Origin of the sequence: Corynebacterium senegalense, from assembly GCF_900411315.1 — a bacterium.
Classification (GTDB): Bacteria; Actinomycetota; Actinomycetes; order Mycobacteriales; family Mycobacteriaceae; genus Corynebacterium; species Corynebacterium senegalense.
The window spans coordinates 55,607-112,061 of sequence record NZ_LS990887.1 but is presented as its reverse complement, the minus strand read 5'-3'; the positions used below and the strand labels follow the sequence as shown (position 1 = coordinate 112,061).

Annotated in this window: 54 protein-coding genes and 7 tRNA genes (2 of these 61 cut by a window edge); 26 read left to right on the top strand and 35 right to left on the bottom strand. The window is 69.8% G+C overall.

All coding sequences use genetic code 11. The features are described from left to right. From DYZ02_RS00565 to DYZ02_RS00470, 20 genes are all read right to left on the bottom strand, one after another. Nucleotides 1-531, bottom strand: partial view of an adenine phosphoribosyltransferase gene (locus DYZ02_RS00565; protein WP_115684521.1) — the 5' portion only. Its footprint begins 51 nt before the window's first position; only the first 531 of its 582 coding nucleotides appear in the window; the start codon lies at nt 529-531; its stop codon lies beyond the left edge, outside the window. Nucleotides 532-538: 7 nt separating this feature from the next. Then, complete coding sequence (locus tag DYZ02_RS00560) at nt 539-2,158, bottom strand: ABC transporter substrate-binding protein (protein WP_115684520.1); 1,620 nt, start codon at nt 2,156-2,158, stop codon at nt 539-541. A 63-nt stretch (nt 2,159-2,221) separates the two neighbouring features. Then, the gene (gene secF, locus DYZ02_RS00555) at nt 2,222-3,379 is read right to left on the bottom strand and encodes a protein translocase subunit SecF (RefSeq protein ID WP_115684519.1); all 1,158 of its coding nucleotides are present in this window, start codon (nt 3,377-3,379) and stop codon (nt 2,222-2,224) included. A gap of 2 nt (nt 3,380-3,381) precedes the next feature. After that, nucleotides 3,382-5,181 (bottom strand): protein translocase subunit SecD, encoded by a 1,800-nt coding sequence (secD, locus tag DYZ02_RS00550; RefSeq protein WP_115684518.1) that lies wholly within the window; start codon nt 5,179-5,181, stop codon nt 3,382-3,384. A 129-nt stretch (nt 5,182-5,310) separates the two neighbouring features. Then, nucleotides 5,311-5,577 (bottom strand): preprotein translocase subunit YajC, encoded by a 267-nt coding sequence (gene yajC, locus DYZ02_RS00545; protein ID WP_115684517.1) that lies wholly within the window; start codon nt 5,575-5,577, stop codon nt 5,311-5,313. A 54-nt stretch (nt 5,578-5,631) separates the two neighbouring features. Next, nucleotides 5,632-6,708, bottom strand: coding sequence for a Holliday junction branch migration DNA helicase RuvB (gene ruvB, locus DYZ02_RS00540; RefSeq protein ID WP_115684516.1), 1,077 nt, complete (start codon nt 6,706-6,708; stop codon nt 5,632-5,634). Nucleotides 6,709-6,724: 16 nt separating this feature from the next. Beyond that, on the bottom strand, nt 6,725-7,330 hold the full coding sequence (gene ruvA / locus DYZ02_RS00535; RefSeq protein ID WP_115684515.1) for a Holliday junction branch migration protein RuvA: 606 nt from the start codon (nt 7,328-7,330) through the stop codon (nt 6,725-6,727). Nucleotides 7,331-7,351: 21 nt separating this feature from the next. Further along, on the bottom strand, nt 7,352-7,894 hold the full coding sequence (gene ruvC / locus DYZ02_RS00530) for a crossover junction endodeoxyribonuclease RuvC (RefSeq protein ID WP_115686300.1): 543 nt from the start codon (nt 7,892-7,894) through the stop codon (nt 7,352-7,354). A gap of 132 nt (nt 7,895-8,026) precedes the next feature. Then, nucleotides 8,027-8,779, bottom strand: a complete 753-nt coding sequence (locus tag DYZ02_RS00525; RefSeq protein ID WP_115684514.1) for a YebC/PmpR family DNA-binding transcriptional regulator — start codon at nt 8,777-8,779, stop codon at nt 8,027-8,029. Between the two features lie 98 nt (nt 8,780-8,877). Continuing rightward, nucleotides 8,878-9,750: an acyl-CoA thioesterase gene (locus tag DYZ02_RS00520; protein WP_115684513.1), complete on the bottom strand. Its 873-nt coding sequence runs from the start codon at nt 9,748-9,750 to the stop codon at nt 8,878-8,880. A gap of 45 nt (nt 9,751-9,795) precedes the next feature. Continuing rightward, a complete protein-coding gene (locus tag DYZ02_RS00515; protein ID WP_115684512.1) occupies nt 9,796-10,269 on the bottom strand; it encodes a hypothetical protein in 474 nt (157 codons plus the stop codon). After that, the gene (locus DYZ02_RS00510) at nt 10,270-11,361 is read right to left on the bottom strand and encodes a glycosyltransferase family 4 protein (protein ID WP_115684511.1); all 1,092 of its coding nucleotides are present in this window, start codon (nt 11,359-11,361) and stop codon (nt 10,270-10,272) included. It abuts the gene before it with no gap. Between the two features lie 6 nt (nt 11,362-11,367). Then, the gene (locus DYZ02_RS00505; RefSeq protein ID WP_115684510.1) at nt 11,368-12,282 is read right to left on the bottom strand and encodes a phosphatidylinositol mannoside acyltransferase; all 915 of its coding nucleotides are present in this window, start codon (nt 12,280-12,282) and stop codon (nt 11,368-11,370) included. 22 nt (nt 12,283-12,304) lie between these two features. Continuing rightward, nucleotides 12,305-12,943: a phosphatidylinositol phosphate synthase gene (gene pgsA / locus DYZ02_RS00500; RefSeq protein ID WP_115684509.1), complete on the bottom strand. Its 639-nt coding sequence runs from the start codon at nt 12,941-12,943 to the stop codon at nt 12,305-12,307. Continuing rightward, complete coding sequence (locus DYZ02_RS00495; protein WP_245945511.1) at nt 12,936-13,538, bottom strand: ATP adenylyltransferase; 603 nt, start codon at nt 13,536-13,538, stop codon at nt 12,936-12,938. Before DYZ02_RS00495 ends, pgsA begins: the two co-directional genes overlap by 8 nt. Next, nucleotides 13,519-15,588 carry a threonine--tRNA ligase gene (gene thrS, locus DYZ02_RS00490; protein WP_115684508.1) on the bottom strand — a complete coding sequence of 690 codons (2,070 nt, stop codon included), beginning with the start codon at nt 15,586-15,588 and terminating at the stop codon, nt 13,519-13,521. The genes DYZ02_RS00495 and thrS overlap by 20 nt, the downstream gene beginning before the upstream one ends. A gap of 124 nt (nt 15,589-15,712) precedes the next feature. Then, nucleotides 15,713-16,957 (bottom strand): Dyp-type peroxidase, encoded by a 1,245-nt coding sequence (locus DYZ02_RS00485; RefSeq protein ID WP_115684507.1) that lies wholly within the window; start codon nt 16,955-16,957, stop codon nt 15,713-15,715. 45 nt (nt 16,958-17,002) lie between these two features. After that, nucleotides 17,003-17,650 (bottom strand): copper chaperone PCu(A)C, encoded by a 648-nt coding sequence (locus DYZ02_RS00480; protein WP_115684506.1) that lies wholly within the window; start codon nt 17,648-17,650, stop codon nt 17,003-17,005. A 67-nt stretch (nt 17,651-17,717) separates the two neighbouring features. Beyond that, entirely contained in the window at nt 17,718-18,284 is a 567-nt protein-coding gene (locus DYZ02_RS00475; protein WP_115686298.1) for a copper resistance CopC family protein, read from the bottom strand. Nucleotides 18,285-18,468: 184 nt separating this feature from the next. Beyond that, a tRNA-Val gene (locus tag DYZ02_RS00470) sits at nt 18,469-18,540 on the bottom strand. A 253-nt stretch (nt 18,541-18,793) separates the two neighbouring features. Here DYZ02_RS00470 and DYZ02_RS00465 point away from each other — a divergent pair. The 9 genes from DYZ02_RS00465 to msrB all read left to right on the top strand — a co-directional run bounded on the left by DYZ02_RS00465 (nt 18,794) and on the right by msrB (nt 21,808). Then, nucleotides 18,794-18,869 (top strand) — tRNA-Gly (locus tag DYZ02_RS00465). Nucleotides 18,870-18,888: 19 nt separating this feature from the next. After that, nucleotides 18,889-18,960 (top strand) — tRNA-Val (locus DYZ02_RS00460). A gap of 36 nt (nt 18,961-18,996) precedes the next feature. After that, nucleotides 18,997-19,072, top strand: a tRNA-Gly gene (locus DYZ02_RS00455). A 56-nt stretch (nt 19,073-19,128) separates the two neighbouring features. Beyond that, a tRNA-Cys gene (locus DYZ02_RS00450) sits at nt 19,129-19,202 on the top strand. 16 nt (nt 19,203-19,218) lie between these two features. Continuing rightward, a tRNA-Val gene (locus DYZ02_RS00445) sits at nt 19,219-19,290 on the top strand. 36 nt (nt 19,291-19,326) lie between these two features. Next, nucleotides 19,327-19,399 (top strand) — tRNA-Gly (locus DYZ02_RS00440). Nucleotides 19,400-19,450: 51 nt separating this feature from the next. Further along, nucleotides 19,451-20,116 (top strand): dihydrofolate reductase family protein, encoded by a 666-nt coding sequence (locus DYZ02_RS00435; protein ID WP_115684505.1) that lies wholly within the window; start codon nt 19,451-19,453, stop codon nt 20,114-20,116. Between the two features lie 29 nt (nt 20,117-20,145). Then, complete coding sequence (locus tag DYZ02_RS00430; protein WP_245945510.1) at nt 20,146-21,444, top strand: glycosyltransferase family 87 protein; 1,299 nt, start codon at nt 20,146-20,148, stop codon at nt 21,442-21,444. Beyond that, nucleotides 21,380-21,808, top strand: coding sequence for a peptide-methionine (R)-S-oxide reductase MsrB (msrB, locus tag DYZ02_RS00425; protein WP_115684504.1), 429 nt, complete (start codon nt 21,380-21,382; stop codon nt 21,806-21,808). Before DYZ02_RS00430 ends, msrB begins: the two co-directional genes overlap by 65 nt. Nucleotides 21,809-21,826: 18 nt before the next feature. Here msrB and hemQ read toward each other — a convergent pair whose 3' ends face one another. Further along, nucleotides 21,827-22,549, bottom strand: coding sequence for a hydrogen peroxide-dependent heme synthase (gene hemQ / locus DYZ02_RS00420; protein WP_115684503.1), 723 nt, complete (start codon nt 22,547-22,549; stop codon nt 21,827-21,829). Nucleotides 22,550-22,712: 163 nt separating this feature from the next. Here hemQ and DYZ02_RS00415 point away from each other — a divergent pair, with 163 nt between their 5' ends. Both DYZ02_RS00415 and DYZ02_RS00410 read left to right on the top strand, forming a co-directional pair. Then, nucleotides 22,713-23,360 (top strand): DUF3000 domain-containing protein, encoded by a 648-nt coding sequence (locus tag DYZ02_RS00415; protein WP_425450988.1) that lies wholly within the window; start codon nt 22,713-22,715, stop codon nt 23,358-23,360. 9 nt (nt 23,361-23,369) lie between these two features. After that, on the top strand, nt 23,370-24,584 hold the full coding sequence (locus DYZ02_RS00410; RefSeq protein ID WP_115684501.1) for an HRDC domain-containing protein: 1,215 nt from the start codon (nt 23,370-23,372) through the stop codon (nt 24,582-24,584). Here DYZ02_RS00410 and dxs read toward each other — a convergent pair. The 4 genes from dxs to dut form a co-directional block, all read right to left on the bottom strand. Continuing rightward, entirely contained in the window at nt 24,581-26,497 is a 1,917-nt protein-coding gene (dxs, locus tag DYZ02_RS00405; RefSeq protein WP_115684500.1) for a 1-deoxy-D-xylulose-5-phosphate synthase, read from the bottom strand. The two genes, DYZ02_RS00410 and dxs, sit on opposite strands and share 4 nt — an antisense overlap. A 117-nt stretch (nt 26,498-26,614) precedes the next feature. Continuing rightward, the gene (locus DYZ02_RS00400; protein ID WP_281268957.1) at nt 26,615-27,907 is read right to left on the bottom strand and encodes a class I SAM-dependent RNA methyltransferase; all 1,293 of its coding nucleotides are present in this window, start codon (nt 27,905-27,907) and stop codon (nt 26,615-26,617) included. Next, nucleotides 27,904-28,812 carry a DUF3710 domain-containing protein gene (locus tag DYZ02_RS00395; protein WP_115684499.1) on the bottom strand — a complete coding sequence of 303 codons (909 nt, stop codon included), beginning with the start codon at nt 28,810-28,812 and terminating at the stop codon, nt 27,904-27,906. The genes DYZ02_RS00400 and DYZ02_RS00395 overlap by 4 nt, the downstream gene beginning before the upstream one ends. A gap of 155 nt (nt 28,813-28,967) precedes the next feature. Then, nucleotides 28,968-29,396, bottom strand: coding sequence for a dUTP diphosphatase (dut, locus tag DYZ02_RS00390; RefSeq protein ID WP_115686295.1), 429 nt, complete (start codon nt 29,394-29,396; stop codon nt 28,968-28,970). Between the two features lie 143 nt (nt 29,397-29,539). Here dut and DYZ02_RS00385 point away from each other — a divergent pair, with 143 nt between their 5' ends. Then, nucleotides 29,540-30,070: a DUF3093 domain-containing protein gene (locus DYZ02_RS00385; RefSeq protein WP_115684498.1), complete on the top strand. Its 531-nt coding sequence runs from the start codon at nt 29,540-29,542 to the stop codon at nt 30,068-30,070. Nucleotides 30,071-30,159: 89 nt separating this feature from the next. Here DYZ02_RS00385 and DYZ02_RS00380 read toward each other — a convergent pair whose 3' ends face one another. Then, nucleotides 30,160-30,453: a DUF4193 domain-containing protein gene (locus DYZ02_RS00380; protein ID WP_115684497.1), complete on the bottom strand. Its 294-nt coding sequence runs from the start codon at nt 30,451-30,453 to the stop codon at nt 30,160-30,162. 161 nt (nt 30,454-30,614) lie between these two features. After that, entirely contained in the window at nt 30,615-31,487 is an 873-nt protein-coding gene (locus tag DYZ02_RS00375; RefSeq protein WP_245945508.1) for an inositol monophosphatase family protein, read from the bottom strand. 83 nt (nt 31,488-31,570) lie between these two features. Here DYZ02_RS00375 and ppgK point away from each other — a divergent pair, with 83 nt between their 5' ends. Then, entirely contained in the window at nt 31,571-32,356 is a 786-nt protein-coding gene (gene ppgK / locus DYZ02_RS00370) for a polyphosphate--glucose phosphotransferase (RefSeq protein WP_181896853.1), read from the top strand. A 61-nt stretch (nt 32,357-32,417) separates the two neighbouring features. Then, nucleotides 32,418-34,010, top strand: coding sequence for an RNA polymerase sigma factor (locus DYZ02_RS00365; protein WP_245945507.1), 1,593 nt, complete (start codon nt 32,418-32,420; stop codon nt 34,008-34,010). Between the two features lie 53 nt (nt 34,011-34,063). On the opposite strand, the gene DYZ02_RS00360 is transcribed toward DYZ02_RS00365, so the two are convergent. The 3 genes from DYZ02_RS00360 to DYZ02_RS00350 all read right to left on the bottom strand — a co-directional run bounded on the left by DYZ02_RS00360 (nt 34,064) and on the right by DYZ02_RS00350 (nt 36,614). Further along, nucleotides 34,064-34,549 (bottom strand): SMI1/KNR4 family protein, encoded by a 486-nt coding sequence (locus tag DYZ02_RS00360; protein WP_115684494.1) that lies wholly within the window; start codon nt 34,547-34,549, stop codon nt 34,064-34,066. Between the two features lie 62 nt (nt 34,550-34,611). Then, on the bottom strand, nt 34,612-36,297 hold the full coding sequence (locus DYZ02_RS00355) for a DEAD/DEAH box helicase (RefSeq protein WP_245945795.1): 1,686 nt from the start codon (nt 36,295-36,297) through the stop codon (nt 34,612-34,614). Between the two features lie 59 nt (nt 36,298-36,356). Continuing rightward, on the bottom strand, nt 36,357-36,614 hold the full coding sequence (locus DYZ02_RS00350) for a DUF3039 domain-containing protein (protein ID WP_181896852.1): 258 nt from the start codon (nt 36,612-36,614) through the stop codon (nt 36,357-36,359). A 68-nt stretch (nt 36,615-36,682) separates the two neighbouring features. On the opposite strand from DYZ02_RS00350, the gene DYZ02_RS00345 reads away from it, so the two are divergent. From DYZ02_RS00345 to galE, 6 genes are all read left to right on the top strand, one after another. Beyond that, nucleotides 36,683-37,132, top strand: a complete 450-nt coding sequence (locus tag DYZ02_RS00345) for a DUF3099 domain-containing protein (RefSeq protein ID WP_115684492.1) — start codon at nt 36,683-36,685, stop codon at nt 37,130-37,132. Nucleotides 37,133-37,166: 34 nt separating this feature from the next. After that, nucleotides 37,167-38,687, top strand: coding sequence for a N5-glutamine methyltransferase family protein (locus tag DYZ02_RS00340; protein ID WP_115686292.1), 1,521 nt, complete (start codon nt 37,167-37,169; stop codon nt 38,685-38,687). A 46-nt stretch (nt 38,688-38,733) separates the two neighbouring features. Further along, complete coding sequence (gene dtd / locus DYZ02_RS00335; RefSeq protein WP_115684491.1) at nt 38,734-39,165, top strand: D-aminoacyl-tRNA deacylase; 432 nt, start codon at nt 38,734-38,736, stop codon at nt 39,163-39,165. Nucleotides 39,166-39,251: 86 nt separating this feature from the next. Continuing rightward, the gene (locus DYZ02_RS00330; protein ID WP_115684490.1) at nt 39,252-40,247 is read left to right on the top strand and encodes a sigma-70 family RNA polymerase sigma factor; all 996 of its coding nucleotides are present in this window, start codon (nt 39,252-39,254) and stop codon (nt 40,245-40,247) included. A gap of 204 nt (nt 40,248-40,451) precedes the next feature. Next, on the top strand, nt 40,452-41,141 hold the full coding sequence (locus tag DYZ02_RS00325) for a metal-dependent transcriptional regulator (RefSeq protein WP_115686291.1): 690 nt from the start codon (nt 40,452-40,454) through the stop codon (nt 41,139-41,141). 37 nt (nt 41,142-41,178) lie between these two features. Further along, on the top strand, nt 41,179-42,165 hold the full coding sequence (galE, locus tag DYZ02_RS00320) for a UDP-glucose 4-epimerase GalE (RefSeq protein ID WP_115684489.1): 987 nt from the start codon (nt 41,179-41,181) through the stop codon (nt 42,163-42,165). Nucleotides 42,166-42,172: 7 nt separating this feature from the next. Here galE and DYZ02_RS00315 read toward each other — a convergent pair whose 3' ends face one another. Beyond that, a complete protein-coding gene (locus DYZ02_RS00315) occupies nt 42,173-43,303 on the bottom strand; it encodes a DUF4192 domain-containing protein (RefSeq protein WP_115684488.1) in 1,131 nt (376 codons plus the stop codon). A gap of 251 nt (nt 43,304-43,554) precedes the next feature. Between DYZ02_RS00315 and DYZ02_RS00310 the strand changes: the two genes are divergently transcribed. From DYZ02_RS00310 to hrpA, 4 genes are all read left to right on the top strand, one after another. Next, entirely contained in the window at nt 43,555-44,571 is a 1,017-nt protein-coding gene (locus DYZ02_RS00310; protein ID WP_115684487.1) for a PAC2 family protein, read from the top strand. 65 nt (nt 44,572-44,636) lie between these two features. Continuing rightward, the gene (locus DYZ02_RS00305) at nt 44,637-47,165 is read left to right on the top strand and encodes a DEAD/DEAH box helicase (protein WP_115686290.1); all 2,529 of its coding nucleotides are present in this window, start codon (nt 44,637-44,639) and stop codon (nt 47,163-47,165) included. 94 nt (nt 47,166-47,259) lie between these two features. Further along, entirely contained in the window at nt 47,260-48,216 is a 957-nt protein-coding gene (locus tag DYZ02_RS00300) for a hydrogen peroxide-inducible genes activator (RefSeq protein WP_115684486.1), read from the top strand. 15 nt (nt 48,217-48,231) lie between these two features. After that, nucleotides 48,232-52,134 (top strand): ATP-dependent RNA helicase HrpA, encoded by a 3,903-nt coding sequence (gene hrpA, locus DYZ02_RS00295; RefSeq protein WP_115684485.1) that lies wholly within the window; start codon nt 48,232-48,234, stop codon nt 52,132-52,134. A 15-nt stretch (nt 52,135-52,149) separates the two neighbouring features. Here the strand turns inward: hrpA and nrdR are convergent, their stop codons facing one another. Then, entirely contained in the window at nt 52,150-52,608 is a 459-nt protein-coding gene (gene nrdR / locus DYZ02_RS00290; RefSeq protein WP_115684484.1) for a transcriptional regulator NrdR, read from the bottom strand. A gap of 94 nt (nt 52,609-52,702) precedes the next feature. Next, complete coding sequence (locus DYZ02_RS11650; RefSeq protein ID WP_281268956.1) at nt 52,703-52,831, bottom strand: hypothetical protein; 129 nt, start codon at nt 52,829-52,831, stop codon at nt 52,703-52,705. 505 nt (nt 52,832-53,336) lie between these two features. On the opposite strand from DYZ02_RS11650, the gene lexA reads away from it, so the two are divergent. Continuing rightward, entirely contained in the window at nt 53,337-54,026 is a 690-nt protein-coding gene (lexA, locus tag DYZ02_RS00285) for a transcriptional repressor LexA (protein WP_115684483.1), read from the top strand. Nucleotides 54,027-54,168: 142 nt separating this feature from the next. Then, entirely contained in the window at nt 54,169-54,954 is a 786-nt protein-coding gene (locus DYZ02_RS00280) for a DeoR/GlpR family DNA-binding transcription regulator (protein WP_115684482.1), read from the top strand. Here DYZ02_RS00280 and DYZ02_RS00275 read toward each other — a convergent pair. After that, complete coding sequence (locus DYZ02_RS00275; protein WP_115684481.1) at nt 54,951-56,249, bottom strand: uracil-xanthine permease family protein; 1,299 nt, start codon at nt 56,247-56,249, stop codon at nt 54,951-54,953. The two genes, DYZ02_RS00280 and DYZ02_RS00275, sit on opposite strands and share 4 nt — an antisense overlap. Before the next feature lie 47 nt (nt 56,250-56,296). Then, nucleotides 56,297-56,455, bottom strand: partial view of a GTPase HflX gene (gene hflX, locus DYZ02_RS00270; RefSeq protein ID WP_115684480.1) — the 3' end only. Its footprint extends 1,386 nt past the window's final position; 159 of the gene's 1,545 nt are visible here — the last part of the coding sequence; its start codon lies off the right edge, out of view; its stop codon occupies nt 56,297-56,299.

Here is a 56,455-nt window from a genome sequence, read left to right as displayed (position 1 = left end):
GCGGCCCCCCAGGCCCTCGACCTCGAGGACGACTACGTATCCCACGACGCTACCACCTGCCCTCTCGATGAGATCCGTCGCGGCGACGAGGGTGCCGCCGGTGGCTAGGACGTCGTCGACGAGCACGACCTTGCGCCCGGCGAGCTCGATGCCCTCCGCGGGGATCTCGAGCGCGGCGGTGCTGTACTCCGTGGTGTACTCCTGCGTGATGACGGGCGGCGGCAGCTTGCCCTTCTTGCGGATCGCAAGGATGCCCACGCCCAGGTCGTAGGCCACCGCCGAGCCGAGCAGGAAGCCGCGCGCGTCGAGCCCGCCGACGAGGTCGGCGCCGAGGCGGCGGCTGGCCCGCGAGAGCTCGGCGATGACGGCGCCGAGCGCGTCGCCGTCGGCGAGCACCGGTGTCAGGTCCTCGAACACCACGCCGGCCTCGGGAAAGTCCGGCACGCGCCGGATCTTCGCCGCGAGGGCCTCCGCCGCAGAGGAGTAGGTCGTCGAAGGTGACGCTTTAGACTCGTGGGTCTCTTGAGACAAGGTGTCCTCACTTGCTTCCGTTTGCGTTGCTGGGCTGCGGCGTGGCGGACTGCCAACGGTCCATGTTCCACCCGATTCCGGCGGTGCCCGTGTACACGACTACGTTACCGACGTTCCTGTCCACGGCGAAGCTGCGCGGCTGAACCGACAGAGGGATGCTCGCCAGCTCCTCCCACAGCTTCTTCTCCTCCTCGCGCAGCGCCGCGAGGTCCTGTGAGCGATTCCCCGGACCGGTGTATTCGGTGGTGGCGTCGACGGGGCGCAGGATCGCGTCGATGCTGCCGTCCACGGTGACCTGCTCGCCCCACTCCCCGGTTTCCAGGTGGGTGAGGTCGCGCAGCGTCTTGCTGCCCCCGGCGTCAACGACGGACACCCCGGCGGGGGCGCAGGAGGCGCGGATCGCCTCGACCATCGCCGCCATGCGCGGCGAGGTACCGACGTAGCCGATGCGCACCTCCACTCCGGCGAGGGCGGAGGCCGCGGCGTTGTCCACCGGCAGGTGCGGGTCAACGATGTCGCCGAAGCGGCGGGCCAGCGGGTCGTTTGCCGCCACGACGTGCACGGCGTTGACCGGGACCTCCATCCCACTGGCCGCCCCCGACGCCGCGGCGACGGCGGCGGGGTCCACGCAGGCGGACAGCGCCTTCCTGTTCGCCGCCGAGGCCCAGATCCCGGCCGGGGCGAAGGTCAGCGAGTCCGTCAGCTCGCCCAGCACGGAGGAGACGTCGAAGGCGTTGCCCTCGGCGTTGAGGTCCAGCCAGGCCGGGGCCGGCTCAGCGAGCTCGGCCACGCGCAGCGCCCCCGAGGACTCCAGCTCCGCCGGGTTCGCGCTGGCGGGCCACACGGCCAGCTTCGGGGTCCGCGGGGCGTCGCCGTAGTACGAGCCGTTGGCAACGAGCGTCACCTCGCCGGACTCGCCCACCGAATCGACGCGGTAGGGCCCGAAGGACACCTGCGTCGCCGGGTCGAAGGAGTCAAGGTTGAAACCATCGCGCCACGCTTCCGCCAGGGGGCGCAGCTGCTCGGCGTCACCGGCGTTGAGTAGGTCAACAACCTGACCGGGGTCGATCCCCGCGCGTCGCGCCACGGCGTGGGAGGGAAGCACGGTGCCCGCCCCGAACAGCCCGCGCCACCGCGCGCCCGCGCCCTCCTTGAACACCAGGGTGAACTCCTTGCTGCCCGGCTGGCAGCTCAGGGATTCCACTTCGGAGAACAGCGGCATATGCGAGCCGAAGACCTCAGGCAGCTGGCCGGCCTTGTACGTCAGCAGGTAGTCGGCGCACGTCACGGGGGTGCCGTCGGAAAAGGACGCGGCGTCGGAGAGCGTGTAGACCACCCTTCGCTGGGCGCCGGGGAGCACCTGCGTGGTGGCCAGGTCGGTGTTGGGGATCATCTGTCCGCTGGGCCCGGGGACGAACACGCCCGGGTAGAGCCTGCCGGAGAGCGCCTGCGCCATCTGCGAGGCGCCGACCATGCTTCCGGCGTTGGTCGTGGTGACGTCGTTGGGCAGCTGGTAGCCGAAGTGGTCGGTGCTCTGCTCCGCCGGGCCCACGCCGCCCTCGGCGCAGGAGGCCAGCAGAGCGCCCGCCGCCGCAACGGCCAGCGCCGTGCGTACGCGTGACTTCATCGTTTCCTTCCTCTCGCCGTGGGCCGGCGCGCCCTCATTTGTCGACCGCTTGTCGACGCCAAACTACCGCGCGTTCGGACGCCACGACGCCGTCGCGGGCGTCGACGCGCCCTGGGCGGACTCGGCAGCCGGGACGCTGACGGTGCGGCGCGCCCCCGCCCCGTCCTTGTTTGCTGTGCCGTCCTCGTCGGCCTCGCCGGAGCGGTAGCGCTCGACCTCGAGGTTGTGCTCCCGGTAGGCGCGACGACGGTTGACCAGGCCCACCAGCAGCGGCGTGGCCAGGAAGAGCGAGGAGATCACGCCCTCGATCACGCCGATGAGCTGGACCAGGGCGAGGTCGCGCAGCGTGCCGACGCCCATGAGCCACACCGCCACAACCATGAGCGCGACGATCGGCAGCGCCGAGATCACGGACGTGGAGATGGAGCGCATCACCGTCTGGTTGACCGCCAGGTTGGCCTGCTCGGCGTAGGTGGAGCGGCGCGAGTCCAGGACCCCGGCGGTATTCTCCTTGACCTTGTCGAAGACGATGACGGTGTCGTAGAGCGAGAACGTCAGCACCGTGAGCAGGCCGATGATCATCGCCGGGGTGACCTCGAGCCCGAAGAGGGCGTAGATGCCGAGGATCACGACGCCGTCGACGAGCAGCGCTCCCATCGCGGCGAGCGCCATGTCGCGCTGCAGGCGCAGGGCGACGTAGCCCGCGGCGGCGGCAAGGAAGACGACCATCGCGAGGACCATTCGCTTGGTGATCGTCGAGCCCCAGGACTCGGAGACCGTGGAATCGCCGATCACGTCGGCGCTCGCCTTGCCCTCGGAGTCGGTGGGCTCGTACTTCTCGTAGATCGCCTGGCGGGCAGCGTCGATCTGCTCCTGGCTCAGGTGCTCGGAGTTGATCTCCAGAATGCGGGAATCACCCGCGCCGACGATCTGCGTCAGCTCGGGGGTCACCCCAGTCGCCTCGACGAAGGTGTCCTCGACCTGCTCGGCGACCAGGTCGCCGGCGGGCATGCTCAGCTTGGTGCCGCCCTCGAAGTCGATGCCCAGGTTGAAGCCCCGCAGCAGCATGGCCGCCAGCGAGATGGCCAGGAGGGCGAGGGTGATGCCGTACCAGAGCTTGGAGCGGCCGACGAAGTCGATCGCGCCGTCACCGGTGTAGAGGCGGTCGTAGCGGGAGCGCCGCACTGGCTGGGCGGCGGTGGAGGTGGAGGTGCTGGACATGGTTAGTTCTCCTCACGATCGGTGCGCTCGGCGGGGGCCTGGGCGGCACGTTCGTCGTCGACAAGCTTGTAAATCTTGCCCATGCCGTTGACGGAGGGGCGGGACCAGAAGGGGCTGCGGGAGGCGAGGATCATCAGCGGCGCGGTGACCAGGAAGGTGACCACGAGGTCGAACACCGTGGTCAGGCCCATCGTGAAGGCGAAGCCCTTGACCTCGCCGACAGCGAGGAAGTAGACGATCACCGCGCCGATCAAGGTGACCATGTTGCCGGTGACGATGGTTTCCTTCGCCCGCTGCCAGCCGTGCGCGGTGGCCGAGCGGAACGTCGTGCCGCGGCGCAGCTCGTCCTTGATGCGTTCGTAGATGACCACGAAGGAGTCGGCGGTGGTACCGATACCGATGATCAGACCCGCGATGCCCGACAGGTCGAGGGAGTACCCGATCCAGCGGCCCAGCAGGACGAGCGAGCCGTAGACCAGCGCGCCGGAGACCGCGAGGGTGAACAGGGAGATCAGGCCGAACAGGCGGTAGTAGGCGAAGACGAAGATGGCCACGAGCGCCAGGCCCGCCAGACCCGCCCACAGGCCGGCCTTGAGGGAGGCAAGGCCGAGTGAGGGTGGCACTGTCATGGCCGTGCCGCCGGGCTCGCCGTTCTCGCCGGCGAAGGACAGCGGCAGCGCGCCGTAGCGCAGGTTGTTGGCCAGGGACTCGGCCTCCTCCTGGGTGAAGTTGCCGGTGATCGACGTCGCCGAGCCGGGCGGGGTGGCCCCCTGGATCACGGGCGCCGAGATGACCTGGGAGTCCAGGGTGATGGCGATCTGCTGGCCGATCATCTCGCTGGTCAGCTGGGCCCACGTCTGGGAGCCGTTGGACTCGCCGGACTGGCTGAAGGCGAAGCTGATTTCCATCTGGCTGTTCTGCGGGTTGAACCCGCCGGTGATCGGGCGGGTGGTGTCGATCTGGTCACCGGTCAGGCGCTGCCCGTCGGGCGCGGACTGGCCGTTGAGCAGCGGGACCTCGCCGAGCAGGAGGGGCTGGCCCGAGGTGGCGTCGCAGGCCACGAGCGGCCGGTCGGCCGCGTCCGTGCCGGCGAGCTGGTCGGCGGGCTGGTCCGCGCACACGGCGGACATGAGGGCCAGGGCGGCGAACTGCGCGGAGGGGTCCTCCGACTGCCTGGTCTCGCGCAGCATGTCGGTCGTCTCGCGGCGGCGCTGTGCCGCCTCGACCGGCCCGTCGGGGTCGGGCAGCGGGTCGGCGTCCACGGTCGCGGCCTCGCCGCCGCCCAGCTGGCCCGCTGCCTGCGTGAGCACGGCCTGCGCGGAGTCCTTGGCAAGGATGCCGTACTCGACCCACTTCGCCGCCGTCTCGCTCAGCGCGGCAGACAGGGTGGCGGGGTCCGGGGCGGGCGCCTGGAGCACCGGGCGGAACGCGAGCTGGGAGGTCTGGCCCAGGTTGCGCACCTCGGAAGTGTCGTCGCCCGCGGCGGTGATGACGAGGGTGTTGCCGTCGACCACCACGGAGGCACCGCTCACGCCCATGCCGTTGACGCGGTTCTCGATGATGTTGCGGGCGTCCTCGAGCTGCTCGCGCGTCGGCTCCTGCCCCTGCGGCACGAGGGTGACGCGGGTGCCGCCCTGCAGGTCGATGCCCAGCTTCGGGGTGGCCGACCTGTCGCCGGTGAAGAACACGAGCGAATACACGATGGCGACGATCACGGCGAACAGGGCAAGGGCCTTGCCCGGCCAGCTACGAGTCCTGCCCGAGTCGGCGGGCCGCCTCTTGGTAGTGGACCTTGTCGACACTGAGGTTTCTCCTCTATTCTGGTACTTCTCTTTCGCACCCGCCCCGCCCGGGCTCGGCGCACGGACGCCGGCGCGGGGGTTACAGCGCACAAGGGGTCATGCTACGGCATCGGGCGGGGCAGACGGCCGTTAGTCCGCGACGACGCCCCGGCGGGAAATGCCAGCCCTCTCGACGGTGAGGGTGACGCCCGGGGCGACTTCGAGCTGCACGGTCGGGCCCTCCCCAACCTCGGCGACGGTGCCGTGGACGCCGGCGACCGTGATGACGCGGTCGCCAGGGGCGATCCCGGCCTGGAATTCGGCGAGCTCGGCCTGCCGCGCCTTCTGCTTCCGCATGAGCAGAAGCGAGGGCAGCATGAAGACGGCCAGCATGAGGAGGATGAGCAGAGTGTTCATGGGCACATCCTAGGACACGGGCCGGACACGGCCGAGACCCGCCTCAGTCACACCTCAGAGCAGGTTGAGCTGGCCCGGCGCCTCGGGCGGAGGGGTGAGCCCGAGGTGGTGCCAGGCGGCGGCGGTGGCGACACGGCCCCGCCCGGTGCGTGCCATGAGTCCGGCGCGCACAAGATAGGGCTCGCAGACCTCCTCCACGGTGGAGGGTTCCTCGCCCACCGCGATGGCGAGGGTGTTCACGCCCACCGGCCCGCCACCGTGGCCGCGGATGAGCGAGCCGAGCACGGCGCGGTCGAGCCTGTCGAGGCCCAGCTCGTCGACGTCGAAGACCTCCAGCGCGGCGCGGGCGGCGGGCACGTCGACGCGGCCGTCGCCGTTGACGTCGGCCCAGTCGCGCACGCGGCGCAGCAGCCGGTTCGCGATGCGCGGCGTGCCCCGCGAGCGCGAGGCGATCTCCACGGCCGCGTCGGCCTCGATGGCCACCCCGAGGATCCCCGCGGCGCGCGTGATCACCCGGGTGAGGTCCTCGACGTCGTAGAACTCCATCTGGGCTGTGAACCCGAAGCGGTCGCGCAGCGGGCCGGTCAGCATCCCCGCCCTCGTCGTGGCACCAACCAGCGTGAACGGCGGGATCTCCAGCGGGATCGAGGTCGCGCCCGGACCCTTGCCCACGATCACGTCGATGCGGAAGTCCTCCATCGCCATGTAGAGCATTTCCTCGGCGGGCCGCGCGATGCGGTGGATCTCGTCGATGAAGAGCACGTCGCCCTCCATGAGGTTCGACAGCATCGCGGCGAGGTCGCCCGCGCGCTCGAGCGCCGGCCCCGAGGTCATCCGCAGGGAGGTCCCGAGCTCCTGGGCGATGATCATCGCCATTGTCGTCTTGCCCAGGCCGGGCGGGCCGGAGAGCAGGATGTGGTCGGGGGTCACGGAGCGCCCGCGCGCCCCCGCCAGCACGAGGTTGAGCTGCTCGCGGACCTTCGGCTGACCGATGAACTCGGTGATCGACTTCGGGCGCAGGGACTTCTCGACGTCCCTTTCCTCGGCGTTCTCGGTGGCGTCGATGAGCGAATGCTGCGGGCGCGCGATGTCCGCAGGCAGCGTGAACTCGGTCTTTTCGACGTCTGACATGCCTAAACCCTACCGCCTACTTCTTGCCCAGCTGGCTCAGCGCCGCCCGCAGCAGGCTTGACGACGTCTCCTCCGGCGCCCCGGCCACCAGCTGCTCGACAACCGGCCGGGCGGCGCGTTCGGTGAACCCGAGGCCGACGAGGGCCTCGATGACCTGCTCCGTGACCAGCCCCGCGCCCCCGGCAGCCGGGCTGATGGCCCCCGCTCCCCCGGCGGGCGCGACGGCCTCGATCTTGTCCTTGAGCTCGAGGACGATCCGCTCGGCCATCTTCTTGCCCACCCCGGGGATGGACTGGATGGCCTTCGCGTCCTCGGCGGCGATGTGCGCGGCGAGGTCGGCGGGCTCGAACACCGACAGGCAGGCCAGTGCGAGCTTTGGGCCGAGGCCGGTGACCGTCTGCAGCTTGTGGAACATCGTGCGCGCGTCGGCGTCCGAGAACCCGTAGAGCGTCACGCCGTCGTCCTTGACCACCATCGCGGTGAGCACTCGCCGTTTCTCCCCGCGCGTCAGCCTCCCCAGGGTTGGCGGGGCGGCGAGGAAGCGGTAGCCCACCCCGGCGCACTCGATGACGGCGTGGTCGAGGCCGATGGAGAGGACCTCCCCGTTCAGCGAATCAATCATGGCGTGGGTCGTCTTCTTTCTTTAACGGTCGGGGGTGGCGCCGGCGCCTGCGGATAGCTCGGCGCTGCGGCGCAGCAGCGGGGCGCGCCAGCAGTGGCACACCGCGATGGCGAGCGCGTCGGCGGCGTCCGCCGGCTTCGGAGGCTCGCCCAGGCCGAGGATGCGGGTGATCATGTTGGTCATTTGCTTCTTGTCGGCGCGCCCGTTGCCGGAGATCGCCTTCTTCACCTCTGAGGGGGTGTACATGTGCACGGGGATGCCGCGCTCGGCGGCGGCCAGGACCAGCACACCCACTGCGTGCGCGGTGTGCATGACGGTGGAGACGTTGCCCCGCTCGAAGATGCGTTCCATGGCGATGACGTCCGGGCGGTAGTCGTCCATCCACTCCCGCACCGCCGTGGACAGGCGCAGGAGGCGCTCGGAGAGTTCGGCCCCGGAGGGTGTGCGCACGACGCCGACCGCCACGGGGATCACCTGGCGTCCCCTGCCGGTCTGGACGACTGACAGGCCGCAGCGGGTCAGGCCGGGATCGATGCCCATGACGCGCAAACCCTTCAGCTGCACCTGGTCCACCACCCTTCTCCGCCCGTGCCTGTACTGACACATATGTTCTACCACATTTAGGCTGGGCGGGGCGCGGGTGTGGCGTCGAAAAGCGAGAAAGCCCCGCTGAGCGGGGCTGGAAGGAGGAAGGGGCTAGTCCTCGAGCTGGGCTGCGACCTCGTCGGAGATCGACATGTTGGTGTAGACGTTCTGCACGTCGTCGGAGTCCTCGAGGGCGTCAATGAGGCGCTCCATCTTCTTCGCCCCGTCGACATCCAGGTCCACCTGCACGGAGGCGCGGAAGTCCTGCTCGGCGTCCTCGACTTCGATGCCCTCGGCGGCCAGGGCGTCGCGGACCGGGTGAAGGTCAGTGGGCGCGCAGACCACCTCGAAGAGCTCGCCGAGGTCGTTGACCTCCTCGGCGCCGGCCTCGAGCACGGCCATGAGGACGTCGTCCTCGGTCAGCTCCCCCTTCTTCACGGTGACGACACCCGTGCGGGTGAACATGTAGCCCACCGAGCCGGACTCGCCGAGGTTGCCGCCGTTCTTCGACATGGCGGTGCGCACTTCGCTGGCTGCGCGGTTGCGGTTGTCGGTCAGGCACTCGATGAGAACTGCCACGCCATTCGGGCCGTATCCCTCGTACATGACGGACTCCCAGTTCGCGCCGCCGGCCTCCTCGCCGGAGCCGCGCTTGCGGGCGCGCTCGATGTTGTCGTTGGGCACGGAGGCGCGCTTCGCCTTCGCGATCATCGTTTCGAGAGTCGGGTTACCCGCGGGGTCACCGCCGCCCGAGCGCGCCGCCACCTCGATGTCCTTGATCATCTTGGCGAACATCTTGGCGCGCTTGGCGTCGTTGGCGGCCTTCTTGTGCTTCGTGGTCGCCCATTTTGAGTGGCCCGACATAAGCGGTTCCCCTTTCCTTCGCGGAGCCCTTCAAAGGTCATCCCTTCGAAAGGCGTGTATGACAGTCCTTCAGTATACGCAGACCGCCCCGGTGCCACCTATACCGACGCGTCGCCCTCCGCCGTCGGCACCGCCGTCGCCCCCTCGCGCAGGTCGCGCGTCAGCCCCTCCTGCATGCACACCGCGACAAGGTTGCCCGCCGAGTCGTAGATCTTGCCCTGTGTCAGGCCGCGGCCGTGGTGGGCCGACGGCGTGGACTGGTCGTAGAGCATCCAGTCATCGGCGCGGAAGGGCCGGAGAAACCAGATCGCGTGGTCGAGCGAGGCGAGCTGGACCTTGCGGCCCGGGTGCGGCACCAGCGCGGTGTAGAGCAGGGTCATGTCCGACATGTAGGCCAGGGTGCAGACGTGGAAGGTGTCCTCGTCCGGCAGCGGGACCTTCGACTTGAACCACACCGCCTGCTGCCCGGACAGCGCGTCGTCGTGTTCGAACTGCTCGGGCGGGACGATGCGGATGTCCCAGTCCGACCACTCGCTGGCCAGGCCCTGGAAGCGGCGGGACTGGCGCCCGTAGTTCGGGTCGATCTCCTCGGGCGGCGCGACGCGGCGCACCGGGTCCTGGTGCTCGGGGCCGGAGTCCGTCGTGACGTGGAAGCTGGCCTGCATGGAGAAGATGACCTCCCCGTCCTGCACGGCCTCGACGGTGCGGGTGGCGAAGCTGCGGCCGTCGCGCGGGCGCGAGACCTTGTACACGGTCTCCTCGCTGGCCACCCCGCCGCGCAGGAAGTACCCGTGCAGGGAGTGCACCTTCATCTCCGCGCCCACGGTCCGCGTCGCCGCCACGAGGGCCTGCCCGGCCACGTGTCCACCGAAAGTGCGCACGAAGACCTCCGAATCCATCGCGCGACCGCGGTAGATGTTCTTGTCGATGCGCTCGAGGTCGAGGACGGCTTGGATCGCGGGAGTGCTCATGGACGACAACTTTAGTGCCCCGCCCACGCGGCGCACGCCGAAGGTCTACGGCACCAGGGAGCGCAGCTCACAGTAGGTCGGCAACGGCGCGGTGCCGCCGAGGCCCAGGACCCGGACCCCGGGGCTGAGGCGCAGCGCGCGGGTGTCGGCGACGGCGTCGTTGTAGAAGCGCAGCGCCAGCATGACGCGGGTGTCCGCCTCCTCCGCTTCCCGGCGCTCGTTCTCGCCGGCGGCCTCGACCAGCGGCGCCGCCTCCGCCCGCAGGCTCTCCTCCGCGCCCAGCCGCGACGAGAAGTCCGCGGGGCGCAGGGCGACGGCCTCCACCGCCCGCGCCCGGCCGGCGAGCTCGGGGAAGGCCGCGGCGTAGACGGCGCAGCGGCGGTCCAGCGCGGCCTGCAGAGCGTCGCGCGAGCGGTCGACGCGGATGTGCAGGCGGTCGAGGCGCTGGGCGGTGACCACCGCCCACACCACCAGGGCCGTCACGACGACGGCGACGGCGATCCACACGGGCTCGAGCACTTATCCCACCGTCACTTTCTCGTTGTGGGAGACCGTCTCGTAGACCGCCAGGATGCGGTCCGTGACGGTGGCCCAGTCGTAGTCCGCGGCGCGGCGGGTGCCGGCGTCGATGAGCCGGTTGCGCGCCGCTGGGTCGTCGATAAGCGAGCGCAGCGTCGCGGCGAGCGCGGCGGCGTCCCCGGTGGGAAACAGCGCGCCCGCGGGCTCGTCGGAGTCGGCGTCGCACACCGCGGCGAAGGCCTCGAGGCCGCTGGCTACCACCGCGCAGCCGGCGGCCATCGCCTCGACGAGCACGATGCCGAAGGACTCTCCCCCGGTGTTCGGCGCGACGTAGATGTCCGCGCGGCCGAGGATCCGCGCCTTCTCCTCGTCGCTGACCCGCCCGACGAAGTCGACGCCCCCGACATCGCGCGGGCTGCCGCCGCCCATCACCGTCACCCGCACGGGGCGGTCGAGGTGGCGCAGGGCCTCCAGCAGGATGTCGAGGCCCTTGCGCGGCTCGTCGAGGCGGCCGAGGAAGACGATTTCCACGCTTGTCGACGCATTCCGCGCCCCGCGCCGGCGGGAGAACTGCGCGGTGTCCACCCCGTTGGGGATAAGCACTGGGTCGGTGCCCACCTGCTCGACCTGCCAGCGCCGCGCCATCTCGCTCACGGCGATGCCGCCGCGGATCTTCTCCAGCCCGATGCGCAGGGTGGGCAGCGCTGCGCGCAGCGCCAGGGAGGATTCCGCGGAGGCGTGGTAGGTGGCCACGATGGGCCCGCGCGCCATCACGAGCGCGGCCATGGAGTAGCTCGGCGCGTTGGGCTCGTGGATGTGCAGCACGTCGAAGTCGCCGTCCTCGATGAAGCTGCGGGTGAGGTGGCGCACGCGCGGGCCGATGGAGAGGCGCGCCACCGAGCCGTTGTAGCGCACCGGGAAGGCCCCGCCGCCGCGGGTGACCCACTCGGGCAGCTCCGTCGCCGGGGAGGCGGGTCCGAGCACGCGCACCTCGTGCCCGCGGCCGCGCAGCGAGCGGGCCAGGTCAAGGATGTGGGCCTGAACACCGCCCGGCTCGTCGAAGGAATAGGGGCAGACGATTCCGACTCGCACGCGGGCTCACCCCCGGTCCCTGTCAGGGCGGCGAAACGGCAGGTACGCGCGGTCGCCGGGCCACATTGGCTGGAGCATGTGCCAGTCGGTAGGGTGCGCCGCGATGTTGGCGGCGAAACGGTCGGCCACGCGCTGGGTGGTCTCCTCCACCGTGGTCACCTCCACGGCGGGACCGGCCTTGAGCCCCCAGGTCGGGTGTACGTCGGTGCCCCCGAACCAGGAGTGCGCCGGCAGCAGCTGAGCGCCGGTCTCGCTGGCCAGCTTCGCCGGGCCGGCGGGCATGGTGGTGCGCTCGCCGAAGAAGGTCACCGGCACGCCGCGCGCGGTGAGGTCGCGCTCCCCCAGCAGGCAGACGATTCCGTTGCCGCGCAGCACTTCCGCCAGGCGCGGGTAGGGGTGCTCCGCCCCGGTCAGAGGGAGGACCTCGAAGCCGAGGGATTCGCGGAAATCGACGAAGGCGTCGAAGAGCACCTCGGGCTCGAGGCGCTCCGCCACGGTGGTGAAGCGCCCGTAGGTTGCCACCAGCCACATCCCCGCCATGTCCCAGTTGCCAGAGTGCGGCAGCGTGAGGATGAGGCCTCGCCCGGCGTCGAGGGCGGCGTCGATGTGCTCGCGGCCCTCGAGGGAGCGGGTGAGCGTGTCGACGAGCCCCGGGTCCCCGGCCATCCGGGGCAGACGGAACGCCTCGCGCCAGTAGCGGGCGTAGGAGCGCGTCGCGTCCCGGACCAGCTCCCGCGTGACGTTTTCGGGCCCGACGACCCGGGCCAGGTTGCGCCGCAGCATGTCCATGCCGCGGCCGTTTTCGCTGGCCAGGTCGGCGCCGGCGTTGAACAGACGCGCCGCGGCCCGGCCCGGCAGCATGCCGACGGCCTTCCAGCCCGCCAGGTACCCGGCCGTGCTCACCCGCTGTTTCAGGTCCACCGCGCTCCCCTTCCCGCTGCCCCTACTTCGCGCCCGCCGGGGCGGCGACGGCCGCGCCGGCCTTCTCGTCGCGAGCGGCCGTGACCAGGCGCTGCACCACGGTCACCGCAGAACCGACCGCGAGGATCCACAGCGCGACGTCGAGGGCGTGGCGCACCCCGGCGCCCTCGAGGGCGAGGCTGACCACGGCGAGGATGAGGCGCTCGGGGCGCTCGATGAGCCCGCCCACGATGGTCAGTCCCCCGGCCTCGCCGCGCGCCTTGACGTAGCTGATCACCTGCGACAGCGCGAGGACCGCCAGACCGGCCGCGACGGTGGCGGGCGGGGCGTGGTCGACGTAGACGAGCCACATGACGATCGCGCCGAAGAGCGCGCCGTCCGTGATCCGGTCGCACGTCGCGTCGAGAGTCGCGCCGAAGGCGGTGCCTCCCCCGCGAAGCCGCGCCATCGTCCCGTCAACCATGTCGAAGGCGGCGAAGAGCAGCGACAGGAGCGCGGCCGCCACGAGGTGGCCGGCAGGGATGAGGGTGACGGTGACCGCCACCGTGGCCAGGGTGCCCAGCACCGTGACGACGTTGGGGGTCAGGCCGACGCGGAGGAATCCCTTCGCCACCGGCTCGACCACCACGGCGGCCGGCTTGCGCCCGTACACGCTAAGCATCCGCGCCCTCCTCCCGGCACACGTCCGCCCAGCCCTCGGCGAGCAGCTCGCGGGTCTCGCTCAGCAGCTGGGGCAGCACCTTGGTGCCCCCGATGACGGTCATGAAGTTCGCGTCGCCCGCCCAGCGCGGCACGACGTGCAGGTGCAGGTGGTCTCCCACCGAGCCGCCGGAGGCCTTGCCGAGGTTCAGCCCGACGTTGATCGCCTCGGGCCGCGAGACCTTCTTCAGGGTCTTCACAGCCCGCTTGGCAAAGAGCATCAGTTCGGCCGTCTCGGCGCCGGTCAGCGCCTCCAGCTCCGCGACCTTGCGGTAGGGCACCACCATGAGGTGGCCCGAGTTGTACGGGTAGAGGTTGAGCAGCGCGTAGACAGTCTCGCCGCGCGCGATGATCAGCCCCTCCTCGTCGCTGAGCCGCGGGGCCTCGACGAAGGGGTCGGAGGCTTTCTCGCTTGTCGACGCCCCCTCCCCGCGCCCCGGCGAGGAGGTGATGTAACTCAGGCGGTAGGGCGCCCAGAGACGCTCGAGGCGGTCGGGTTCGCCCACCCCGGTGTCCACGTAGGCGCCTGCGGCGCGGTTATCCTCGGTGGGCCGCAATGGTGTCCTCGCTCGGCTGGTCGTTGATCTTGTCGCGCACCCAGGCGTCGATTAGCTCGATGGCCTCGTCGACGGGGACCCCGTTGATCTGGGAGCCGTCGAGGAAGCGGAAGCTCACGGCCCCGGCCTCTACGTCGCGCGCGCCGGCGAGCAGCATGAAGGGAACCTTGCCCGTGGTGTGGGTGCGGATCTTCTTCTGCATGCGGTCGTCGGAGTGGTCGACCTCGGCGCGCAGGCCGCGGGCGCGCAGCTCCTCCACCACCGCGTCGAGGTGCGGGGCGAAGTCATCGGCGACCGGAATGCCCACCACCTGGTGCGGGGCGAGCCACGCCGGGAAGGCGCCCGCGTAGTGCTCCAGCAGCACGCCGAAGAAGCGCTCGATGGAGCCGAAGAGGGCGCGGTGGATCATGACCGGGCGCTTCTTCGTGCCGTCGGAGGCCGTGTACTCGAGGTCGAAGCGCTCGGGCAGGTTGAAGTCCAGCTGCACGGTGGACATCTGCCAGGTGCGGCCGATCGCGTCGCGTGCCTGCACCGAGATCTTCGGGCCGTAGAACGCGGCGCCGGCCGGGTCGGGCACGAGCTCGAGGCCGGACTTCTCCACCACCGACTGCAGGATGTTCGTGGAGCGCTCCCAGATCTCGTCGTCGCCGATGTACTTCTCCGGGTCCTTGGTGGATAGCTCCAGGTAGAAGTCGTCGAGGCCGTAGTCCTGCAGCAGGGAGATGACGAACTGCAGGACGCTGGTCAGCTCCTCCTCGAGCTGGTCCTCGGTGCAGTAAATGTGCGCGTCGTCCTGCGTGAAGCCGCGCGCGCGAGTGAGGCCGTGGACCACGCCGGACTTCTCGTAGCGGTAGACGGTGCCGAACTCGAACAGGCGCAGCGGCAGCTCTCGGTAGGAGCGCCCGCGGGAGTCGAAGATGAGGTTGTGCATCGGGCAGTTCATCGGCTTGACGTAGTAGTCAACGGCCTGCTTGGTCACGTTGCCCTCGTCGTCGGTCTCCCCGTCGAGCTTCATCGGCGGGAACATGCCGTCGGCGTACCAGTCCAGGTGCCCGGACTTCTCGAACAGCTCGCCCTTGGTCACGTGCGGGGTGTTAACGAAGGAGTAGCCCGCCTGAATGTGTCGCTGGCGGGAGTGCTCCTCCATGGCCAGCCGCACGGTCGCCCCGTCCGGGTGGAAGACCGGGAGGCCGGAGCCGACCTCGTCGGGGAAGGAGAACAGGTCCAGCTCGTTGCCGAGGCGGCGGTGGTCGCGCTTCTCGGCCTCCGCGATCATCGTCATGTACTCGTCGAGCTTCTCGGCCGACTCCCACGCGGTGCCGTAGATGCGCTGCAAGCCGGCGTTGTTCTGGTCGCCGCGCCAGTAGGCGGCCGAGGAGCGCGTCAGGGCAAACGCCGGGATGTACTTGGTGGTGGGCACGTGCGGGCCGCGGCACAGGTCGCTCCACTCCACCTCGCCGGAGCGCGGGTTGACGTTGTCGTAGTGCGTCAGCTCGCCGGCGCCGACCTCGGTGGCCTCGTCGGAGTTGGGGTCGACGTTGCCCTTGTCGTCGATAAGCTCGAGCTTGAAGGGCTCGTCGGCGAGGTCGGCCGCGGCCTCCTCCTGGGAGGAGTAGACGCCGCGGACGAACTTCTGGCCCTGCTTGACGATCTTCTTCATCCGCTTCTCGAGGGCCTTGAGGTCCTCGGGGGTGAAGGGCTCCGCAACGTCGAAGTCGTAGTAGAAGCCGTCGTTGATGGCGGGGCCGATGCCCAGCTTCGTGCCGGGGAACTCGGCCTGCACCGCCTGCGCGAGAACGTGCGCGCAGGAGTGGCGGATGACGGAGCGGCCCAGTTCGGACGAGGCGGCGACCGGCAGGAACGTGGCGGTCTCGGCGGGCACGTAGGACAGGTCCTTCAGGGCGCCCTCGACGTCCTGGACGACCACGACCGCGTCCGGGCCCTTGTTCGGCAGGTCGAGCTCGCGCATCGCGGCGCCCACGGCGGTGCCGGCGGGGACCTCGAAGGGCTCGTACTGGACTGCGGATACTGCGGTTGCCTCGCTGGCCATAATGGTGCGCTCCTTTGCGCTCGCGGCGTGCGACATACCTGGCCGCACGCCTTATCTCTAATCCGGTGGTGGCAGCCGCCCTGCGGAATCGCGGGCAGACACGAGCGCGATTCTACCCAACCGCCTAGGCCAGGACAGCCTCGCCCCAGAAGGAATCGCCGTCCTCCCCCGCGTCCGCGCCGCGCGTCCCCGGCGGGATCCAGTACACGGCCGAGCCGATGTGCGTGATCCACGTGTTCAGCCGGTCCGACTCGTTGAGTCGCTCGAGCACCGGGGTGAACTGGACGTCCGGGTCCTTCTGGTAGGCGCAGAAGATGAGCCCGGCGTTGGAGAGCTGGCCGGAGCCGGGCTCGGGCGGCAGGTTGTAGTTGTAGGGGCGGCGCCGGAAGCGCTGCTCCGGGTGGTCGGCGGGCGGCATGGCGCGCGCCATGTGGGAGTTCTTGTCGATCACGGGCAGGCCGTACTCGTCGCGGGCGTCCATGTCCGGCGCGTCGAACTCTCCCCCGCCGGTGAGCGGGGAGCCGTCGGCAAGCGTGCGGCCGACGGACTGCTCCCGCGAGACCCTGTCGAGGATCTCCCACTCGTCGAGGTTCATCGCGATGCGCCGCACCACGAGCGAGGTGCTGCCGGCGAACCCGTCCGGGCCGTCGATCCACACCTGCTCGTCATAGTCGGCGTCGCTGTGCGGGTTGACCGTGCCGTCGACCTGGCCGAAGAGGTTGCGCGGGGTCTGTCCCTTGGGGATGGCCCCGAAGGCGTTCATGAACCCCTGCTGCACCCACGCGGTGTCGGCGTAGTCCATGCCCGCGCGCGTCATGTGCCGCATGGCCCACGCCGCCATGACGGGGTCGTCGGCGCAGATCTGCAGGGCCAGGTCGGTCTGGCCCCACTCGGGGCGCAGCGCGTCCCGGGAGAGGGCGGGGATGTCGTGGAGCCAGCCCGGCTTCTTCTCGGGCGCGGTGATGTCGAAGATGCGCGCGCCGAAGCCCACCGTGATGGTGAGGTTGGCGGGCCACTCGTTCATCTCCGGCTCGAGGCTGCCCAGCGGGTTGCGTCCCGAGCACAGGGCGCGGGCGTCCTCCGTCCACAGCCTCATCAGGCGGGCGACGCCCTTGGCGTCCACCCCGGGCTTGAGGTTGAAGCCGATGAGGTTCATCGCCGCCTGGGAAGGTGTGGAGACGCCGGCCTGGTGCGCGCCGTCGAAGTCCACCACCGCCTCGGTCAAGGGCTCGCGGTTGTCCTCCGAGTTGCTCGGCGGCTCGCCGGTTTCACCGGCGGCTTTCTCGGCGCCTGGGGCGCACGCGGCGAGGGCCCCGGCCGAGGCCGCGGTTGCCGAGCCCGCCAGGAAACGGCGGCGCGACACTGACATCGGTGTCTCCCCTTTCTCCGGTCTGCTGCGATCGACCGGGCTGACCTAGTGGCCCTCGTGGCCCGCCTCGCCGGCGGTGGACTGCGTCATGGAGTGGCCCATCATCTGGCCGTCCTCGCCGTAATCCTCGAAGCCCGGGATCATGGTGCGCACAGCGACGCCGGGGATCTCGATCTCCTCGCCGTCGGAGGTCTCCAGGGTGATGTCGACGGTCTCGCCGGCCGGGATCTCCGGGGCGTAGTCCATGATCATCATGTGCTCGGCGCCCGGCTTGAGCTCGAAGGTGCCGTTGGCGGGGATGACAAAGCCGCCCTCGACCTCGCGCATCACGCCGTCGACGGTCTCGTGCAGCTCGTAGCGGGCCCCGCCGAGGGAGGTGGTGAACCCGGTGACGGTGATGTCCTTGTCGGTGGTGTTGTGCAGCACGCCGAAGATGCCCGTCATCATCGTCTCCGGGTCGGTCTTGGCGCGGACGGTGCCGTTCTCGAGCTGGATGTCACCCTCGCCCTGCATCGTCGCGGCCTCGGCGGTGGTGGTCGTGGTAGCCGAGGTGGTCGCGGACGAGGTGGCCGAAGACGTGGAGGTGGTCGCCGAGGTCTCGGTCGTGGCGGCCGCGTCGTCGCCGCCGTTGGAGCAGGCCCCGAGGGTGAGGGCTGCGGCGGCGGCGATGGCGAGGGCGTAGCGCTTGTTCATTGTGTCTTCTCCAGTACCGGGGCGGCGTGGGTGGCGCCCGGTCTCGTAGGGGTTGGGGTCGGTGCCGTTAACTGTCGAGTTCCCGGCGCTTCTTCTGCTTGCCAATCACGGCGATGGCCCCTCCCGCGACGACGAGCACTCCCAGCCCCGCCCACAGCAGGGTGAGATCAGTGCTTGACGACGCCCCACCTTCGCCCCCGGCGGGATCGGGCGCCGCGGTTTCGCTCGCGGTTCCCGCGTCGGCGGGCTGGTAGGTGAACGAGGTCATGCCCTTGGTGGAGTGCCCGTCCGAGGAGATGATCTGGAAGCCGATCCGGTAGTCGCCCGGTTCGGTGTCCAGGTCGGCGGGCAGGGCGAGGGACACGGTGCGCCCCTCGAGCTCGGGCTCGCCGGTGTAGATGACCTGCCCGGTTCCCGCGTTCGAGAGCGCGAAGGTGTTGAACCCGTCCTGGACCTCGCCCGAGAACGTCAGCTCGAGGGTGTCCGGGAATTCGGTGACCACTTCCCCGTCGGCGGGAGAACCGCCGATTACCGCGTCGTGGGCGAGGGCGCCGGGGGCGCCGACGCCAACCACGAGCGCCGCGGCGCACGGCACAGTGGCGAGCGAGGCGCGAAGCGAGCGGGGAAATGCCATGGTCATCGGCCGTCTCCTTGGGGTTGAAAAAGAAAAGTGCGCGGGCCGCATGAGCCCGGCATGTGAATAGTCGGTTAACTCACCACGATAGTTCCCCCGGGGCGCCCGGAGTAACCGGCGCCACACCTTTCGCCGGGAATGCGGAAGGGCCCCGGTTGTGGTGAACCGGGGCCCTTGTCTTGCGTGGTCCTAGCTGGGTTCGAACCAGCGACCTTTCCGGTGTGAACGGAACGCTCTTCCACTGAGCCATAGGACCTGTGCTGCGATAGAACTGTACACGCTCGCACCCCGCGGGCACTAATCCGCAGGCAGGGGGCGCTTTTCGCGGGGCGTCGACAAGCGCGGGCCCGCTTCTAACCACACCGCTGTAACTCGACGGCCCAGTTTCGCCCCGTTTAGCCCCCTGACCTTTCGATTTGTCATCGCGGCGGGCGAGCGGATAAGGTTTACTCTCGCACAAAGCGCCACGGTGATGAGCGCAACAGCGGTCACCATTGCGGAGTGTGAATGCGGATGTAGCGCAGTTGGTAGCGCATCACCTTGCCAAGGTGAGGGTCGCGAGTTCGAGTCTCGTCATCCGCTCCAGGTTTTCCGGAACCTGCTCGCGCGTTTAGCTCAGCGGGAGAGCGCTTCCCTGACACGGAAGAGGTCACTGGTTCAATCCCAGTATCGCGCACAGAGGGCCCCGCCCTCCCAAGCAAATAGTGAACATGCGGATGTAGCGCAGTTGGTAGCGCATCACCTTGCCAAGGTGAGGGTCGCGAGTTCGAGTCTCGTCATCCGCTCCAAGTACATGGCGGCGGGTTTTTGCCGGCCGGGCCGGGTACTTTGGAGGTAACTCCACGGTGGATTGGTCGAGTGGTTAGGCAACGGTCTGCAAAACCGTGTACACGGGTTCGATTCCCGTATCCACCTCCAAGCCATCAGGCTTCCTGCGCGATTAGCTCAGCGGGAGAGCGCTTCCCTGACACGGAAGAGGTCACTGGTTCAATCCCAGTATCGCGCACAGAGGGTCACTGCCCCTTTTTCAGAAACAGTGAACGCGGATGTAGCGCAGTTGGTAGCGCATCACCTTGCCAAGGTGAGGGTCGCGAGTTCGAGTCTCGTCATCCGCTCAGATCACAGCCCCGGGTTCCACCAGAGCCCGGGGCTGTTACGTTGTGTCCATGGACGTTGACGCTCTGCTCGGCCCCACGCGCTCCCCCGGCACGCCCGAGGTGCGCGCGATCCTCGCCACCACCCTCTTCGGCTCGTTGACCAGGGGCGGCACCTCCGGGCCGCTGGGCAACGCGAACGACGCCGCACTGCTTGCCCGCCTGCGCGACTGGGCGGACTGCGTCCTCGTCGGCGCCGGCACGGTCCGCGCGGAAGGCTACGGCTACTGCCCCACCCCGATCGCCGTCGCGACCACCTCGCTGCGCCTCGACCCCGCCTCCACACTCTTCGACGGCGCCGTCCTCATCCTCTGCCCGGACGCCTCGCTTCACGACGCCACCCTCGCGCCCCGCCGGGACCAGCTCCGCGCCGCCGGAGCGGATATCGTCGGCACCGGATCAGGCTCTGCCGCGGAGATCCTCCGCGCGCTGCGCGCACGCGGCCACGCGCGCGTCTCCTGCGAGGGCGGGCCTTCCCTGTATTCAGCGCTGCTCGCCGAGGACCTGGTCGATGTCCTGCACGTCACCGTGGACCCGTCGGTCAGTGGCGAGGACGGCCCCGCAGGGGTGGGCTACCGTGGGCAGCTGCGCCGCTTCGCCCTCGAGGAGGCGCGGGCGGACGAGGACTCCATGCTGTTCTGCCGTTATCGCCGCCTACGGGGCGGCGCAGCGGACTAGGGCGGGCGGCCCCCGGTACGGTTAGGGGCGTGAAAGCGCCCCGACTCGAGACGATCTGGACCTCCCCCGCACCGCTGCCCTCCCCGCCAGAGGCGCGGCGTTGGATCATCGCCGGAAACGCCGCGGCGTGGCCGCTGGCCGTGCTGGTCATTGTGCACCGGCTCGTCGTTCTGGCGTGGGCTGGGTCCGTCACGGACGACTTCACCACCGTCTGGTCGGCGGCGCGGCGCTTCGTCGAGCGCGTGCCCGTCTACAACGAGGTCTACCACTACGTCGACCCGCACTACCTGTACAGCCCGGGCGCCACGCTGCTGCTCGCGCCCCTGGGGCTGATTCCCAGCGTGGACGCGGCGCGGCCCTGGTTCGTTCTGCTCAACGCCGCGGCCGTGGCGGCGGCGCTGGGCTGGCTGACCCGCCTGTCGGGCTACCGGCTCACCCATCCGCTTTTTCCGGCGGCGCTGGCGCTCGGCTTCCTCACCGAGTCGGTGACGAACACGCTGGTGTTCTCCAACATCAACGGCGTGCTGCTCGCCGTCCTCGTGGGCTTTCTCGCCGCCCTGCTGGGCGGTCGGCAGTGGGCCGCCGGGCTCCTGCTCGGCCTCGCCGTGCTGGTCAAGCCCATGTTCGCCCCGCTGCTCATCCTCCCGGCGCTGCGCCTGCAGTGGCGCGCCCTAGCCGCCGCGGTGGCGGTGCCGATGGTGCTCAACCTGCTCGCCTGGCCGCTCACCCCGGGCGTCGGGGAGTACCGCGCGCGACTGCTGCCCTACCTGGCCGAGACCCGCGACTACGCCAACTCCTCCCTGGCGGGCTTCGCGGTTTACTTCGGCATGCCCGGCTGGCTCCACGCCGTGCTCTTCGCCACCTTCGCGGCGGCGGTCGCCGTCGCCATTGCCGCCCTGGCGCGCTTCCGGTGGACGGACGGGTGGGTGTGGGCGTCGACAAGCGCGGGCGTGCTCCTTGCGGGCGTGTGCCTGCTCTCCTCGCTGGGGCAGGCGTACTACTCGATGATGCTCTTCCCCGCCGTCTTCACCGCACTGCGGCGCTCCAGCCCCCTGCACCTGCCCACGACGTGGCTGGGAATTATTCTCTGCCTGGCGCCGTTCGAGTGGGTGAGCCCGCGCTTCCCCGACGCGGGGGCGTGGCTGGGAACCTACCTGCCCACGGCCGGATGGGCGATCTTCATCGTCTCCGTCGCCGCGTGGGCGGCAGCCGCCTCGCGCACCGCGCGCGGCCGACGCGATACCCGAGAAAAGGATGGCAACAATGGTGAATCTGAACGCAGAGAACTTCCGCGACTGGACCGACGAGCAGTGGCGGGCGAAGCTTAGCCCCGAGGAATTCCACGTGCTGCGCGAAGCCGGCACGGAGCGCCCCGGCATCGGCGAGTACACCAACACCACCACGGAGGGCATCTACCGCTGCCGCGCGTGCGGGGCGGAGCTGTTCCGCTCCACCGAGAAGTTCGACTCGCACTGCGGCTGGCCCTCCTTCTTCACCCCGCTGGCCGGCGAGACCGTCATCGAGCGCGAGGACCGCTCGCTCGGGATGGTGCGCACGGAGGTGCTGTGCGCCAACTGCCACTCGCACCTCGGCCACGTCTTCGCGGGTGAGGGCTACGACACCCCGACCGACCTGCGCTACTGCATCAACTCGATCTCGCTGACGCTGGAGGAGAAGCCGGTCGAGGGCTAGGTCGAGGGCTGCCTCGCGCTACGGCAGGATCGCGACGATCTCGCCGATGTCGGCGACGCGGCGGCCCGTCTGGAACGGCAGCTCCTCGCGCACGTGGAGGCGAGCCTCCGTGTAGCGCATCTTGTGCATCAGGTCCTCGATGCGGGCAAGGTCAGCGGCCTCGAAGGCGAGCATCCACTCGTAGTCGCCCAGCGCGAAGGAGGCCACCGTGTTGGCTCGCACGTCCGGGTGGTTCACCGCGGCGCGGCCGTGCTCGGCGAGGATGCGGCGGCGGTCCTCCGGCTCGAGGATGTACCAGTCGTAGGAGCGCACGAACGGGTAGACCGTGATCCACTCCTGCGGCTCCTCCCCCATGATGAACGCGGGCAGGTGGGCCTTGTTGAACTCCGCCGGGCGGTGCAGCCCGTTGCCGATCCACCCCAGCTCCACCAGCTGGCCGAGCGTGGTCTCGCGGCGGAAGTCGGCGAGCGCCTTCTGCAGCTGCTCGAAGCGCTCCGCGTGCCACCAGATCATGAAGTCGGACTCCCGACGGGTGCCCGTGACGTCGTAGATCCCGCGCATGACAACCTCCCCGCGCTCGGCGAGGGAGTCGAAGAAGCGCTTCGCCTCGGCGACGATCTCCCCGCGCTCGGAGCCGAGCGCACCCGGGATCGCCTTGAAGGTCACCCACTGGGTGTAGCGCTGCACCTTGTTCAGCGCCTCGTAGTCGACCTCGCCGTGTGCGTTGACCTGCTCAGCCATCTGGCCCATCCTTTCTCACCCTCCGCGGGTGTATCAAACTAAAGTCGGATACCACCCTACCCCCTCTGTGCCTCCGGCGGGCGCACCGCGAGCCCCTGTCGCACCCCCGCGCCCACGGCGCGCCTCCCCCGCAACCTCCCGGCGGGTGGATACCTTGAACGGCGTGACGAACTCCGACACCTCCTCCCCGAACCCCGGGCTCGCCGCCGCCTCCGCAGCTCCCGGGACCGCCGGCACTGGCCCGGCCACCCCGGCCGAGTTCACGGCCGCCGCGGAGTCCATGCACGCCGCGAAGCTGCGCCCCGAGATCACCCTGGGTGAGATCCGGCCCCCGCAGCGCCCCGCGCCGTTCAGCCACGCCGTGGGCCTCGAGGTTGACCGGGGCGGTGACGGCTCGCATGTGCCCACCGACTCCGAGGGGGACGCCTTCGGCCGTCTCATCCTGCTGCACTCCCCGGACTCCGAGGAGGCGTGGGAGGGCTCGATGCGCCTGGTCGCCTACATCCAGGCCGACATGGACGACGCGGTGGCCTCCGACCCGCTGCTTCCCGACGTCGCCTGGCAGTGGCTCAACGAGTCCCTCGCCGAGACCGGCGCCGGATTCACCAACCTGGGCGGCACCGTCACCTCGACGGCTTCCGTCCGCTTCGGCGAGATCGGCGGCCCGCCGCGCGCCTACCAGCTGGAGATGCGCGCCTCCTGGACCGCCGAGGGCATCGACCTGGCCAGCCACGTGGAGGCCTTCTCCAAGGTCCTCGCGCACGTCGCCGGGCTGCCCCCGGAGAACGTGGCCGAGCTGCGCACGCGCTAGGCTGCACGGGTGTCTTCCCGCCCGCAGTTCGAACTCGTCGATGAGCCGCTCGCTTATCGACGCGCCGCCGACGCTCTGAACGCCGGGCGCGGCCCCTTCGCCCTGGACACGGAGCGCGCCTCCACGTTCCGCTACGACGACCGAGCGTTCCTCGTCCAGGTGCACCGCCGTGGCGCGGGCACCTTCCTCATCGCCCCGGAGGGCCACCGCAAGGAGGTGCGCCGGATCTTCGCGCCCGTCCTCGGCGGGGCCGACTGGATCCTCCACGCCGCCGGGGAGGACCTGCCGAGCCTCGCCGAGCTGGGCCTTTACCCCGGCTCCCTCTTCGACACGGAGCTGGCGGGCCGCCTCGGCGGTTTCGACCGCCCCAACCTCGCCGCCATGGTTGAGCGCTTCGTCGGCGTGACCCTGGAGAAGGGCCACGGGCGCGAGGACTGGTCCACCACGCCCCTGCCGTGGCAGTGGCAGGAGTACGCAGCCCTGGACGTGCTGCACCTCAACGAACTGGCCGAGGCGCAGGCGGAGTACCTGGAGGGGCGCGGGCTGCTCGCGGCGGCGTCCCAGGAGTTCGCGCACCTGGCCGCCCTGCCCCGCAGCACGACCGCAGCGCGCAAGACGTGGCGGGATGTGAAGGGCGTGGCCTCGCTGCGCTCGCCGGCCGAGCTGCAGGTGGCGCGCGCCCTGTGGGCGGAGCGCGACGCCGAGGGCCGCGCCACCGACACCGCCCCGAACGCGATCCTGCCGAACAAGGTGCTCGTGGACCTCGCCCGCGCGCGGCCGCTCACTCTTGCGGAGACGGCCCGGACCAAGGGCTTCCCCCGGCGCCGCCGCGGCGCGGCCGAGAGGTGGTCGGCGGTGATCCGCCGCGCCCTCGATGACGCCCCGTCCACGTGGCCATCCCCCGAACGCCGCAGCGGCGAGGTGCCGGGCAAGTCCGCCTGGGAGCGCCACCACCCCGAGTCCTGGGAGGCGCTGAGCGCCGCCCGCGCCGCCGTGGCCGGCGCCGCCGACGCCCTCGGCGTCGCCCCGGAGGTCCTGCTGCAACCCGCGATGCTGCGCCGCCTGGTCTGGGACGCAACCTCGCGCGAGGCCGGGATGTCGTGGGACACCCACGCGACAGCGGCGGCGCTCGCCCGCCTCGGGGCGCGGCCCTGGCAGGTCGAAGCCACCGCTGTGGCAGTGTCGGGCGCCCTGCGCCGCGCTACGGAAGAAGCTGCGGGCTAGTCGCCGAGCTCGCCCGCCCACTGGTGGACGGAGTCGAATGCCGACTGCGCGTCCAGGCCGTACTCCTCGAGGATCTGCCCGCGGCTGCCGTGGGGCGGGAACACGTCGGGGAAGGCGAGGTGGCGCAGGGGCGTGTCCAGCCCGGCCAGGGACATCGCCTCGCCGAGGGCGGAGCCGATGCCGCCGCGGACCACGCCGTCCTCGTAGACGACGACCATGTCCGCCGCCGCGGCGAGGTCGAGGAGCTCGGGGTTGACGGGCACGACCCAGCGCGGGTCGACCACCGTCACGCGCACGTCGCTGCCCTCGCTGCGCCGCGCGACCTCCACGGCCTGCTCCGCGAAGCTGCCCACCGCCACGATGAGCACATCGAGCTCGCTTTCCGACGCCTCTCCGGCGGGCCTGGCGAGCACATCCACGCCGCCGGGAAGCCTCTCGAGCGCGTCGATGTCCTCGCCCACGCTGCCCTTGGGAAAGCGCACGACGGTCGGCCCGTCGTCGACGGCGATGGCCTCGCGGAACTCCTCGCGCAACCGGGCCGGGTCGCGCGGCGCGGCCACCCGGATGCCGGGGACGATCGACGTCAGCGCCAGGTCCCACACGCCGTTGTGGCTGGCCCCGTCGGAGCCGGTGACGCCGGAGCGGTCGAGGACCAGCGTGACGGGCTGTTCGATCAGGCCGACGTCCATGAGCAGCTGGTCGAAGCCGCGGTTGAGAAAGGTGGAGTAGATCGCCACGACGGGGTGCAGCCCGCCGAGGGCCATGCCCGCGGCCGAGGTCACCGCGTGCTGCTCGGCGATGCCGACGTCGAAGAAGCGCTCCGGGAACTTCTCGGCGAAGGGCGTGAGCCCCGTCGGCCCGGCCATCGCGGCGGTGAGGGCGACGATGTCGTCGCGCTCGTGCGCGGCGCGCAGGAGCTCCTCCGAGAACACCGAGGTCCAGCCGGGGGCCGAGGCGGTGAGCGCCTCGCCCGTGACCGGGTCGATCACACCGGTGGAGTGCATCTGGTCGGCGCGGTTGTTCACAGCCGGGGCGAAGCCGTGGCCCTTCTCGGTCACAACGTGGATGATGATCGGCCCGTCGTAGTTGTGCGCGTAGTTCAGGGCGTTGGTCAGGGCCTTGAGGTCGTGGCCCTCCACCGGGCCGACGTACTTCATGCCCAGCTCGGGGAACATCTCGGTGGGCAAGACCTGGTACTTCACGCCCTCCTTCAGCGCGTGCAGGGCCTCGAAGGTGCGCTCGCCGACCCACCCCATCGACTTCAGGGTCCGCTTGCCGGACTCCATGACCTCGTCGTAGCCGGGCTGTATGCGGATGGCGGCCAGCTGGCTGCGCAGGTGCGTCAGGTTGTTGGCGAACCCGCCGATCGTCGGCGAGTAGGAGCGGCCGTTGTCGTTGACCACGATGACCACGTTGCGGTCGCCGTCCGCGATGTTGTTCAGCGCCTCCCAGCACATCCCGCCCGTCAGGGCGCCGTCGCCGACCACCGCCACGACGTTCTGGTGCCCGAGGCCCGCGAGGCGTTTGGCCTTAGACAGCCCGTCAGCGTAGGACAGCGCCGCGGAGGCGTGGGAGGATTCGGTCCAGTCGTGCTCCGACTCGGCGCGGCAGGTGTAGCCGGACAGGCCGCCCTTCTGGCGCAGGGTGTCGAAGAGGGCGCCGCGGCCCGTGAGGATCTTGTGCACGTAGGACTGGTGGGAGGTGTCGAAGATGATCGGCTCCTCCGGGGAGTCGAAGACGTAGTGCAGGGCCATGGTGAGCTCGACAACGCCCAGGTTCGGGCCGAGGTGGCCGCCGGTGGCGGACACCTTCTCGATGAGCAGCACCCGGATCTCGTCCGCCAGCTCCCGCAGCTCGGGAAGGCTGAGCGCCTTCAGATCCGCCGGCGACTCAATCGTGTCTAGCAGTCCCACAGTACTTCCGCACTCCTTTGACGATTGGCTGGCTCGGCCCGGGACAGGCCGGGGCCGCGTGCGCTCGGCGCGGCGCCACCGTGCTGCGGCGCCGCCCGTGAGCTAGTCTCAGCAAGTTTACACTTCGCCCACTCGCTCCGAGACTGCGCCGCGGGGGCCGGAGTGGGCGGGTTGGAGCAGGGCGACGGTCTCGAAGTGGTGGGTGCCGGGGAAGGCGTCGATAAGCTCCATGCGGCGGACGCGGTAGCCCCGCTGCCCCCACGAAGACAGGTCGCGGGCGAAGGTCGCCGGGTCGCAGCCGACGTGGATGACGCGCTCGGGAGCGGCCGCCGCGACGGCGTCGATGACCTCCTGGCCCGCCCCCGGGCGCGGCGGGTCGAGCACCACGAGGCGGGGCGCGGCGAGGTCCGCGGCCCCCGCCTCCACCTTGCGGTTGTGGCGGCCGAGGTCGAAGTCGCGCAGTCCCTCCTGCGGGCGCGCGGCGGCGGCCGGCGAGTAGTCGACCGTCTCCACCCGGCCCCCGCCGAGTGCCGCAGCGATGAAGGGAACGAACACGCCCACCCCGCCGTAGAGGTCCCAGCCCACCGCGCGCTCGTAGTCGCCCGCGCCCCACTTCTCGACGAGCCCCGCGTATGCCTCGGGGGCCGCGGCGTGCGCCTGCCAGAAGGCGGTGGCCGGGAACGAGAAGTCGTGGCCGAGCACGTGCTCGACGACGTCTCCCCCGCCCTCCACGACGGTGTCGATGCGCTCCACGCGGCGGCCGCGCTGCGCCCGCGTGGTCTCCACGACGTGGCGCCGGCCGTCGCCGTCGAGGACCGCGACGACCTCCGCGCCCGGGGTGAAGCGCCGCGCGCCCTCGCCGACGAGCCCGTCGAGGAGCCCGGGCGCCGCCTGCGCGCAGGGGGCGTCGGTGATGAGCTCGGTCGAGCGGGCGGCGCGGGTTCCGGCGCGCCCGGCGGAATCGACGCCGAGGCGCGCGCGGGTGCGCCACCCGGTACCCGGCTCGAGGGCGCGCTGCGTCATCTCCTCCGCCGGGTCGAACCCCTCCAGCACCCCGGAGCTGCGGGTGTGCGCGCCGAGCTGGCCCAGCATGACCTGTCTCTTCAGGCCGAGCTGCGCGGCCGGGGCGATATGGCTGTAGTCGCAGCACCCGGCACCGCGGGCCGCCGCCGGGCAGGCGGGCTCGACGCGGTCCGGGGAGGCGTCCACGACGTCGGCGAGCTGGGCCCGCGCCCACCTCTTCTTCGCCTTGACCACCGTCGCCGCGACGCGGTCGCCCGGCACCGCCCCGGAGACGAACACGACCCGGCCGTCGGGGGCGTGGCCGATGCCCTCGCCGCCGTGGGCCATCGCGGTGATGTCCAGCTGGAGCGTGTCGCCCTTCTCCAGCGGGGCGTCCGACCCGCTCACTGCTTGTCTTCGTTCTGGGCGGAGGGGGTGTCCATGAGCTCCTGCAGGGCGTCGGCAAGCGCGTTCGGGTTGCCGGGGGTCGGCTGCTGGCCCTGCTGGGCCCGCTGCTGCGCGGCCTGCTGGGCACCGCGCTGGCGCACGGCCTCCTGCACCTGCGCCGCGAGCTGCTGCGGCAGCACAACAGGGAGGGAGTTGCCGGCCAGGATGGGGTCGCTGCCTCGGTAGACGAAGCTGCGCGCGACGATTTCGCGGCCCAGGCTGGTCAGCTCGTCCTCCCTGCCCTCGGGCGCGGCGAGGGTCAGGCGGTAGAGCCAGCGCGGGCCCTCCACGCCGATAATGCGGATCGTTCCGTTGGCGCCGGTTCCCACGACCTCGCGGCCCCACGGGCCGGTCTCAAAGGAGACGGGCATGCCCTCCGCGCGCATCCCCTCGGCGATCTCCTCGGACGACTTCTCCCACAGCCCGCCTGTCCGCGGGGAGGCGAACGCGACGGGGGTAGCCCGGCCGTGACGGGTGACAATGTGGACCATCTTCGGGCCCGTGTCCCCCATCTCCACCTGCACCTGCGACTCCCGCGGCAGCGGGATGCGCATGGAGGACAGGTTCAGGGTGACCTGGGAAAAATCGCTGAAGTCGAAGTCCTCGATGCGCACCGCGTCGCCGTCGAATGGGCCCGATTGACCGTTGACTGCGTCGTGACCGATGACGACGGGACCCGCCGGCGCGTCCTCCTGCGCCACCTCCGGGGCTGCCGCCGCCGGGGCCGCCGCAGCGTCTTCCACAGCGGCGGTCGCGTCGGCATCCGCGCGGCGCGCCTCGTCCGCCGCGGGCTCCGCGGGAGGGGTGTCGGGGGTCGCGGCGCGGGAACCCGCGCCCTTGTTCTTGCCAAACGGCCACAGTGCCATGCTCATGTACCTTTCGTCTGCCCGCGGGCCGCGGGGCTGGTCCGGGACCGCCGGCGCGCGGCGCGCCCGGGGGGATCCCGATGTCCTCGTCTCCGACTCTAACGGCCCGGATCGGCCCGTGCGGGCCGCGGGGCGTCGGGAAGCGCTGGGCGCGATCAGTGGGTGCCGGTGGAGCCGTAACCGCCGTCGCCGCGCTGCGTGGCGTCGAGTTCGTCGACCTCGAGGAAGGTGACCAGCTCGACCTTCTGCACCACGAGCTGGGCGATGCGCATGCCCCGGGTGATCTCGATGGGCGTGCTGCGGTCGGTGTTGAGCAGGCACACCTTCAGCTCCCCGCGATATTGGGCGTCGACCGTGCCGGGGGTGTTGACGATGCTCAGCCCGTGCTTCGCGGCGAGGCCCGAGCGCGGGTGGATCAGCCCCACCGTGCCGAGCGGCAGGGCGAGCGCGACGCCCGTGCCCACCAGCGCTCGCTCTCCGGGCGCGAGGGTGAGGCTCTCGGCGGCGTAGAGGTCCGCGCCGGCGTCGCCGTCGTGGGCGCGGCGCGGCAGCGGAAGGCCCTTGTCCAGGCGCTTGATGCGCACCGGGGAGAACTCGGACGGGGCGGGGGTGGCGGCAGGCGCCGGGTCGTTGCTGTTCACCCAGACCACACTACGGCACGGCTTCCCACGCAAGTCGGCCGGTGATCGCCCTGCGGCGCGCCCCCTCAACTAAAGTTGGATGGGTGATGGACAACGCTGGGACGAATGGAAGCCGCGCGGCCGTCGGCGCGGAGGCGGGCGCCGGTGGCCCCCGGGTACTCTACCGGGAGCGGCAGTGGGCGCCGTGGTACATGTGGCTGGCCGGGGCGGGGCTCGTCCTGCTGCTCTCGGGCCAGTTCGCCCTGAACCGCAACGTGTGGTGGTTCGTCATCCCCCTCGTCGCCATCGGCGCCCTGGTGGGATGGTTCCTGCTGTGGCTGTCGCGTACCGAGATCCGGGTGGAGATGGAGCCCGACGGCACGAGGTGGCTGCTTGTCGACGACGCGAACCTCCCCTCAACCGTCGTCGCCCGCTCGATGTCTGTCCCGGCGTCGGCGCGCCAGAACGCGCTGGGCAGGCAGCTCGACCCCGCGGCGTACCTCGTCTCGCACGGCTGGGTGAGGGAGCACGCGCTCATCGTGCTCGACGACCCGGACGACTCAACCCCCTACTGGCTCATCGCGTCGAAGGACCCGGAAGCGCTCCTGGAGGCCTTCGTTCCGGAACAGCGTCGGTAAGCAGCGCCGGTAAGCAGCGCCGTTAGTAAGGCGCCACAAAGGGGAGGGAGGTTTTCGCCTCCCTCCCCTTTTCTATCGCCCGCGGAGCGCTACTCGCAGTCGAGGCAGATCTTGCTGCCGTCGTCCTCGGTGTAGGCCAACCGGTTGTTCTTCTGCACCAGGAAACAGGAGGCGCAGGTGAACTCGTCCTCCTGGCGCGGGACGACGGTGACGTTGAGCTCCTCGCCGGAGAGGTCCTGGGCGGGGATGTCGAAGGAGTCGACGATCTCGCCGTCGTCGTCCATGCTGCTACCGGCAGCTTCCGCGGCCTTGAGACCCTCGAGTGAATCCGTCTCGATCTCGTCTTCCATGCGACGACGCGGGGCGTCGTAATCGGTAGCCATCGTGACTCTCCTTAGAGCTTGGTGCTTTGTGCCTCATGACCGTCTCGCTACCAGCGAAAAGCGGCCCCTTATGTACGCTTTTCAGCGGAATAGTAAAGCATCGTGCACACCCTGTCATCTTCGCAGGTGAACAGGGGTATTCGACGCGCCCGGGCGAGTGTTTAGCCGAGCGGGTTCAGCGCGCCCGCCGCGTCGAGGAGGCCGGCGAGGTCCGCGGCGATTCCGGGCGCGGCGGCGGTGACGACGGCACCGGGCGCCTCCTCGTCGCGCAGGCCCGGGTGGTGGACGGCGGCGCCCGCCTCACTCGCGATGACCGCGCCGGCGGCCCAGTCCCACGGGTGGGTGCCGTGCTCGTAGTAGGCGTCGACCCTGCCCTCGGCGACCGCGCAGAGGTCGAGCGCCGCCGAGCCCATCCGCCGGATGTCGCGCACCTCGGGCAGGACCGCGGAGAGCATGTCCGCTTGGCGACGCCTCCACCCCGCATCGTAGGAGAAACCCGTGGCCACGAGCGCGCGGGAGACCTCGGCGGCCCGCGAGGCGCCGATCGCGCTGGTGGTTCCGCCGCGCCGCACCGTGGCTCCCAGCCCCGCGGCGGCGCTGTAGCTCTCCCCCGTCGCGGCGTTGTGCACCGCCCCCGCGACGAGCCGGCCGTCGACGGCCGCGGCCACCGACACCGCATAGGAGGGCAGGCCGTAGAGGAAGTTGACGGTGCCGTCGATGGGGTCGACGATCCACTCGACCCCCGTCGCGGACGCCCGGTTGGCGCCCTCCTCGCCGAGCACGCCGTCACCGGGGCGCAGCGCGGCGAGGCGCTCTACGATGTGGCGCTCGGCAGCCTTGTCCACCTCCGTGACGGGGTCGACCTCGCTCGACTTGGACTGCGAGGCGATCGCTCGCCCGCCCTCGGTCAGCGCGGCGCGGCGGCTGGCCACCAGCTCCGCCGCCCCCTCCGCGAGGCGGACGCAGAGGTCCCGCAGCTCGGCGTTGCTTGGGCGGTCTGTCGGTTCGGTGCTCTTCGGTTCGTTCGGCGTCATGCGGCCCATGGTGCCCCACGCATTGGTAACGCGCACCCTCGCTCGCCCGGCCACCCGCGAGCAGCTTTTGTATGCTTACGCGCATGGCACAGGCAGAAGCTTCCTCCCCGTCCGGCACAGACTCCCGCGCGTTCGGGGTGGACGTGGGCGGATCCGGCATCAAGGGCGCCGTGGTGGACCTCTCCACCGGCGAGTTCGTCGGTGACCGTCGCAAGATCGCCACGCCCCAGCCAGCCACCCCGGAGGCAGTGGCGGCGACGGTCGCGCAGATCGTCGAGGAGGCCGGCTGGAACGGCCCCGTCGGCGTCACCCTGCCCTCGGTGATCAAGGACCAGGTCGCGCTGACCGCGGCGAACATCGACCCGTCCTGGGTCGGGACGAACTGCCACGACCTGCTGTTCGCCCACCTCGGGGACCGCGGGATCGCCGTGCTCAACGACGCCGACGCCGCCGGCCTGGCCGAGGTCGCCCACGGCGAGGCCGCCGCCCGGGAGGGCGCCGTCATCTTCCTCACCTTCGGCACGGGCATCGGCTCCGCCTTCTTCGCCGACGGCGAGCTCTTCGCCAACACGGAGCTCGGCCACATGATCATCGACGGCCGCGAGGCCGAGCACATCGCCTCCTCGGCGGTCAAGGACCGCGAGGAGCTCAGCTACGAGGAGTGGGCGGGCCGCGTCAGCACCGTCCTGCTCGAGTACGAGAGGCTGTTCAACCCCGCGGCCTTCATTGTCGGCGGCGGAATCTCGCGCAAGGCGGACAAGTGGGTCCCGCTTCTCGACGTCACCACGCCCGTCCACCCCGCCCGCCTGCGCAACCGGGCCGGGATCGTCGGCGCGGCGATGGCGGCGGCCAGGCACGTGGCGCCGTAGGTAGGCGTCGTGAAGCGTGACCGACCCGACGCCCTGCGCTCTCGCGGGTTCGGGTACGGTGGTGCGACGAACTGAGATACATCCCGCGGTAACGCAATCCCGGAATAGGAGCGTCGCCGCGGCCGTTAATCATGTCGGTCATGAAAATGCAACCCCGTTTGCGTACTCTGGGGTGTCTAAGAGTGCGGAACGCAAGTACCGACAAGGCGAAAGGGCGTACGTGGCAACCAGCGAAACTTCCGGCAACACCACGGTCGACGGCTCGGCGACCGTCGAGGTAAACGGTGCGGCGGGCGGCGGCGCAACGCGGGCGACCAAGAAAACCGCCAAGAAGACGGCCCGCAAGACGGCCAAGAAGGCCGTGAAGAAGAACGCCAAGAAAACGGCGAAGAAGACCGCGCGCAAAGCCGCCAAGAAGACGGTGAAGAAGACCGCGGCGAAGAAGGCCACGGCCAAGCACTCCTCCGCCGAGGGCGCCGTAGAAGAAGAGGAGCTCACCCTCACCGACGACGCCGACCAGGACTACGACCCCCTGCTCACCGACGAGGAGGACGGGGACTTCGATGACGAGCTCGCCGACGACGAGGAGATCGACGGCGACCTCGAGAAAGATGACGACGAGGACGAGGAAGAGGAGGAGGACGAGGGCTCCTCCGTCTGGGACATCGAGGAGTCCGCCGCCCTGCGGCAGGCGCGCAAGGACGCCCAGCTCACCGCCTCCGCGGACTCGGTTCGCGCCTACCTCAAGCAGATCGGCAAGGTCGCGCTTCTCGACGCCGAACAGGAGGTCTCCCTGGCCAAGCGCATCGAGGCCGGCCTCTACGCGCAGCACCGTCTCGACGAGATGGAGCGCGCCGCCGCCGAGGGCGACAAGGACGCCAAGCTCACCCCCGCGGTCAAGCGCGACCTGCGCGCCGTCGCCCGCGACGGGCGCAAGGCCAAGAACCACCTGCTCGAGGCGAACCTCCGCCTCGTCGTCTCGCTGGCCAAGCGCTACACCGGTCGCGGCATGGCCTTCCTCGACCTCATCCAGGAGGGCAACCTCGGCCTCATCCGCGCCGTGGAGAAGTTCGACTACTCCAAGGGCTACAAGTTCTCCACCTACGCCACCTGGTGGATCCGCCAGGCAATCACCCGCGCGATGGCCGACCAGGCCCGAACCATCCGCATTCCGGTGCACATGGTGGAGGTCATCAACAAGCTCGGCCGCATTCAGCGCGAGCTCCTGCAGGACCTGGGCCGCGAGCCCACCCCGCAGGAGCTGGCGAAGGAGATGGACATCACCGAGGAGAAGGTCCTCGAGATCCAGCAGTACGCCCGCGAGCCGATCTCCCTCGACCAGACCATCGGCGACGAGGGCGACAGTCAGCTCGGCGACTTCATCGAGGACTCCGAGGCTGTCGTCGCCGTCGACGCCGTCTCCTTCACCCTGCTGCAGGACCAGCTCCAGGACGTCCTCCACACGCTGTCCGAACGCGAGGCCGGCGTGGTGCGCCTGCGCTTCGGCCTCACCGACGGCATGCCCCGTACCCTCGACGAGATCGGCCAGGTCTACGGCGTGACCCGCGAGCGCATCCGCCAGATCGAGTCCAAGACCATGTCGAAGCTGCGCCACCCCTCGCGCTCCCAGGTTCTGCGCGACTACCTGGATTAAGGCGCGTAAAAGGGGCACCCACGGTGGGTGCCCTTTTCTTTGTGCGTGCGCCCTTAGCTCTCCCCCGGGTCCGCCGCCAGCAGTACGAGGAACCCCGAGAAGCTATCAGCGAGGATGCGGGGCGGGTCGTTGTCCTCGGCGTACTCGGGTTCCCAGATGCTCACGCTGCCGTCGCGGTGGAGCAGGAAGAGCTCGTGAAAGCCCGACTGCCCCTCCCCGATCGCCATGGTCGCCTCGGGGAGCTCGAAGTCGAGCGCCATGTCTTCGTTGAGGGCGACGATGTCGTTCTCCTCGCCGCCGTACAGGCTGTCGAGGGTGAGGTCCACCTCCCCGTCCCCGTCGAGGATGTAGCCGTGGTCGAGGCGCACACGGCCGCCGCCGTGCGTGGTGAGAAACTCCCGGTAGTCGCCCGGCAACGCAGCGCCGAAGAAGCGCTCGACTGCGCCGACTGCCGCCCCGTCGAGCGGCGCGGGCTCGGACTCCATGATCTCGGTGTAGTTCGTCGCTGTTCCTTCCGTTGGATCGAGGTGGCTACCCATTATGGCAGAGGACCGCCTCCCGCGGGAGAGCTTGCCGAGCCCAGGGTGACCTGGCGCGGCCGCTACCAGTCCCGCAGGTAGGCGATGCGGTCGCGCAGCTGCTCGGCGCTGCACAAGGCGGTGGGCGGGCCACCGCACGCCTTGCGCACCTCGGTGTGGATCGCCCCGTGCGGGCGCCCCGTCTTGCCCGCCACGATGGAGACGCGGGCGTTCAGCTCGCGGCGCAGGTCCGCGATCTCGTCCACGGCGCTCTTGCCGCCGGGCTGGGCGGGCTTCGGCGTGATCGTGGTTCCCAGAACGGCCGCCCGCTCGCGCGCCTCGCGCTCGGCGGCCTTGCGCGCCTTCGCCTCGGCGTCGCGCGCGTCCAGCTGGTCCGCCTGGCGCTTGCGCAGCAGGAGCTTCACCTGCTCGGCGTCGAGAAGCCCGGGCAGGCCGAGGAAGTCCTGCTCCTCGGCGGAGCCGGCGACGGTGGCCGTTCCGTAGGATGAGCCGTCGAAGATGAGCGAGTCGAGCTCCGCCGACGCGCCGATGGACTGGTAGCCGGAGAGCTCGTCGGGCTCGTTGCGTGTCTGGTTGGCCTGCTCCAGCAGCTCGTCCGACCAGCCGGACTCGCGGTGCGGCTTGCCCAGCACGTGGTCGCGCGAGACTTCCATCTCCTCGGCCAGGCGCAGAAGCACCGGGACGGAGGGCAGGAACACCGAGGCGGACTCGCCCGGGCGCCGCGAGCGGACGAAGCGGCCGATAGCCTGGGCGAAGAACAGCGGGGTCGACGCCGAGGTGGCGTAGACGCCCACGGCGAGCCGGGGCACGTCGACGCCCTCGGAGACCATGCGCACGGCCACCATCCACTCGGTGGTTGAGGCCGAGAATTCGTCGATGCGCGTCGAGGACCCGGCCTCGTCGGAGAGGACGACGGTCACGGGCGTCGAGCTGATCGACGAGAGGATCTTCGCGTAGGCGCGGGCGGTGGTCGTGTCGGTGGCGATGACCAGCCCGCCGGCGTCCGGGATGTGGGCGCGCAGCTTCAGTAGGCGCGTGTGGGCCGCCTGGAGCACCGCGGCGATCCAGTCGCCCTTCGGGTCCAGAGCCGTCTTCCAGGCCCGCGCCGTCTGCTCTGCGTTGAGGGGCTCGCCGAGGCGGGCGGAGTACTCCTCGCCCGCGGAGTCCTTCCACTGCGCCTCGCCGGAGTAGGCGAGGAAGACGACGGGGCGGACGACGCCGTCGGCAAGCGCGTGCGAGTAGCCGTAGGTGTAGTCGGACTGGCTGACCAGGTGGCCGTCGCCGTCCTCCTCGTAGCGCACGAAGGGGATGGCCGAGTCGTCCGAGCGGAACGGCGTGCCGGTCAGCGCGAGGCGGTGCTCGGCGTCATCGTAGGCCTCGCGCACGCCGTCGCCCCAGCTCTTCGCGTCGCCGGCGTGGTGGATCTCGTCGAGGATGACGAGCGTGCGGCGGGCCGAGGCCACGGCGCGGTGCTTGAAGGGGTGCATGCCCACCTGGGCGTAGGTGACCACGATGCCGTCGTATGCCGCGTTGACCGCGGATGAGTTCGTGAAATTTGGGTCCAGGGACAGGCCGAAGCGCTTCGCGGACTCGGACCACTGGTGTTTCAGGTGCTCGGTCGGGACGACGACGATGACGCGCTGCACTGTCTTGTCGTCGACAAGCGTGCTGGCCAGCGTCAGCGCGTAGGTCGTCTTGCCGGCGCCCGGGGTCGCCACGGCGAGGAAGTCGCGCGGCTTGGTGGCCATAAACGAATCAAAGGCCTCCTGCTGCCATTTGCGCAGCGAAGGCCCGGTGGCGGACTGGGTCACTTACGACGCAGCCCCTTGTAAATGCGCTCGCAGTCGGGGCACACCGGCGAACCCGGCTTGGCCTGCTTCTTCACGGGGAAGGTCTCCCCGCACAGGGCGACGACCATCTTGCCCGAGATCGCGGAATCCACGATCTGGTCCTTCTTCACGTAATGGAAAAACTTGGGGGTGCCGTCGTCGGTGGTAGACGAGGCGTCCTCCCTCAAATCCGGGCGCTCAAGGGTCTTCGTCGTCGTATTCACGCCCACCATCATGCCCCAATTCGGGCGAGAAATTAAGCCGTGCTGGTCGGGCTGGCCGGGTAGGACTACCGTGGTCGAACATGAGCACGGCAGGCGAGCACTTCGACGGCCCGGCGGTCGACGTGGAGGCCGAGGCCGCTCCGCGCCGCCGCCGCTGGTGGCGCCCGCGCCGCAGGGAGCTGATCACCGACGCCACGCGCTCGCCCGAGCAGAACCTGCGCAGCCGGGAGCGCGTGTACATGGTCATCCAGATGCTGCGGTTGCCATTCATCCTGCTGTCCATCTTCTTCGCGTGGTACCTGGGCAACTGGTGGCTGGCGGGGGCGTTGTTCGTCATCTCGGTGCCGCTGCCCTGGGTCGCCGTGATGATCGGCAACGGGCAGGGCGAGAAGCGCGACGCCCGCTCGCGCAACGTGTACAAGCCAGCGGTGGCCCGCGAGCAGTACCGCCTGGAGGCGCAGCGCCGGCGAGAGCTCGGCGGGGCTTCCGCGGCGCAGGACGCCCCCACTATCATCGAGCACGACGACTAGCCCCCGCTTCACGAAGGAGCCCCCTGTGCCCGAGGTGCCCTCCCTGCCCGCCGCCGTCGCCGAGCTGCGCGCCGCGCTCGACGCCGCCGGCTTCACCAACGAGTCCGTCTCCGCCCACCTCGGCCCCGACGCCACGGAGGCGCTCTACCGCGGCGAGCCCGGCGTCGTCTTCGCCGCGTGCGCGGACGGCTCGGAGCTTTCGCGCCTGATCCGCTTCTTCCTCCTGCGCGAGCCGATCTCCGCCGAGGCCCTCGCGGAGCTGCTCGGCTCCCGCCTCGCCCTTTCGCTTCTCGACGCCACCCTCGCCACCCGGCTGCCGTCCGGCGAGGTGCAGGTCGCGCTCGACGTGCGCCCCCACGTCATCGCGGGTGAGAACCGGCTCATCGTCTCGGACCTGGACGCCTCTACGACGGCTCACGTCCCCGGCCCCGACCACGTGCTCGGCGTCGGTTCCGCCTCGCTGTCCCTGCTCGGGGCGGTGCCGTGCTCGCCGGTGGAGTCGGTGCTGGACCTGGGGACCGGCTCCGGGGTGCAGGCGATAGCGCAGTCCGCGTGCGCCCAGCGGGTCGTGGGCACGGACCTGCACCGCCGGGCGCTCGAGCTGGCGGAGGCGAACCTGGCGGGCAACGGCGTGGGCAACGTGGAGCTGCGCGAGGGCGCGTGGTTCGAGCCCGTGGCCGGGCAGCGCTTCGACCGCATCGTGGCGAACCCGCCCTTCGTGGTGGGCCTGCCCGAGGTCGGGCACGTCTACCGCGATTCGGGGCTCTCGCTCGACGGCGCGACGGAGCTCGTCGTGGGTGAGGCCCCGGGTCACCTTGCCCCGGGCGGCACCGCGCACATCCTTGGCGCGTGGGTGCACACGGCCGAGCAGAGCTGGGGCCAGCGCGTCGCGTCCTGGCTCCCCGAGCGCGGCGTGTCCGCCTGGGTGCTGCAGCGCGATGTCGTCGACCCCGGGATGTACGTCTCCACCTGGCTCAGGGACGAATCCATCGATCCCCGCTCCCGGGAGGGCGTCGAGCGCACCCTGCGCTGGCTGCGCCACTTCCGCGACGAGGGCGTGCGCGCCATCGGCTTCGGCTGGGTCTTCCTCCGCGACATCGGCGACGCCCCCACGGAGATCACGGCCGAGGAGCTCACCCAGCCGTTCACCGACCCGCTCGCCCCCGAGGTGGCCGAGTATTTCGAGCGCGCCGCGTGGCTTCGCGACGCCACCACCGACACCGTCCTCGACGCCCGCTACCTCGTCCGCCCCGGCGTCGCCGTGGAGGAGGTCGGCGTGGCCGACCACGAGGCGGGCATGGGGTTCACCCCGCGCGTGATCCGCCTGACGCGCACCGAGGGGCCGCGCTTCAGCCACGAGATAGACGCCGGGCTGCGCGCGATCGTGGCGGGCCTGCACCCGCAGGGGCTGCCGCTGCGCGACGTGGTGGACCTGTGGGCTGTCTCCAACGGCGTCGACAGCGAGGCGTTCGCCGCCTCGGCCGCGGCGGCGGTCGTCGACCTGGTCCGCCACGGCCTCGTCGTCCCCGCGGACATCGCCGAGGTCGTCGCCTAGCGGCGGCGCCGCGCACCACCAACCACCGAGAGGAAGGGAACTGCCCGTGAAAGCCGTACTGACCCGCGTCTCCAGCGCCTCCGTCACCGTCGAGGGGGAGGTCGTCGGATCGATCGACTGCCCCGAAGGCGGCGTGCTCGCCCTCGTCGGCGTGGGCCGCGAGGACGACCCGGACGCGTGGCGCGTGGTGGCGCGCAAGATCGCGGAGCTGCGCATCCTCGAGGGCGAGCGCAGCGTGGAGGAGGCCGGCGCCCCCGTCCTGCTGGTCAGCCAGTTCACCCTGATGGGCCGCACGGCGAAGGGGCGGCGCCCCTCGTGGTCGAACGCGGCGCCGGGGGAAGTCGCGGAGCCGGTGATCGAGAAGATCGCTGGGGAGCTGCGCGAGCGCGGCATCCACGTGGAGGAGGGCCGGTTCGGCGCGATGATGAGGGTGGAAAGCGTCAACGAGGGCCCGTTCACCGTACTCGTTGAATCTTAATCGCGCCTGAACCTGGACCCGGGAACAAAAGCGGGCGCTTATGCGTTGGGCTGATAGGAACTCATCGTTTTAGGAGGCACGCACACATGACTCAACCGGATCATGCTCAGGCAGTCGACGGAGAGGAAAACGTCGACCGCGGCAGCCGCCGAAACCAAACGAACGACAACCCCTCCGCGGATCTCGTCCGCGTGTACCTCAACGGCATCGGGAAGACGGCGCTACTCGACGCGGAGCAGGAGGTGGAGCTCGCCCAGCAGATCGAGGTGGGACTCTACGCGCAGCACCTGCTCGATGATCCGGAGGTTCAGCTCACCCGCGCCCGCAAGCGCGACTACAAGATCCTGGCCAAGCAGGGCCGCAAGGCGCGCGCCCACCTCCTCGAGGCCAACCTGCGCCTCGTCGTCTCGCTGGCCAAGCGCTACACCGGCCGCGGCATGCCGCTGCTTGACCTCATCCAGGAGGGCAACCTCGGCCTGATCCGCGCGATGGAGAAGTTCGACTACGCGAAGGGGTTCAAGTTCTCCACCTACGCCACCTGGTGGATCCGCCAGGCCATCACCCGCGGCATGGCCGATCAGTCGCGCACCATCCGCCTGCCGGTCCACCTCGTCGAGCAGGTGAACAAGCTCTCCCGCATCCGCCGCGAGATGTACCAGTCCCTCGGCCGCGAACCCACGAACGAGGAGCTCTCGGAGGAGTCGGGCATCGAGGAGTCCAAGATCGAGATGCTCCTGCGCCAGTCGCGCGATCCGGTGAGCCTGGACATGCCCGTCGGCGCGGACGAGGAGGCCCCGCTGGGTGACTTCATCGAGGACGCCGAGGCCACCGACGCCGAGGACGCGGTCGTCTCGACGCTGCGCCACGACGACATCCAGGACATCATCAACGGCCTCGAGCAGCGGGAGCAGGACGTGATTCGCCTGCGCTACGGGCTTGACGACGGCGTCCCCCGCACCCTAGACCAAATCGGGCGCCAGTTCGGTCTCTCCCGCGAGCGTGTGCGCCAGATCGAGCGCGAGGTGATGGCGAAGCTGCGCGTCGGCGACCGCGCGGATCGCCTCCGCGACTACGCCTTGTAGCTCTCCTCGGCGCCTGTCCGCCGACCCCGCGGGCGAAAGCCCGGAGAAAGCCCGGAGAAAGCACAGCCCCGGCCGAACCCGTCGGCTACGATAGGCTGTGCTTTTCTTCATTTGGGCCGTTTATAGTGAAGTGATGGGCAGCCCACCTGGTGCCGCGTTTCCCCGCGGCGCCAGGAATAGCGTTTTCAGGTAAGGATGAACATCGTGCGCGACCTAGTTGACACCACCGAAATGTACCTCCGCACCGTCTACGAGCTGGAGGAAGAGGGCATCGTCCCGCTGCGCGCCCGGATCGCCGAGCGGCTGGACCAGTCGGGCCCGACGGTGTCGCAGACCGTGGCGCGCATGGAACGCGCCGGCCTGATTGTGGTCGAGGAGGACCGCTCCCTGTCGCTGACGGAGCTCGGCCGCGAGCGCGCGACCTCCGTGATGCGCAAGCACCGCCTCGCGGAGCGGCTCCTCACCGACGTCCTCCAGCTGGACCTCACCCAGGTCCACGAGGAGGCGTGCCGCTGGGAGCACGTGATGAGCATGGAGGTGGAAAAGCGCGTGGTTGCCGTTTTGGACAACCCCTACCGTTCCCCCTTCGGCAACCCGATCCCCGCACTCGGCGAGCTCGGCGTGGACGAGCCAGGCGCGATCGACCTCGGCGAGCGAGCCAGCGACCTCGAGCTCGACGCCCCGGTGAAGGTCAAGATCGTGCAGATGAGCGAGATCCTCCAGCTCGATCACGTCCAGTTCGCGGCGCTGAACAACGCGGGCATCGGGGTGGACTCGGTGGTCACCCTCGAAAACGACCCGGAGGCCGGCTGCATCGCCATCACCGGCGACAGCGGCAAGCGCGTCCTTTTGCGCCAGGAGCTCATGCACGCCTTGCGCGTCTCCCCCGCCTAAACCTCACCCCGAAACACCCCCGACGAAAGGTTTTTCCGTGAAACTCCTTGTCACCGGCGGCGCCGGCTACGTCGGCAGCGTCTGCGCGACGGTGCTGCTCGACGCCGGGCACGACGTCACCATCATCGACGATTTCTCCACCGGCAACCGCAACGCCGTGCCGGCGGGCGCCCGCCTCGTGGAGGGCAGGATCGGCGACGTGATCGACGAGGGGCTCACCCGGGACCGCTACGACGGTGTGATCCACTTCGCGGCACGCTCGCTCGTCGGCGAGTCGATGGAGGTGCCGCAGGAGTACTGGCAGGACAACCTCGTGGTCACGCTCGAGCTTCTCGACGCCATGCGGGCCCACGGCGTGAACAACCTCGTGTTCTCCTCCACCGCCGCCACCTACGGCGAGCCCGAGGCGGTGCCGATCACCGAGGACGCGCCGACGCGCCCGACGAACACGTACGGGGCGACGAAGCTCTCGATCGACTACGCCATCGCCTCCTACTGCGCCGCCTACGGACTCGGCGCGACCAGCCTGCGTTACTTCAATGTCGCGGGCGCGCACGGCCACGCGGGTGAAAACCACAAGACGGAGACGCACCTCATCCCGCTGGTCCTCCAGGTCGCGCTGGGCTACCGGGACAAGATCATGATCTTCGGCGACGACTGGCCCACCACCGACGGGACGTGCGTGCGCGACTACATCCACGTCGCCGACCTGGCGGACGCCCACCTCCTGGCCCTGGAGAGCAACGTGACCGGCACTCACCGGATCTTCAACCTCGGCTCCGGGGAGGGCTATTCGGTCCGCGAGGTCATCGATACCTGCCACGAGGTCACCGGGCACGAGATTCCCGCAGAGGTTGCGCCGCGGCGCGCCGGGGATCCCGCCGTGCTCGTCGCCTCCTCCGACAAGATCCGCTCCGAGCTCGGGTGGAACCCGACGCGCACGAACCTGCGGCGCATCGTCGAGGACGCCTGGGCGTTCACCTCCGAGCTCGGCGACCGCTCCCACGCCGCCCGGCGCGGGTAGAGCCCACCTAGCTCCAGGGAGAGATGCTCCCCTCGCGCACGGCGGCGGTGAGCTCATCGTGCTTGCCCACGTGGATCACCCCGATGAGCACTTCGGAGAAGGAGTGCCCGGGCACCTCGATCTGTGCTGCCGTGAGGGCGGCCACCGCCCAGGAGACGAGCCCGCGGTCCACCGCGATGATCGCCCAGACGCACAGGGCGTTGGCGCGGATCACCCCGCCGAAGGTCTTGGCCACGGCGATCATCATGTGCGCGGCGGGCAGCGGGCTCGTCAGGGCGTCCGAGATGAGCCGGTCGCGCAGCCTGCTGCGGGCGAGCATGGTGGCCACGGCGAGCCTGTCCTCCTCCTCGCCGAGCAGGTCGTGGCCGCACGCCTCGTCCCAGGGCGCGAGCAGGGGCCGTTCGGGCGCCCCGTGCACGACCAGGCACGCCTCGGCGGCCGCGGCGAGGGCCCCGCGGTCCCCGCGCATGATCCGGTCCTGCAGTTCGACGCCGCGTGAGAACGCCACCCGGGCCAGGGCCTCGCGGTTCTCCGCGTCCGCGTCGTCCTCCGGGGGCAGCGGGTCGAAGTAGCGGAAGGTGTCCTCCCGGCTCAGCTCGGGCAGGACGCCGTTGTCCAGCAGCGCCTTCATGGCGGGAGAGGACATGACCGACGCGACGGTGCCGCGCACCCAGTGGTCCTCGAGGGGTTCCTCCCCCGGCGCGCAGGGGGCGGGGCCGAAGACGATGTCGTAGGGGGTGCCGGTGGCGATCTCCGAGACGTGCCAACAGGCGTCGACAAGCATGAAGCCGCGGCTGTTCTCGGCGTCGAAGAGCGCCTCCGTCGCGTCGCGCACGAGCTCGGAATCGGGGATGCGGCTGACGATGACGGCGTACACGGCGAGGTCGGCGACATCCGGCAGGCCCATGAGCGCGTCGCACAGTTCGACGGCGTGGGTCAGGTCGGCGCGCATGACGGGGCCGAGGGTCGCGCAGCGGGTGTCGCTGTGGTGGTCGAGCCCGACGAGGACGACGGATTCCTGCGGGTAGAAGCCGAGGATGCCGGGCAGCGCGGCGATGAGGTCGCCGGGGGTGGTGGTGGGCGGGTGGTCGGATGAGCTGTCGGATGGGCGATCGGATGCGAAGGCGGCATTATCCATATTTGTTCAGACAGCTCCGCACGACGCGTGGTTCCGGGGCGCGCCGTCGAGAAGCTCCGGCGGGGTCGATACAACGGCAAAACTGTGGACAGACGCGGGTTGTCCACAGACGGGGCGGCCGGGCGGGGCTCTGCGGTGGCGCGGGAGGGCCGCATCCGGCAAGATGGATTCTTTTACGGGAATGTTTGACCGGCTTACATCGTTGTTGGGAGCAACGCCCCGCATAGACTGTAGGCCCAGGAGGTTGAGACATGACGCAGAACGACCGTCACATGTACGAGCTGGAGTACCCCGCTCCCGCCGTGGGCGAAGGCGCGTCCCACCGCCCGACCCTCGTCATCGCCATGCAGGGCTACGCAGACGCGGGCCACGCCGTCGAGGGAGCCGCCGACCACCTCAAGGCCGCCCTGGAGTCGCACCCCGTTGCCACCTTCAGCAACGACGAGCTCATCGACTACCGCTCGCGCCGCCCGACGGTGACGATGGCCCAGCACGAGATCACCAACATGGAGAGCCTGCAGCTCGACATGCGCGTGCTGCGCGACGAGGAGGGGACCTCCTTCCTGCTTCTCTCTGGCCCCGAGCCGGACCTGCGCTGGGAGGCGTTCAGCGACGCCGTGGCGGATCTGGTCGAGCGCTTTGACGTGGACAAGACCATCTGCCTCTACGCCGCTCCCATGGGCGCCCCGCACACGCGCCCGCTGGTGGTGTCGGCCCACGGCAACGACCGCGACCTCGTCGGCGCGATGTACACCTTCGACGGCATGGTCACCGTGCCCGGTTCTGCCGCGATCATGATCGAGCGGGTCCTCCACGGCCGCGGACGCTCGGTGGCGGGCTACACGGCCCACGTTCCCCACTACGTCGCCGCCTCGCCCTACCCGCACGCGACCTACCAGCTGCTGCAGTCGGTTTCGGACGCCTCCGGTCTGTCCTTCCCGCTGCGTGCGCTGGAGGGCGACATGCAGCGCGTCGCCCGCCAGCTGGCGGAGCAGACGGCGGACTCCGAGGAGATCTCCCAGGTCGTGGCCGCGCTCGAGCAGCACTACGACCGCGAGATGGAGGACTACCGGGAGCGCCACCCGAACGCGATGATGCCGGGCGAGGCGCAGACCCCGTCCGGGGAGGAGATCGGAGAGGCCTTCGAGAACTTCCTCGCCGCCATCGAGGACCGCGACCGCAACCGGGGCCTGCCCTCCGACGGTTCTACGGACACGCTTGACGACGCCAACGGCGACGAGCCCGGCGAGCCCAGCGAGCCCAGCTAACCCCTGCGGCCCCGGCCGCCGTGTCGGGGCCGTCGGCTACGGTGGTGGGCGTGACTCTCGCCGACATGCTCACCGACCTCGACAACGTCCCCGAGGCCCTCTTTGACGAGGCCGTCTGGGACAGCTTCACCGCCTGGACCGCGGAGCGCGGCATCTCCCTCTACCCCGCCCAGGAGGAGGCCTCGCTGGCGCTTCTGGCCGGTGACAACGTCATCCTGGCCACCCCGACGGGCTCCGGCAAGTCCATGGTGGCCAACGCGGCGCACTTCATCGCGCTGGCCCGCGGGCAGCGCTCCTTCTACACCGCCCCGATCAAGGCGCTGGTGAGCGAGAAGTTCTTCGCGCTGTGCGAGATTTTCGGGGCGGAGAACGTCGGCATGATGACGGGTGACGCCACCGTGAACGGTAACGCGCCGATCATCGCGGCGACCGCGGAGATCGTGGCCAACATCGCCCTGCGGGAGGGCAAGAACTCCTCCATCGACCAGGTGGTGATGGACGAGTTCCACTACTACTCCGAGCCGGACCGCGGCTGGGCGTGGCAGGTGCCGCTGCTCGAGCTGCCCAAGGCCCAGTTCCTCCTCATGTCCGCGACCCTCGGTGACACCGGGTGGCTGGAGCGCGACCTCACCGAGCGCACGGGCCGGGAAACCACCTATGTGGGCGGCTCGCAGCGCCCCGTCCCGCTGGATTTCAGCTACGTCTTCACTGCCGTGCACGAAACGCTCGAGGAGCTTCTGGACGGTGGCAAGGCGCCGATCTACGTGGTCCACTTCTCCCAGCGCGAGGCGACGGAGCGGGCCCAGGCGCTGACGAGCATCAGCATGGTGACGCGGGAGGAAAAGGACGCGATCGCCGCCGAGATCGGCGACTTCCGCTTCACCACCACCTTCGGCAAGACGCTGTCCAAGCTGCTGCGCCGCGGCATTGGGGTGCACCACGCCGGAATGCTGCCGAAGTACCGGCGCCTGGTCGAGCGCCTCTCCCAGCAGGGTCTGCTCAAGGTCATCTGCGGCACCGACACCCTCGGGGTGGGCATCAACGTGCCGATCCGCACGGTGCTCATGACGGGGCTGGCCAAGTACGACGGCACGCGCCAGCGCATCCTGAAATCGCGCGAGTTCCACCAGATCGCCGGCCGCGCCGGCCGCGCCGGGTACGACACGGAGGGCTCGGTGGTCGTGGAGGCCCCCGAGCACGAGATCGAGAACGCGAAGCTGCGGCGCCGCGCCGGCGACGACCCGAAGAAGAAAAAGAAGCTGCGCGCCAAGTCCGCGCGCGAGGGGGAGGTCTCGTGGTCGGAGAAGACCTTCCTGCGCCTCACCGAGGCCGAGCCGGAGGAGCTGAGCAGCCAGTTCCGCGTCTCCAACTCCATGCTGCTCAACGTCGTGGCCCGGCCCGGCGACGGCTACGAGCACATGAAGCACCTGCTGCGGACGAACCACGACACGCGGGCCAAGCAGAACCGCGACATCCTCACCGCGGTGGAGCTGTTCCGGGGGCTGGTCAACGCGGGCGTCGTCGAGCGGACCCCGGACTCCCCCGCCATGCGCCCCTACACCCTGACCACCGAACTCGACCGTGACTTCGCCCTGAACCAGCCGCTGTCTCCCTTCGCCCTCGCGTTTCTGAGCCTGCTCGACCCGGAGTCGGAGACCTACACCCTCGACGTCATCTCGGCGTTCGAGGCGATCCTCGACGACCCCCGGCAGCTGCTCCAGGCCCAGCAGTCGGCGGCCCGGGGCGAGGAGATCGCGGCGCTGAAGGCCGAGGGGGTGGACTACACGGACCGGATGGCCATCGTCGAGGAGGTCACCTACCCCAAGCCCCTGGAGGACGAGCTGGATGAGGCCTTCGACACCTTCTGCTCCGGCAACCCCTGGGCGCGCGAGTTCGAGCTCTCGCCCAAGTCCGTGGTGCGCGACATGATCGAGCACGCCATGACCTTCTCCGATGTCATCGCCACCTACGGGCTCGCCCGCTCGGAGGGCGTGGTGCTGCGCTACCTCACCGACGCGTGGCGCACCCTGTCCCACTCCATCCCCGAGGCGTACATGAACGAGGAGGTCGGGGACATCGTGGCCTGGCTCGGGGAGCTGATCCGCCAGGTGGATTCCTCGCTCATCGACGAGTGGGCGCACATGGCCGACGAGGACTCCCCCATCTCGCAGGAGGCGCTCGACCGGGAGCTCGCCTTCGGCGTGGAGGACCCCACCGCGCTCACCGCCAACCGCCGCGCCTTCACCATCATGGTGCGCAACTACTTCTTCCGCATGGTCGAGCTGTTCGCCCTGGAAAAAGAGGAGCAGCTCGAGGCGATGGTGGACTACCTGGACCCCGACGCGCGGCCCGACTGGCCCGGCGCGATGGACGACTACTTCGACGAGTACGACGACCTGCTGCTGGGCCCGGACGCGCGCGGGCCGGAGTTCTTCCGCCTCGCCGACCAGTCAGGGCGCGTGTGGGAGGTCGTGCAGATCTTCCACGACCCCGAAGGCGACAATTCCTTCCAGCTTCACGGCACCGTCGACCTCGACGCCTCCGACGCGGCCGGGGAGGTGCGTCTCGGCGAACTGCGCATCGTGCAGAAGTAAGCCAAAACCGCAGACGGTATGTTTCACCGATATGTTTCGAAGGAAAACTACCGTTTTTGCCCTCCGCCTATAGGCGTCTTGTACTGTCATAGGCATGGGCAATAAGGAATACCGTCCGACGCTGGCGCAGCTCCGCACCTTCGTCACCATCGCCGAGAACCGGCACTTCGGCACTGCGGCGAACAAGCTCAATATCTCGCAGCCCTCGCTCTCGCAGGCCCTCGTGGCGCTCGAGACGGGCCTGGGGATCCAGCTGATCGAGCGCTCCACCCGCAAGGTCATCGTCACCCCGACCGGGGAGAGCCTCCTGCCGTACGCCAAGGCGACGCTGGAGGCGGCGGACAACTTCGTCTCCCGCTCCCGCGGGGCGCAGGGGGTTTTGTCCGGGCCGCTGAGCATCGGCATCATCCCCACGCTCGCTCCGTACATCCTGCCCGAGTTCCTTCGCCTCGCTCTCGAGGCGCACCCGCACCTGCGGCCCCGGATTGTGGAGGAGCAGACCGACCACCTCATGCAGCAGCTGCGCGACGGGCAGATCGACATCGCGCTGCTCGCCGTTCCCACGGACACCTCGGGCATGGTCGAGTACGAGCTGTTCGACGAGAGGTTCATCGTTGTCACCAGCGAGGACCACGCGGCGGCCGGCCACGACGACCTCACCCTGGACGTGCTCGAGGACCTGGACCTGCTGCTCCTCGACGATGGCCACTGCCTGCGCGACCAGATCGTGGACCTGTGCCGCATCGTCCACGCCGCTCCCCCGTCGACCGCCGAGTCCGCCACCCGCGCGTCTTCGCTGACCACGATCATGCAGCTGGTGGTTGCCGGCCTCGGCTCGACGCTCGTGCCGGCGTCCGCGATCGCCACGGAGTGCACCCGCCCGGGACTCGGCCTGGCCACCTTCGACGAGACTGTCATCGCTCAGCGCACCATTGGGCTCGTCTGCCGGGCCAGCTCCTCGCGGGCCGCGGAGTACCGGGTCCTCGGCGACTACGTGACGCAGGCCCACCGCACGGCGGTGGACAAGGGCGAAGCGCTCCTGAAGGGCTAGAATCGTTCGGCAGATATGAACGATTCCCCCACCCCCGTCTCCCGCGCCGACCTCTACGACCGCCTCGAGGCGGTGCCACTGAGCGAGGTGCGCCGGTTCCAGCGCCGCCTGAAGAAGGCGCGCGCCCCGCACGCCCTCGAGGCCATCGCCGCCGACATCCACGCCGCCGCGCAGCTTGTCGACGCCCGCGCCAACGCCCTGCCCGAGATCACCTACCCCGAGCAGCTGCCTGTCTCCGCGCGCCGCGAGGACATCATGGACCTGCTGCGCGACAACCAAGTGGTCATCATCGCGGGCGAGACCGGCTCCGGAAAAACCACCCAGATTCCCAAGATGCTGCTCGAACTCGGCCGCGGCCGGCGGGGTGTGATCGGGCACACGCAGCCGCGCCGCCTGGCGGCACGCACGGTGGCCGAGCGCATCGCGGACGAGCTGGGCCAGGACATCGGGGAATCGGTCGGCTACGCCATCCGCTTCGACGACCGCGTTTCGCCCACCACCGCCGTCAAGCTCATGACGGACGGCATCCTGCTCGCGGAGATGCAGCGCGACCGCTACCTCAACGCCTACGACACGATCATCATCGACGAGGCCCACGAGCGCAGCCTCAACATCGACTTCCTCCTCGGTTACCTGAAGCGTCTGCTGCCCCACCGCCCCGACCTGAAGGTGGTGATCACCTCCGCGACGATCGACCCGGAGAGCTTCGCCGAGCACTTCGCCTCCGCCGACGGCACGCCCGCCCCCATCATCGAGGTCTCCGGGCGCACCTATCCGGTGGAGATCCGCTACCGCCCGCTCGTCGAGCAGGTCGGGGGCAAGGAGGTCGACATCGACATGATCGACGGCGTCGTCGCGGCCGTCGAGGAGCTCATGCGCGAGGGCAAGGGCGACATCCTCTGCTTCTTCTCCTCGGAGCGCGACATCCGCGACTGCATGGAGGCCATCGAGAAGAAGCGCTGGCGCGGGGTCGAGGTCACGCCCCTGTTCGGCCGGCTGTCCAACGCCGAGCAGCACCGCGTCTTCTCCCCGCACTCGGGCCGGCGCATCGTGCTGTCGACCAACATCGCGGAGACCTCGCTGACGGTGCCGGGCATCCACTACGTCGTGGACACGGGCCTCGCGCGCATTTCGCGCTACTCCACCCGCACGAAGGTGCAGCGCCTGCCGATCGAGGAGATCTCCCAGGCCTCCGCGAACCAGCGCTCGGGCCGCTCCGGGCGCGTCGCCGACGGCATCGCCATCCGGCTCTACTCCGAGGACAATTTCAACCAGCGCCCCGAGTTCACCGACCCGGAGATCCTGCGCACCAACCTCGCCAGCGTGATCCTGCAGATGATCTCGCTGCGCCTGGGCGACGTCTCCGAGTTCCCCTTCATCCAGCCCCCGGACCCGAAGGCGATCCGCGACGGCCTGCTCATCCTCCACGAGCTCGGCGCCACCACCGACAAGGAGCGCGACGGCGCGCCCGTGCTCACCGACATCGGCCGCGACATCGCGCGCATTCCCGTCGACCCGAAGATGGCCCGCATGCTCGTCGAGGCCAACCGCCTCGGCGTCCTCGATGACGTCACCGTCATCGTCGCCGCCATGACCATCCAGGACGTGCGCGAGCGCCCGCTCGAGTTCCAGGCCCAGGCGGACCAGGCGCACGCCCGATTCAAGGACGCCACCTCCGACTTCCTCTCCTCGCTCAAGCTGTGGGACTACATCAAGGACTCCCGCGACGAGCTGTCCGGCAACGCCTTCCGCAAGCGGATGCTCAAGGAGTTCCTCCACTACATGCGCATCCGGGAGTGGTACGACCTGGTGCGGCAGCTGAGGGACGTCGAGAAGCAACTGGGCTGGTCGCGCGCGGAGAACGTGGCGGGGGAACGCGACGCCGACGCGATCCACAAGTCGCTGCTGACGGGCCTGTTGTCCAACATCGGCGCGCGAGACGGCGAGTCGAAGGAGTTCCAGGGTGCCCGCGGAACCCGCTTCCTCGTGTTCCCGGGCTCCTCCCTGGCGAAGAAGCCGCCCGCCTTCATCATGGCCGCCGAGCTGGTGGAAACCTCCCGGCTGTGGGCGCGCGACGTGGCGCGCATCGAGCCGGAGTGGGTGGAAAAGGCCGCCGGGGACCTGCTCAAGCACAGCTACTCCGAGCCGGTGTGGTCGCGGAAGCGCTCCGCCGCGATGGTGCACCAGAAGTCCATGCTCTACGGGGTGCCGATCGTCCGCGACCGCCTCGTGCCCTACCACCGCGTCGACGCCGAGGCCGCGCGCAGCATGTTCATCCGCCACGCGCTCATCGAAGGCGACTGGAACCGGCACCACACCTTCATCGAGCACAACGAGGCGCTCCTCGCGGAGGCCGCGGAGGTCGAGGAGAAGCTGCGCCGCCGCGGGCTCGTCGTCGACGAGGACACCCTCTTCGACTTCTACGACTCCAAACTGCCGGCGAGCGTCACCACGGCGCGCCACTTCGACTCCTGGTGGAAGAAGAAGCGCCACGAGGACCCCTCCTACCTCGACTTCGACCCGGCATCGCTTATCGACGACACCGCAGACGCCTCGGCCGACGCCTTCCCCGCCACCTGGCGCCAGGGCAGCATCGACTACGACCTGCGCTACAAGTTCGAGCCCGGCGACCCCCTCGACGGCGTCACCGTCGACGTTCCCGTGCCGCTGCTCGCCGGCTTCGAGGATGCGGGCTTCGACTGGCTGGTCCCCGGCCTGCGCGAGGAGCTCGTCACCGAGCTGATACGCTCGCTGCCGAAGGCCCTGCGACGCACCGTGGTCCCCGCCCCGGACTTCGCCGCCCGCGCTCTGCCCAAGCTCATCCCGCACGCCTCCCCGCTCGTCGAGCAGCTCGCAGAGGTCCTGCGCTCCCTGGGTGGGTCGGGCATCAACGCGACCGACTTCCGGCCCGAGGCCCTGCCGGCTCACCTGCGCATCACCTACGCGGCGATCGACAAGCGCGGGAACACTATCGACACGGACAAGGACCTGGGAGCCCTGAAGACGCGGCGGGCGGGGCAGATCCGTTCCTCGGTGTCCAAGGCCAGCCGTGGCGCCGAGACGGGGGCGGTGCAGAAGTGGACCCGCGACGCCCTCGGGACGGTGGCGGAGAAGGTCGAGACGACGATCGACGGCAACACCGTCGACGCCTACCCGGCCCTGCAGGTCACGCCCGAGGGCGTGAAGGTCACCGTGCACCCCACGAAGGCGGCGGCAGACGCCTCCATGGTCACCGCGACGCTGACGATGCTGCTGCGCGAGATCACGGTCTCCACGAACCAGATGACCAAGGGCCTGCCCCTGCGCCACAAAGTGGCGGTGGACCACTACCCCCACGGCGGGGCGGACGGGCTCGTCGACGACGCCCGAGTCGCAGCCGTCCGCGACCTCATGTTCGCCCACGGAGGGCCGGTCCGCTCGCCGGAGGAGTTCGAAGCACTCGTCGGCCGCATCAAGCCCGAGGTGCCCGGGGCAGTGCGCAAGACGGTGGTGGGCATCGCGCCCGCCCTGGTGGAGTACGCCAGCATCAGCCAGGAGCTCGCCGCATGGGAGGGCCCGGCCATCGAGGACATGAAGGCCCAGCTCGCCTTCTACCTGCCCAAGCACGCGATCACCGTCCACGGCATGGAGCGGCTGCAGCACCTGCCGCGCTACATCAACGCGATGCGCATCCGCCTCGAAGATATGAACCTCGACCCCGACCGGGACGCCGACCGGCAGGCCGTGGTCGACACCGTGCGGGCCGAGCTGGCGGCGAAGCTGCGCCGCCTGCCGCCCGGGCGGGAGAAGACCCCAGCCTACAAGGAGATCCTCTGGCGCATCGAGGAGCTTCGCGTCAGCCTGTTCGCCCAGCGGCTGGGCACGGCGAAGCCGGTGAGCCAGCGGCGGGTGGAGAAGATGATCGACAAGCTGGCCTGACGCGGGAAGACCCGGCTAAAAGTCTTCGCGGTCCTTCCGGCGCATCAACCGGATCTCGGACTCAAAGTCGTCCGCGGACTCGAAGGATTTGTACACGGAGGCGAAACGGAGGTAAGCGACCTCGTCGAGGGCGCGCAGCGGCTCCAGGACGGCGAGCCCGATATCGTTCGCGTTCACCTGTGAGCTGCCGTGGCTGCGCACGGTCTCCTCGACCTGCTGCGCGAGGCGCTTCAGGGCGTCGTCGGACACGTCGCGGCCCTGGCACGCGCGCCGGACGCCCACGATCAGCTTGTCCCGGTCGAAGGGCTCGCTGACGCCATTGCGCTTCACCACCGTCAACACAGCCTTCTCCACGGTGGTGAAACGGCCGCCGCAGCGGCTGCACTCGCGGCGACGCCGAATCGCCGACCCCGCGTCGACAACGCGCGAGTCGGTGACGCGGGACTGTTCATTGTGGCAAAACGGGCAATACACGCGGTCCTACCTCCGGGAAGGAAATCCAATCGTAGTGCTGCGCCAGTCTACCCCGCGGTGTTCGGAAGTCAGCGCAGCACGGAGAAGGACGCCCTCAACGCAGCTCGGCAGTGACAACCTCGCGCGTGACATCGCCGCCCGCCCCGGACACCGCCCCTGCCCCGGTGAAGACGCCGCCGAAGGCGGAGCCGAGGATCAGCGCGAACCCGAGGAGCGCACCCATCAGCACATTTGCGCGAGACTCCCCGCGGGCGTCGACGGGGGCAACATCGACCCATTCCGCTATGTTCGGATCGGCGTTCGAACGTCTACTCGTTCGATTACTGTCGCCGAGGGACCGCACGCTGGCGGCCGCCGGAGCGTCGGAAATTACGGAGGGAAGGTCCCACACGACAGCGGGGGGAACACTGGCGGGCCGGGAAGTGCGTGCAGCGTTTCCGGCGTAGCGGGGGGTTGCGGTCATGGTCATGGCGGTTCTCCTTTGTTGTTTCACGTTCAGCCTAGAAAGACGCTCGACACGAGTCGAACATGATCGTCCAGGTGTTCGACTCTCGCCGTTGTGTTCGATTTATAGCACTGCCCCGAACGCTTGTCCAGGCATTCGCCCGAAATCTCGAACATGTTTGCCACATCTGCTACCGTGGTGAACAAACGAATGGCCCGCTAACCAACCCCGCTAATCAACCTCGGTAACCAACAACGCCCGGCACACCCACGGAGGAGACACCATGGCCCGCAAGAAAGATGACCCTAAGGCGCTCGATCCGAGCGTTCTGTCCGACCGCCAGCGACGCATTCTCGAGGTGATCCGCGACGCGGTGGTGCTGCGCGGCTACCCGCCGAGCATCCGCGAGATCGGCGACGCCGCCGGGCTGCAGTCCACCTCTTCGGTGGCGTATCAACTCAAGGAGCTCGAAAAGAAGGGCTTCCTGCGGCGAGATCCGAACAAGCCCCGCGCGGTGGACCTGCGTCACCTCCCCGACTCCACGCCCGCGAGGTCGAAGAAGTCCCCCGTCCCGGCTGAGGTCTCAGAGGATGCCTCCCCCGCCCGCTACGTGCCCGTTGTGGGCCAGATCGCCGCCGGCTCCCCCATCCTCGCCGAGCAAAACGTCGACAGCTACCTGCCGCTGCCCGAGGAGCTTCTCGGCGACGGCGAGCTGTTCATGCTGCAGGTCGTCGGCGAGTCCATGCGCGACGCCGGCATCCTCGACGGAGACTGGGTGGTCGTCCGCTCGCAGCCGGTGGCCGAGGAGGGGGAGTTCGTCGCCGCCCTGCTCGACGGCGAAGCGACCGTCAAGGAGTTCCACCGCGACGCAACCGGCGTGTGGCTGCTCCCCCACAACGACGCCTTCTCCCCCATCAAGGGCGACGAGGCCCAGATCATGGGGCGCGTCGTTTCCGTTTTCCGCACCCTCTGATCGGGCCCGGGATACTTGAACGCCCGTCCCCCGACCGGGGGTGTGCTCCTCCCGAAGACGCATCGCGCGCCACGGCTCTGAAACAATGGGTGCGGTGCGGGTCCGCCCCGCCGATTGTCACCCAGGCCCCGGAGGTTAACGCTTGTACGCAGAGGAACGTCGCCGACAGATCGCGTCGTTGACCGCCGTGGAAGGCCGGGTCAGCGTGACTGAGCTCGCCCAGCGATTCGATGTCACGGCCGAGACAATCAGGCGAGACCTCGCGGTGCTGAGCAACGAAGGAATCGTTCACCGCGTCCACGGTGGCGCGGTGGCCAGCCAGTCATTCCTCACCGCCGAGATGCCTCTCGACGCCCGCTACCGCTCCGCCTCCGGGGCGAAAAGCGCGATCGCCCACGCGGCGCTGCGCTACCTCCCGGACGCCCCCGGTTCCGGAATCTTCCTCGACGCCGGTTCGACCATCAGCAACCTTGCGAGCCTCCTGCTCGACGACCCCCGGGCCGGGTCGTGGTCGATCGTGACCCGCTCGCTGCCCATCGCGCTCGAGCTCTCGGGCGGCGGACTGACCAACGTCCACCTCCTCGGCGGCACGGTCCGGGCGCTGTCGCAGGCGGTGGTGGGCGACACCCCGCTGCGGGCCCTCGCGCTGATGAGCGCGGACGTAGCCTTCATCGGAACCAACGCCCTGACGGTCGACCACGGCCTCTCCTCGGCCGACCCGCAGGAAGCGGCGGTCAAGGCGTCGATGGTGGCGAACGCTCGCACGGTGGTCGTGCTGTGCGACTCGACGAAGCTGGGCACCGACTTCCTGGTCAGCTTCGCCTCCCTCGATGACATCGACGTCCTCATCATCGACGGCGACGCCCCCGCCTCGATCCTCGCCGAATTCGAGAGCCGGGGGGTCGAAGTTGTGGTCGTCGAGGACTAGCCGACCCGGCTGCGGAACCCGTCGTAGCTGCCCTCACCGAGCGCGGTGTAGGCCCAGCGCATGAGCGGGTAGATCACGATGACGCCGACGGAGCCCAGCGCGATGCCCTCGAGCTGGACGCTGCCGATGGTCAGGGAGAGGTTGCCGATGCCCACGATGAGCGCCACCGCCGCAGCCGTGAGGTTCGCGGGGTTGGTGAAGTCGACCCTGTTGTCCTGCCAGATCCTCACACCGAGCATCCCGATCAGGCCGTAGAGGACCAGGCACGCCCCGCCGAGGACTCCGACGGGGATGGTGAAGATGATCGCGCCGAACTTCGGGATGAAGGCGAGCAGGATGGCGAAACCAGCGGCCACCCAGTAGGCCGCGGTGGAATAGGCCTTCGTGGCTGCCATGACGCCGATGTTCTCGGCGTAGGTGGTGGTGCCGGAGCCACCGAAGCATCCGGCCAGACCGGTCGCGATACCGTCGCCGATCAGGGCGCGCCCCTGGTAAGCGTCGAGATCCGTGCCCGTCATCTCCCCGACAGCCTTGACGTGCCCGACATTTTCGGCGATGAGCACCACGAGGACAGGCAGCGTGACCAGGATCGCGGAGAGGTGAAACTGCGCGGTGTGGAGCGGGGGAAGGCCGACCCAGGGGGTCGCTGCGATCTGCTCGAGGGCGCCTTCGGCGAGCCCGCCCGTCAGCGCCGCCGTGACCCAGCCGACGACGACGCCGATGAGGATGCTTAGGCGCGAAACCATGCCGCGCGTCGCCACCCCGAGGACGAGGATCGTGGCCAGGGTGACCAGGCCGATGAGGGGCTGGCTCTCAAAGTTGGCCACCGCCGTGGGGGCGAGGTTGAAGCCGATCAACGCTACGATGGCGCCGGTGACCACCGGAGGCATCACAGCGTCGATGACCCGGCGGCCCATGGCGTTGACGAGCAGGCCGACGAGGATCAGCGTCACGCCCGTCAGCACCACGCCACCGAGCTGCGCCGCCACGCCGTACTGCTGCGAGGCCGTCAGCGGGGCGATGAAGGCGAAGGAGGAGCCCAGGTAGGAGGGCACCTTATTGCGCGTCAGCAGCAGGAAGATGATCGTGCCCAGGCCGGAGAACAGGAGCGTCGTGTTTACCGGAAAATGCGTCAGGGTCGGGACGAGAAGCGTCGCCCCGAACATCGCCACGACGTGCTGCATACCGATTCCGATGGTGCGCGGCCAGCTCAGCCTCTCCCCGGGTGCGACGACGGCCCCGGGCTGTACGTTTCGACCGTCTCCGTGGACGGTCCAGCCAATGAATGTGCTCACGGGCCCCCATTATCGCCCGGGGCCGCCGGGCAGGGTTAATCGACCGGTCAGGAGATGACGTACTCGGCGTATTGGTCGGCGATGACTTGCGGCAGGCGGACGTCGATAAGCGTGCCCTCGGACTCGTAGGACTCGGAGCGCACCGTGCCCTCCTCGTGGAGGCGGCTGATGATGTCGCCGCGGGTGAAGGGCACGAGCATCTGCAC

Bases quoted from the DNA above. Each gene is read 5' to 3' on its own strand.
- DYZ02_RS00560 (WP_115684520.1), bottom strand. From the start codon at position 2,158: ATGAAGTCACGCGTACGCACGGCGCTGGCCGTTGCGGCGGCGGGCGCT.
- secF (WP_115684519.1), bottom strand. From the start codon at position 3,379: ATGTCCAGCACCTCCACCTCCACCGCCGCCCAGCCAGTGCGGCGCTCC.
- yajC (WP_115684517.1), bottom strand. From the start codon at position 5,577: ATGAACACTCTGCTCATCCTCCTCATGCTGGCCGTCTTCATGCTGCCC.
- ruvB (WP_115684516.1), bottom strand. From the start codon at position 6,708: ATGTCAGACGTCGAAAAGACCGAGTTCACGCTGCCTGCGGACATCGCG.
- ruvA (WP_115684515.1), bottom strand. From the start codon at position 7,330: ATGATTGATTCGCTGAACGGGGAGGTCCTCTCCATCGGCCTCGACCAC.
- DYZ02_RS00525 (WP_115684514.1), bottom strand. From the start codon at position 8,779: ATGTCGGGCCACTCAAAATGGGCGACCACGAAGCACAAGAAGGCCGCC.
- DYZ02_RS00520 (WP_115684513.1), bottom strand. From the start codon at position 9,750: ATGAGCACTCCCGCGATCCAAGCCGTCCTCGACCTCGAGCGCATCGAC.
- pgsA (WP_115684509.1), bottom strand. From the start codon at position 12,943: ATGCTTAGCGTGTACGGGCGCAAGCCGGCCGCCGTGGTGGTCGAGCCG.
- thrS (WP_115684508.1), bottom strand. From the start codon at position 15,588: ATGGCCAGCGAGGCAACCGCAGTATCCGCAGTCCAGTACGAGCCCTTC.
- DYZ02_RS00485 (WP_115684507.1), bottom strand. From the start codon at position 16,957: ATGTCAGTGTCGCGCCGCCGTTTCCTGGCGGGCTCGGCAACCGCGGCC.
- DYZ02_RS00480 (WP_115684506.1), bottom strand. From the start codon at position 17,650: ATGAACAAGCGCTACGCCCTCGCCATCGCCGCCGCCGCAGCCCTCACC.
- DYZ02_RS00475 (WP_115686298.1), bottom strand. From the start codon at position 18,284: ATGGCATTTCCCCGCTCGCTTCGCGCCTCGCTCGCCACTGTGCCGTGC.
- DYZ02_RS00435 (WP_115684505.1), top strand. From the start codon at position 19,451: ATGGACGTTGACGCTCTGCTCGGCCCCACGCGCTCCCCCGGCACGCCC.
- msrB (WP_115684504.1), top strand. From the start codon at position 21,380: ATGGTGAATCTGAACGCAGAGAACTTCCGCGACTGGACCGACGAGCAG.
- hemQ (WP_115684503.1), bottom strand. From the start codon at position 22,549: ATGGCTGAGCAGGTCAACGCACACGGCGAGGTCGACTACGAGGCGCTG.
- DYZ02_RS00395 (WP_115684499.1), bottom strand. From the start codon at position 28,812: ATGGCACTGTGGCCGTTTGGCAAGAACAAGGGCGCGGGTTCCCGCGCC.
- DYZ02_RS00385 (WP_115684498.1), top strand. From the start codon at position 29,540: ATGGACAACGCTGGGACGAATGGAAGCCGCGCGGCCGTCGGCGCGGAG.
- DYZ02_RS00380 (WP_115684497.1), bottom strand. From the start codon at position 30,453: ATGGCTACCGATTACGACGCCCCGCGTCGTCGCATGGAAGACGAGATC.
- DYZ02_RS00375 (WP_245945508.1), bottom strand. From the start codon at position 31,487: ATGACGCCGAACGAACCGAAGAGCACCGAACCGACAGACCGCCCAAGC.
- ppgK (WP_181896853.1), top strand. From the start codon at position 31,571: ATGGCACAGGCAGAAGCTTCCTCCCCGTCCGGCACAGACTCCCGCGCG.
- DYZ02_RS00360 (WP_115684494.1), bottom strand. From the start codon at position 34,549: ATGGGTAGCCACCTCGATCCAACGGAAGGAACAGCGACGAACTACACC.
- DYZ02_RS00355 (WP_245945795.1), bottom strand. From the start codon at position 36,297: ATGGCCACCAAGCCGCGCGACTTCCTCGCCGTGGCGACCCCGGGCGCC.
- DYZ02_RS00350 (WP_181896852.1), bottom strand. From the start codon at position 36,614: ATGATGGTGGGCGTGAATACGACGACGAAGACCCTTGAGCGCCCGGAT.
- DYZ02_RS00345 (WP_115684492.1), top strand. From the start codon at position 36,683: ATGAGCACGGCAGGCGAGCACTTCGACGGCCCGGCGGTCGACGTGGAG.
- DYZ02_RS00330 (WP_115684490.1), top strand. From the start codon at position 39,252: ATGACTCAACCGGATCATGCTCAGGCAGTCGACGGAGAGGAAAACGTC.
- DYZ02_RS00315 (WP_115684488.1), bottom strand. From the start codon at position 43,303: ATGGATAATGCCGCCTTCGCATCCGATCGCCCATCCGACAGCTCATCC.
- DYZ02_RS00310 (WP_115684487.1), top strand. From the start codon at position 43,555: ATGACGCAGAACGACCGTCACATGTACGAGCTGGAGTACCCCGCTCCC.
- DYZ02_RS00305 (WP_115686290.1), top strand. From the start codon at position 44,637: ATGCTCACCGACCTCGACAACGTCCCCGAGGCCCTCTTTGACGAGGCC.
- DYZ02_RS00300 (WP_115684486.1), top strand. From the start codon at position 47,260: ATGGGCAATAAGGAATACCGTCCGACGCTGGCGCAGCTCCGCACCTTC.
- hrpA (WP_115684485.1), top strand. From the start codon at position 48,232: ATGAACGATTCCCCCACCCCCGTCTCCCGCGCCGACCTCTACGACCGC.
- DYZ02_RS11650 (WP_281268956.1), bottom strand. From the start codon at position 52,831: ATGGGTGCGCTCCTCGGGTTCGCGCTGATCCTCGGCTCCGCCTTCGGC.
- lexA (WP_115684483.1), top strand. From the start codon at position 53,337: ATGGCCCGCAAGAAAGATGACCCTAAGGCGCTCGATCCGAGCGTTCTG.